Genomic DNA, 54887 nt, shown 5'->3' on the forward strand with positions numbered 1-54887 from the left:
AAGGCCGTCTGAAAATTTCAGACGGCCTTTTTATTTATCCAAACGCTTAGTTTCCGTTCAATCTTTATCTCAACAATTCATCGGTAACGCGTTGCAGAAATTCGATGCGCTCGGGTTTGGCTTCACCTGATTCGGCAGCGGCTTTGACGGCGCAGCCGGGTTCGGCGCGGTGGGTGCAGTTGTGGAAACGGCACTGACCGATAAGGTGGCGCAGGTCAGGGAAGTATTGTAATAAATCGGCAGCTTGGAGATGGTGCAGGCCGAATTCTTGCAGGCCGGGGGAGTCGATGAGTCGGGTTTCTGCGTTTAAATCGTAGAGTTGGGCGTGGGTGGTGGTGTGTTTGCCGGAGTCGAGCGCGGTGGAAATGTCGCCGGTTCGGGCGGCTTGGTTGCCGAGTAGGGCGTTGGTCAGGGTGGATTTGCCCATGCCGCTTTGTCCGAGCAGGATGTTGGTTTGCCCTTCTAAAATGGGACGCAGGATGTCGGCGTTTTCCAATGCGTTGGTTTCGACTACGGGGTAGCCGAGGGTTTCGTAGAATTTGAGTTTCTCGCGCCATTGGGCGGTTTCGGGAAGGTCGGCTTTATTGAGGACGATGACGGCATTAATGCCGGCCGCTTCGGCTGCGAGGAGGGCGCGTTGCAACAGGGCTTCGCTGGGTGAGGGGCTGGCGGCGGTTACGATGAGCAGTTGGGTAACGTTGGCGGCAATCAGTTTGGTTTTCCATGCGTCTTGGCGGTAGAGCAGGCTTTCGCGCGGGAGGTAGTCTTCAATCACGACTTGTTCGCCGTTGATGGGGCTGATGCGGACTTGGTCGCCGCAGGCGAAATCGACGCGTTTTTTGCGGGTGGTGGCGTCATATGTTTGGCCGTCGGGGGTGCGGACAATATAGCGGCGGCCATAGCTGGTAATGATTTGGGCGGTATCGGTCATGATGGGGTTTATTGTTTGGAATGGTGTGATTGTACCGAAAGTCGGCTATGGCCGTCTGAAAACTTGTTTGCACCTTTTAACTTTCTTTGGCTTGGTTTTTGGGTGTTTCTACTCTATATTTGCAATGTATTGGTTTTCAGGAGATTTTTTTATGGATTTCAGTCAGTTGCTCAATCAGGTTTTGGGTGCGGCTCAAAAAGGCGGCAAAGCGGTGGCGGACAGCCCGCTCAATTCTTTCGGCGGCGGCGCGCTGACGGGTGCTTTGGCATCGATGCTGTTGAAAAAGAAAAACGCAAAGAAGCTGGTCAAGGCCGGCTCGGTCGCCGCTTTGGGTTTTCTGGCTTATAAAGGCTATCAAAACTGGAAACAAAACCAGCAGCAGGACGAATTGCCGCAAAGTGTGTTCCAACCTGCCGGCCTGATTGGTGAAAACCACAGCCGTGTGATTTTGCAAACGATGATTGCGGCGGCGGCTTCAGACGGCCTGATTGACGATGCGGAACGCGCGGCCATTGAGCGTGAAAGCGGCAGCGATGCGGAAACGGCGGCATGGCTGCAGGCGGAATATGCGCAACCGGCCTCCATCGAGCAAATTGCCGCTTCGGTCGGCAATGACGAGGCTTTGGCAGCCGAAACTTATCTGGCGGCCCGATTGGTCTGCGCGGACTTGTCGCGCAAGGAAATCGTGTTCCTGAGCCGTTTGTCCCAAGCTTTGAATTTGGACGACCAACTGGTCGAAAGTTTGGAAAAACAGCTCGAATTGGCTTAAGCCGGATTTAAAAGGCCGTCTGAATCCTAATTTCAGACGGCCTTTCGACTTAATTTCAGAGTAAAATAACCCTTTCGACATATTAAAGGCTGTCTGAACATGAATAAACTTTTTTCCACATTCAAAACGTTTTTAGCCGCTTCGTCCGTCTTGGTATTGGCTGCCTGTCCGAGCGGCAACGCGCCGCAATCCAAACCTTCTGCGCAGGGTCAAAATACGGTTTCGCATACTGCACCTAAACCGAAAGCCACGGTTGCGCTGGCTTTGGGCGGCGGCGCATCCAAAGGCTTTGCCCATATCGGGATTATTAAGGTTTTGAAAGAAAACAATATTCCGATCAAAATCGTTACCGGCACATCCGCAGGCTCGATTGTCGGCAGTATGTACGCTTCGGGAATGTCGCCCGACCGCCTCGAATTGGAAGCGGAAATTTTGGGTAAAACCGATTTGGTGGATTTGACCTTGTCCACCAGCGGCTTCATCAAAGGCGAAAAACTGCAAAACTACATCAACCGTAAAGTCGGCAACCGCCCGATGCAGCAGTTCCCCATCAAATTTGCCGCCGTTGCAACCGATTTTGAAAGCGGCAAACCGGTGGTGTTCAACGTAGGCAATGCCGGACAGGCCGTCCGCGCTTCTGCTTCGATTCCGAACGTGTTCCAACCAGTCGTTATCGGCAGCCGCAAATATGTGGACGGCGGCCTGTCGCAGCCCGTACCGGTCAGCGCGGCGAAAAAACTGGGGGCAAACTTCATCATTGCCGTCGATATTTCCGCCCGTCCGGCCAAAAACGTCAGCCAAGGCATGTTCTCCTATCTTGACCAAACCATCAACGTGATGAGCCAAACCGCCTTGCGCCAAGAATTGGGCCAAGCCAATGTGGTCATCAAACCGCAGGTTTTGGAGCTGGGCTCGATTGGCGGCTTCGACCAAAAACAACGCGCCATCCAATTGGGCGAACAGGCCGCACGCACTGCCCTGCCTGAAATCAAACGCAAACTGGCGGCATATCAGTATTAATCATCCGCCGTTTGAACAGGCCGTCTGAAAGTATGTTTTTCAGACGGCCTTTCTTGTGCAAATCTGCTAAAATCACGCGTTTCCTACAAATCATAAAATCCTAAAAAAATGAATATCTTTTACGAAGAGTCCGGCCAATTCAAAGTTGCCTCCATCGTCCAAAAAAACGACGCCACCTACCAAGTCGATACCCAACACGGCAAACGCACCAAAGTGAAGGCAAATAATGTCTTTGCCGAGTTTGACGGCGATATGGCGGCGTTTTTGGAGAACGCGCAGACACAGGCGGCGGACATCGACACCGATTTATTGTGGGAAGTATGCGGCGAAGAGGAGTTTACCGCTGAGGCGATTGCCGAAGAATATTTCGGCCATGCACCGACCAAAACCGAGCTGGCGGCGACCTTGATTGCGCTTTACGCCGCGCCGATGTATTTCTACAAAAAAGCCAAAGGCGTGTTCAAAGCCGCGCCTGAAGAAACTTTGAAACAGGCGCTTGCCGCCATCGAACGCAAAAAACAACAAGACGCGCAAATTGACGCTTGGGCGGAAGCCTTAAAACGCGGCGAGATGCCGTCTGAAATCGCGGCGGATTTGAAAACCATCCTGCATGCGCCCGACAAGCAGTCGCTGACCTATAAAGCCTTTACCAAAGCCGCCGACGCGCTGAAAATCTCTGCCTACGAACTGGCGAAAAAGACAGGCGGCATTACGTCCATTCCCCAATACCTGCAAGACGGGTTTGAAATCAAATACTTCCCCAAAGGAACAGGTTTCCCCGATCTTCCGCTTCCTGAAATGCCCGACCTGCCCAAGGCCGATGTTACCGCCTTTTCCATTGACGACGAATCAACCACCGAAGTCGATGACGCTTTGAGCCTGACCGACTTGGGCAACGGCATGAAACGCGTCGGCATCCACATTGCCGCGCCGTCGCTTGCCGTTAAACCGGGCGACAAAATGGCAAAAAACATCATGGAACGCTTGAGCACGGTTTATTTCCCCGGCGGCAAAATCACCATGCTGCCCGAAAACTGGATTGCCGCGTTCAGCCTTGATGCGGGCGCGTACCGCCCTGCCGTCAGCATTTATTTTGATGTGGACGGCGAGTTCAACGTCGGCGAGCCAACCTGCAAAATCGAAGCGGTCAACATCGCCGAAAACCTGCGCATTCAAGCCATCGAACCGCATTTCAACGCCGAAACCGGCTTGGACGAAGCCGGCGAAATGATGTTTGCCCACCATCAAGACCTGATTTGGTTCTATCAATTCGCCATCGCCCTGCAAAAAGCGCGCGGCAAATACGAGCCCGACCGCGCGCCGCAATACGATTACAGCATCGAATTAGATGAGGAAGGCAACGTATCCGTCGTCCGCCGCGAACGCGGTTCGCCCATCGATACGCTGGTCAGCGAGATGATGATTCTTGCCAACAGCACTTGGGCGCAAATGCTGGACAAAAACGAGCTGCCCGGCCTTTTCCGCGTCCAACCGGCAGGCAAAGTGCGCATGAGCACCAAATCCGAACCGCACATCGGCATGGGCGTGCAGCATTACGGCTGGTTCACCTCGCCGCTGCGCCGCGCCGCCGACTACATCAACCAAAAGCAGCTGATCAGCCTGATCGACGACACTGCCGAGCCGCTGTACCAAAACAGCGATGCCGAGCTTTTCGCCGCGCTGCGCGACTTTGATGCCGCCTATACAGCCTACGCCGACTTCCAACGCCAAATGGAAGCCTACTGGAGCCTCGTCTATCTGCAACAGCAAGGCACGAGCGAGCTGACGGCTACCATCCTCAAAGAAGACCTCGTCCGCATTGAGGGGCTGCCGCTGGTAACGCGCGCGACCGGTATTCCGTTTGACGCGCTGCCCAAATCGCAGGCATTGTTCAAAATCACTGAATTGGATGCCGAGAAGCAGTTTATCGCACTCAACTATCAAAAAGCCGTTTTACCGGGCTGATAACGTTATTCCGTTTGAAAAAAGGCCGTCTGAACGAAGAAACAGAAATCTTCGATTTCGTTTTCATCCCTGTTCAGACGGCCTTAATCATCTAAAAATGCTACAATTCCCCTTTTCTGCCCATCATTTCAAACCATGAAAAAAAACGCCCCCCAATCCTTTGAAGAAGCCTTATCCCGCCTCGAAACCCTGACCCAGGCCATGCAAAGCAGCGAAATGCCGCTGGAAGATGCTTTGGCCGCCTATCAGGAAGGCAACGAATTGGTCCGATACTGCCAAACCAAATTGGCGGAAGTTGAGCAGAAACTGCAAGTCTTGGATGCCGGCGAACTGAAGGAGTTGAACCTTGAACCCGGCGAATGAACTCAAAACATGGCAGCAAAAAGCCCAAGCGCAAACTGAATTGCTGCTGGCGCATTTCTTGCCGTATGAAAGCCAAGTGCCGCACACGCTGCACGAAGCCATGCGTTACGTTACCCTCGGCGGCGGCAAACGGCTGCGCCCGCTCTTGGTGCTTGCCGCGTCCGAATTGGGCGAAGCAAACCAAAATGCCGTTGAGCAGGCGATGGCGGCCATCGAAATGGTGCACGTCTATTCGCTGGTTCACGACGATATGCCGGCAATGGACAACGACAGCCTGCGCCGCGGCAAACCGACCTGCCATGTGCAATACGACGAAGCAACCGCCCTTTTGGTCGGCGATGCGCTGCAAACCCAAGCCTTTGATGTACTGAGCCGTCCGACAGGCCTGCCTGCCGAACGTCAGCTTGCCATGTTGTCCACGCTGGCCCAGGCATCCGGCAGCCTCGGCATGGCGGGCGGACAAGCCATCGACCTGGCCAATGTCGGCAAAGCCATGAATCAGGCCGAATTGGAACAGATGCACAGTCTCAAAACCGGCGCACTCATCCGCGCGGCCGTGGCCTTAGGCGCACTTTCCTGCCCGGACTTAACACCGGCGCAAATCCAAACCTTAGACCGCTACGCCGCCAAATTAGGCTTGGCTTTCCAAGTGATCGACGATGTATTGGACTGCGAAGCCGATACCGCCACCTTGGGCAAAACCGCCGGCAAAGACTCGGACAACGACAAACCGACCTACGTCAAACTGATGGGCCTGCAGGCCGCGCGTACTTACGCAGAAACGCTGATTGCAGAAGCCGTTGCCCTGATCGAGCCATTCGGCGGCAAAGCCCTGCGCCTGCGCCAACTGGCCGAGTTTGTTACCGCACGGAAAAACTAAACCTTGTAAATCAATAAAGGCCGTCTGAAACCTGATTTTAGGTTTCAGACGGCCTTTTTAACAGCCTGTTTGGCTGGTATCAACCGAATGCGGAATCTTTCAAAATACGGCTCAGAAATCCTCCGCAAACTGCGTTGACAAGCCTCAGCCTGTCCGTTTAATCCAATAGGGCATCCACAAACGCTTTGGCATTAAACGGACGCAAATCGTCGATGCCTTCGCCTACGCCGATGTAGCGTACGGGAACTGGGCGGTCAGAGGCAAGGGCGGCAAGGATACCGCCTTTGGCCGTACCGTCGAGCTTGGTGACGATCAGGCCGGTCAAACCCAATGCTTCGTCAAAGGCTTTCACTTGGTTGACGGCGTTTTGACCGATGTTGGCATCAAGTACAACAATGATTTCATGTGGCGCATCCGGCATGGCTTTTTGCAACACGCGTTTCACTTTTTTGATTTCTTCCATCAAATGAAGTTGCGTCGGCAGGCGGCCGGCAGTATCGGCCAGCACAATGTCGATACCGCGCGCTTTCGCGGCTTGGACGGCATCGAAGCAAACGGCGGCGGAATCACCCGTAGTTTGCGAAATCACGGTTACATTGTTGCGCTCGCCCCAAGCTTGAAGCTGCTCACGCGCGGCGGCGCGGAAAGTATCACCTGCCGCCAGCAATACAGATTTGCCCTGCGCTTGGAAGTATTTGGCCAATTTACCGATAGACGTGGTTTTACCCGCGCCATTAATACCGGCAAGCATAATCACGAAAGGCTCCTTGGTTTCCGGCAAGACCAAAGGTTTTTCCAAAGGCTTAACCAAGTCGTACAGCGCATCTTTCAGCGCGCCGCGCAATTCGTTGCCGTCTTTGAGGCCTTTGAGGCTGACACGGTCGCGCACGTCTTTCATCAAGTATTCAGTGGCTTCCATGCCCATATCGCTGGTAATCAGCACAGTTTCCAGCTCTTCGTACAAATCCTCGTCGATTTGTCCGCCGCCAAACACGCCGGCCAACGATTTTGCCATTTTGTCACGTGATTTGGTCAAGCCTTGTTTCAAACGCGCAGCCCAACTGAGCTTTTGTTCTTCTACCGGAGCAGGGGCTTCAGCCGGGGTTTCCGCAACGGCTTCTTGAACCTGTTCAACAGCTTCACTAACTGCTTCAACAGCTTCTTCTTTGCCCGCTTCGGCCTGTTCCGCTACTTCTTCAGCAGCCTCAGCCGCTTCAGACGGCATCTCGGCAACGGTTTCTTGAACCTGTTCAACAGCCTCGCTGACGGTTTCAACGGCTGCTTCTTTTGTCGCCTCAGCCTGTTCCGCTGCTTCTTCAGCAGCCTCAGCCGCTTCAGACGGCATCTCGGCAACGGTTTCTTGAACCTGTTCAACAGCCTCGCTGACGGTTTCAACAGCCGCTTCTTTTGCCGCTTCAACGTGTTCTTCCACTTTTTCGACTGTTTCAGACGGCGTTTCGGTCAAAGCTTCCCGCACCTGCTCGACGGTTTCACTGACAGTTTCAACAGCCGATTCGACAACTAATTCAATATGCCCTTTGACGCTTTCTGCTAAAGATTCGGCATCTTCTTTAATATCTTCAACTACTTGAGCAACTTCAGACTCTACTTTTGCTGCGGTTTCCTGAACTTGAGCCTCCTCAGGAGCCGGAGTTTCCTGTTTTTTCTTGCGACGGAAGAAGCTGAACATTAAATTTTCCTTTTAATTTTAGAAACTTGAAATAGGGAGTATTGTAGCGTATTTTACGTGGCAAGGTCGTCTGAAAATCAAGGTTGTCAGGTTTTGGCATTTCCAACGTCTAACAAGGCAAACCATCCATACAGGAAACATAGAGATGAAACCCCGTACCTTCTTTTCCCTTTGTGCCAAGTTCGGCTGCCTGCTTGCGCTTGGCGCCTGCTCATCCAAAATGATGGATACCGAAGCCGCAACTGTACCGCAGGCATTGTCCTCGTTGAAAACTCCTGACAACCGCCCTGCCAGTGTCTTCCTGAAAAAAGACAAACCAACCCTGATTAAATTTTGGGCAAGTTGGTGTCCTTTGTGTTTGTCCGAACTGGGGCAGACCGAAAAATGGGCGCAGGACAAGCGGTTTAGCTCCGCCAACCTGATTACCGTCGCGTCCCCCGGCTTTTTGCACGAGAAAAAAGACGGCGACTTCCAAAAATGGTATGCCGGTTTGAACTATCCCAAGCTGCCCGTCGTGACCGACAACGGCGGCACCATCGCCCAAAGCCTGAATATCGGCGTTTACCCGTCGTGGGCGTTAATCGGCAAAGACGGCGACGTGCAGCGCATCGTCAAAGGCAGCATCAACGAAGCGCAGGCATTGGCGTTAATCCGCGACCCGAATGCCGATTTAGGCCGTCTGAAAAACTCGTTCTACAAACCCGACACACAGAAAAAGGATTCAAAAATCATGAACACACGCACCATCTACCTCGCCGGCGGCTGCTTCTGGGGCTTGGAAGCCTATTTCCAACGCATAGACGGCGTGGTTGACGCAGTATCCGGCTATGCCAACGGCAAAACGGAAAACCCGAGCTACGAAGATGTGTCCTACCGCAACACGGGCCATGCCGAGACCGTCAAAGTCACCTACGATGCCGACAAACTCAGTCTAGACGACATCCTGCAATATTTCTTCCGCGTCGTTGATCCGACCAGCCTCAACAAACAAGGCAACGACATCGGCACGCAATACCGCAGCGGCGTGTACTACACCGACCCCGCCGAAAAAGCCGTCATTGCCGCCGCGCTCAAACGCGAGCAGCAAAAATACCAACAGCCCCTCGTCGTCGAAAACGAGCCGCTGCAAAACTTCTACGATGCCGAGGAATACCATCAGGACTATCTGATTAAAAACCCCAACGGCTATTGCCACATCGATATCCGCAAAGCCGACGAACCGCTACCGGGCAAAACCAAAGCCGCCCCGCAAGGCAAAGGCTTCGACGCGGCAAGGTATAAAAAGCCCAGCGATGCCGAACTCAAACGCCTTCTGACCGAAGAGCAATACCAAGTTACCCAAAACAACGCAACCGAATACGCCTTCAGTCATGAATACGACCACTTGTTCAAACCCGGTATTTATGTGGACATCGTCAGCGGCGAACCCCTGTTCAGCTCTGCCGACAAATTCGATTCCGGCTGCGGCTGGCCGAGCTTCACCCGCCCGATTAACGCCGCCGCCGTTACCGAACACGACGATTTCAGCTACAACATGCGCCGCACCGAAGTGCGCAGCCACGCCGCCGATTCGCACTTGGGACACGTCTTCGCCGACGGCCCGCAAGACAAAGGCGGCCTGCGCTATTGCATCAACGGCGCAAGTTTGAAATTCATTCCTTTGGAAGAAATGGACGCAGCCGGCTACGGCGCATTGAAAGACAAAGTGAAATAACGGATTGAATCGAAAAAGGCCGTCTGAAAGAGATTTCAGACAGCCTTTTTAATTTGTCGGATGTAGAGGGTTGGTTTCTTATCTATCAAAAAATCTCAATAACTAAGAAAGTGCACCCTACAAAAGCCTTTTAAATTCGTTTTGCCAACTCTTCGGCTTTGCCAACATACAACGCAGGGGTCAGCTCAAGTAATTTGGCTTTGGCTTCTACCGGAATTTCCAACGACTCGATAAAGAGTTTCAACACTTCAGGCGTAATGCCGTCTTTACCGCGTGTCAGGTCTTTCAGCTTTTCGTAAGGATTGGCCACGCCGTAACGACGCATGACGGTTTGAATCGGCTCGGCCAGCAGCTCCCAAGTAGCGTCCAAATCGGCAGCAAGGGCGGCAGGATTCGGTTCAAGCTTATTCAGACCGCGCAGATGGGCGGCAAAGCCCAATACGGTATAGCCCACGCCTACGCCCATATTGCGCAATACGGTGCTGTCGGTCAGGTCGCGCTGCCAACGGGAAATCGGCAGTTTTTCGGACAAAAAGCCCAATACGGCATTGGCCATACCGAGGTTACCTTCGGAGTTTTCAAAGTCGATCGGATTGACTTTGTGCGGCATGGTGGAAGAACCGACTTCGCCTGCTTTGACTTTTTGTTTGAAGTAACCCAAAGAAATATAGCCCCAAACATCGCGGTTGAAGTCGATCAGAATCGTGTTGACACGGCTGATGGCTTGGAAGAATTCCGCCATATAGTCGTGCGGCTCAATTTGAATGGTGTAGGGGTTGAAGGTCAGACCAAGGCTGATTTCAACGAAGTTACGGCAATGGGTTTCCCAATCCACATCGGGATAAGCGACCATATGGGCATTGTAGTTGCCGACTGCGCCATTGATTTTGCCGAGGAACTCTTGCGCTTGCAGGTTTTTAAACTGGCGTTGCAGGCGGTACACGACATTGGCGATTTCTTTACCCAGTGTGCTTGGTGTAGCAGGCTGGCCATGCGTGCGGCTCATCATCGGGACGGCAGCCAACTCATGCGCCATGCCGGTCAACTTCTCGATGATTTCAACCAGTTTCGGTAGCAAAACAGCCTCACGCGCTTCTTGCAGCATTAAAGCGTGGGACAGGTTGTTGATGTCTTCGCTGGTGCAGGCAAAGTGGATGAACTCGCTGGCAGCAGCCACTTCAGGCACGCCGGAGAAGCGTTCTTTAAGCCAATATTCGATGGCTTTGACGTCGTGATTGGTGGTCGCCTCAATGGCTTTGACGGCGGCGGCATCTTCAAGCGAGAAGTTTTCGATCACTTTGTCGATTTCGGCAAGCGTAAAATCGCTGAAAGCAGGAACTTCTGCAATCTTAGGCTCGGCGGCAAGGGCTTTGAGCCAGTTTAATTCAACTTTGACACGCGCACGCATCAGGCCGTATTCGGAGAAAATCGGGCGCAATGCTTCAACGGATTTGGCGTAGCGGCCATCTAATGGGGAAAGTGCAGCGATAGGGTTAATCATGTCGGATCTTCCTATGGGATGAAAACCAAATTGTTTGCAATTATACATGATTTTACACTCCAAGGCCGTCTGAAAGACAGGTTTCAGACGGCCTTTTCAGCGTATTTTTCATAAAATTCTTTTCAGAGGTTCAACTTTGCAAAATCGATTTACGATATATGCCATCTTCACGGATAATATTGGCTGACTTTCTGTAAATAATGAGGTTTTATGAATATCAAACGTTTTTCCCTAGCTGCAACCGTATTTGCGACTTTGATGTTGAGTGCCTGTGAAACAACCACCACATCGAGCGGTGGCGGCAGCTGGACCAATATCGGCACCATCTCTGAAGGCAATATCAAAGTGGCCATTGATAGAAGCAGCATTAAAAGAAATGGCGCACTGGTTACTTTCCGCGATAAAAAAACCGTTTCCAAACTGAAAGAGGAACGTTTCGTCAACACGCCGGCCTATAAAACGGCCATCGGCAGCTGGGAAATTCATTGCTCAAACAAAACCTATCGCCTGGCAGCGCTGCAACTGATGGACGAACACGGCCGGGTAATTTCCAACCAAAGCTATACGCCGACCAGCATCCGCCCAATGAGCGTCATGAGCGGCACGATTACTGAAAAACAATACGAAACTGTGTGCGGACATAAGCTTTAATCCACACTTATTCACAAAGTTACCCACAGTTTAAATATTTTAAAGGCCGTCTGAATGCTTTGAATATCAAGTTTCAGACGGCCTTTTTATGTTTTTATGGAAATTTATCTTCAAATTTATCCACAAAATTTGTTTATTCAAAAATAATTTATTACAGCGATTCATTTACACTCAAAATTTGCTTCACTCTTTGCCAGAGCATTTCACAAAATACTGCTTTATACTCTATTTACTGACTTACTATCTGCTTAATCGATCTGTATTTACAGACTGCTATACATCAAACTGGATCTGCGCTAAATGCTTTTCACAAAGATATTTCCAATCTTTTGGAAAAAATTTGCTTCTCCAAATAAATACCTTTTTCCTTTGAAAATACAATTCTTCTTTAACGCAGCCTTGCCCCTGTTTCTCCGTCAATAATCTGGCTAGGCGTTTTCTGCTTACCTATCAATCCGCCTACAACCCAGACTTTCCTACCAAACTGTCTTCTGACTTCCCTTTCCGTTTTGCACGCCCGTTTACCCGCACGATTGCATGAAGTAGAGACTAAAGGCATTTCCAAAACCTGACACAAACGCCTTGCACCTGCATGCGCCGGAACCCTGACAGCCAATTTACTGCGTCTTTTTCCTCGCAATGAGGGCAATACTTTTTTGCCGGCCGGCAATAAAAAAGTTTTCGGAGCCGGCCATGCTTCACGCAGCATGGTTTGGATATTTTCAGACGGCCTTTGTAGCAAAGGTTGCAACTGTTCCAAGCTATGCCCAATGACAATCATACCTTTGTGTTGCGGTCGTTTTTTCAGATGAATCAGTTGATTGAGTGCTTTGGGCAAAGTAGGGATACAGCCCAAGCCATAGCAAGACTCGGTAGGATAGGCGACCAAACCGCCTTTTTTAAGATGCGCCTGCAACCTGCGTTGGGCTGCAGCCGATAAAATTCTGGGGAACATCATCATATACCAAGGCCGTCTGAAACTGCGATTGTCGGACAATCTGTGTTCAGACGGCCTATTTCTATTCATTATTAACGATTGATGGCTTTATCAGCAATGTCTTTACGGTATTGCATACCGTCAAAACAGATGGTTTCCAATGCCTCATAAGCCTTACTCTTAGCTTGTGCAACATTATCGCCCAAACCGACGACACACAACACACGGCCGCCGTTGGTTACCACTTCGCCTTTTTCATTCGTTGCAGTACCGGCATGGAAAACTTTACCGATTTTATTGGCCTTATCCAAGCCAAAGATCACATCGCCTTTTTTCGGAGAATCAGGATAGTTTTGTGCGGCCAACACCACGCCTACTGCAGTCTGCGGATTCCATTCGGCAGCAACACTATCCAGTTTGCCGTCGATTGCCGCTTCAACCAAGTCCACCAAATCGCTATCCAAACGGCTCATAATCGGCTGCGTTTCAGGGTCCCCGAAACGGCAGTTGAATTCGATGGTATAAGGCGCACCGGTTTTATCAATCATCAAGCCCGCGTATAAAAAGCCGGTAAATTCATGACCTTCTGCTTTCATACCGGCCACGGTCGGCAAAATAATTTCATTCATCGCGCGCTCGTATACATCAGGCGTTACCACCGGAGCAGGGCTATATGCGCCCATACCGCCGGTATTAGGGCCTTTGTCGTCATCCAGCAGGCGTTTATGGTCTTGGCTGGTTGCCATCGGTAAAACATGATTGCCGTCCACCATAACGATAAAGCTCGCTTCCTCGCCTTGCAGGAAATCTTCAATCACGACGCGCGCGCCTGCATTGCCCATTTTATTGCCCAACAACATATCGTCGATAGCGGCATGGGCTTCATCCAAAGTCATGGCGACAATCACACCCTTACCGGCAGCCAAACCATCCGCCTTAATAACAATCGGCGCACCTTTTCGGTTGACGTAATCATGTGCCGCATCGGCATTTTCAAAGGTTTGGTATTGCGCGGTTGGAATGTTATATTTTGCCATAAATGCTTTAGCAAAATCTTTTGAACTCTCCAACTGAGCCGCGTATTGAGTCGGGCCAAAAATCTTCAATCCGGCAGCACGGAAGTCATTCACCACACCCGCAGCCAAAGGCGCTTCAGGGCCGACTACGGTAAAGGCAATATTTTCATTACGGCAAAAATCAATCAAATCTTGATGCGCCGTCAACGCTATATTCTGCAGTTTAAGCTCAATTGCCGTTCCGGCATTACCAGGTGCAACAAAGACAGTTTCTACTTTAGACGACTGCGCCAATTTCCAAGCCAGTGCGTGTTCACGTCCACCATTACCAATAACGAGCAATTTCATACCATCTCCTTGAAGAATAGATGTTGTAAATAAAATTCAATCGATGGAATTATTGTTCCATCTTGCATAGCTGTTTCAAATTAAGAATAATATTGCACCAAGACAACCATACTCTAATTTCAAACAACGAAAGGAAAATCATGCAAAAACGTATTGATGAAATTCAAAGCAAATACCGCGAATGGTGCGAATTACTGCCGCAACTGGAAGCAGATATCGCCCGCTGGAAACATGCTGCAAGCCTCATGCAAGACATGGATGACTTCTATACCAACGAATACCAAGCATGCCATCAAGCCATTGAAGAAGGAGCAGATGTTGATTTGCGAACACAGGGCGAATACAGCATTATGAGCGAAGATGCCCTATGGAACGCACTGGGGGAATTTCATCAACTGGCTTGGGAGCACCTGCGTTCAAGCGTAAATGCTTTAGACAGATACCAAGGCTAAAACATCAAAGGCCGTCTGAAACTTTTGATTTCTCAAATATGTTCAGACGACCTTTTATTCAAACGGCTTCTCAGTATCTACTTCAATTTGACGCGTATTTTTCCAAGCAGCAATACAAGCTTCATAATCGGCCAACGCTATTTTCACTGTCAACTTACAATCCAGCTGCAAATCCTGTTCTACAATATCGGCCTGATATTGTTTGGCAATCCGTATAGCCTCATTCAAAACAGGATATTCACACTTCAACCAAACTGTCTTTTCGACATTCTTTTCAACAACTTCTGCTATCGCCAGTGCCTGAGCCGTTGATTCCTTATACGCATAAATCAAACCGGGAACACCCAATAGCGTACCGCCAAAATAGCGCACAACCACAACCAACACATCCGTTACGCCGACAGAATCAATCTGCCCTAGAATAGGGCGGCCTGCACTTCCGGACGGTTCTCCATCATCGTTTGCGCGAAACTGCATTCCATCTACACCCAATCGGTAAGCGTAACACCAATGTCGTGCCTTGTGATGCTCTTCCTTTAATGGGTCGAGATATTTCTTCACATCGGCTAAAGTGCGAATCGGATAGGCATATGCGATGAAGCGGCTGCCTTTATCTTTAAATTCAGCCTGTGTCGGTGTGGTAATGGTTTTATAGGTCGTAATCATGCCAAAATATTTTCAGACGGCCTTTATTATAAAAGGCCGTCTGAACGTTTCACGTGAAACATCAGTTTTTCAGTGCTTCAGTCAGTTGAGGCACAACTTCAAACAAATCACCAACCAAGCCGTAATCCGCCACATTGAAAATCGGAGCGTCAGCATCTTTGTTGATGGCAACAATCACTTTACTGTCTTGCATACCGGCAACGTGTTGGATAGCACCGGAAATACCGATAGCGAAGTACAGTTGCGGCGCCACCACTTTACCGGTTTGCCCCACTTGGGCATCATTTGGCGCATACTCGGCATCCACTGCTGCACGGGACGCACCAATCGCCGCACCCAAAACATCTGCCAAAGGAGTCAACACTTCATTGAATTTTTCAGCACTGCCCAATGCACGGCCACCGGAAACAATTACTTTAGCCTGAGTCAATTCAGGACGGTCAGATTGGGAAAGTTGACGGTTTACGAAACGGCTCAGGTTTTGAGCAGGCGTTGCCTCAACATTAACCACTTCTGCATTACCGCCTTGTCCGGCAGCATCAAATGCTGTCGCACGGAAAGTCAGCACCAGTTTTTCAGAATCGGATTGAACAGTTTCAAACGCATTACCGGCATAAATCGGACGGACAAATGTCGAGTTATCCACAACTTCGGTTAAATCCGAAACTTGTGGTACATCCAACAAGGCTGCTACTCGAGGCAGAAGATTTTTGCCAAACGCAGTTGCAGTCGCAGCCACATAGCGGTAATCCACAGCCAGTTTAACAACCAAAGGCGCCAATTCTTCTGCCAAACCTTCAGCATAATAGGGCGCATCGGCTACCAAAACCTTCGCTACGCCTGCAACCTGTTTTGCCTCTTCAACGACCGCAGCAGCATTGCTGCCGGCGACCAATAAATCTACATTACCTAATTTGGCGGCAGCCGTTACCGCATGCAAAGTGGCAGGATTCAAATGTTGGTTATTATGTTCCGCGATAATCAATACGCTCATTTCATACTCCTTAGATCACTTTGGCTTCGTTTTTCAGCTTTTCAACCAACTCGGCAACATCAGCCACTTTCACACCGGCTTGACGTGCTTTAGGTTCGGCAAATTTCACGGTATTTAAACGCGGAGAAATATCCACAGCCAAATCGGCAGGACTTAATTTTTCCAAAGGTTTTTTCTTTGCCGCCATGATATTAGGAAGTTTGACAAAGCGTGGTTCGTTCAAACGCAAATCCGCACTGATGACTGCAGGCAGCTTCAACGCAACAGTCTCTTCGCCGCCGTCAATTTCACGGGTTACCAATGCCTCTTCACCTTCAATTTGCACTTTTGATGCAAAAGTACCTTGAGCCGCATTCAACAACGCAGCCAGCATTTGGGCAACTTGGTTGGCATCATCGTCAATTGCCTGTTTGCCCAGCAGTAAAACTTGCGGATTTTCTTTATCCGCAACAGCTTTCAGCAATTTTGCAACGGCCAAAGGCTCCAATTTCGCATCAGTCTCAACATGAACCGCACGGTCGGCACCCATCGCCAAAGCTGTACGCAACGTCTCTTCGCATTTTTTCTCGCCAAGAGAAACAGCAACAATCTCGCTTACTTTTCCGGCTTCTTTCAAACGGACAGCTTCTTCTACCGCGATTTCATCAAACGGGTTCATCGACATTTTGACATTACCGATATCCACATCGGAACCATCGGCTTTCACACGAACTTTGACGTTGTAGTCCACTACGCGCTTTACTGCGACCAGTGCTTTCATTCAATTCTCCTAAAAAGAATGTTCATCAAATCAAGCATACTGCTTTTGATACATTCTTTGTATAAAATCCAATTCGGTTTTCACCAACATGACAAAACCAAATTTATATAAATCTTGGCAAATAGAGCGGAATTATATCATTTCTAAAGCATTTACTCAGAAAATAAATCCAACTCCCCAACAATTATTTACCGTATACTGCAACACAATCCATTAAGGTTTGGTAAACCTCGTCAACATTGGGAATTTGAGCGATACCGCCTAAATTTTTTGCATAAACCGAAACTTGAACGCCGGTCTTGGCCGGATCTGTATCCGTATAAATTCCAACGACAGGCTTTTCCAACGCATTGGCAAGATGTAACAATCCGGTATCTACACCAATAATACCCTCTGCGTTTTTCAATAAAAATGCAGCCTGTAATAAATTCATTTTGTCGCAGACGAAAGCAAACGGTAAATCGCTTGCAATCTGTTCGGCACGCATTTTTTCGGTTTCATTTCCCCACGGCAGATATACGGTGTATCGTCGTTTTTCATTCAACTTTTTCAATAATGCACGCCAGTGTTCTACCGGCCATAATTTACTGTCGCGACTGGTTGCATGCAAAGCAACGTAATAAGGGGATTGCACATTTTTCAGACAGCCTGATTCAGGAACCGACAAACCAAACACCTGCGTTTCAGGCATTGTATAACCAAAAACTTGGGCGAATAACTCACGGTTTCGCCAAACCGCATTTTTACCTTTCGGCACGGCAAATGTTTTGTTGTACGCAAGGGCAGCCAAACTTTCACGCGCGCTGTGTTTATCTAAACCGTAAATAGGGGATTTCGCCATTTTGGCAAAGCATGCGCTTTTAATCAGTCCTTGGCTATCTAAAACAAAATCAAAAGATTCAACCTGTAAATCCGTTTTCAGATGGCCTATTTCACGCCACGTTTCAGCCTGAAAAAGGTGCTTGCGCCATTGCCGCCATTTCATTACATGAACTTTTTTGACAAAAGGATGTAAGCGGGCAATATCTGCAAACCCTGCCTCACACAGCCAATGGAGCTCTACCTCAGGACATTGTCGCGCCAAATCTTCAACTGCGGGCAACGTATGAATTAAATCGCCCATACTGGACAAGCGGACAAGTAAAATCTTCATATTTTGGAAAATGTTTCACGTGAAACAACAGAATTTTAAATATAATTTATTGATTATTAATGTATTTTTTTATTTCTTCGGCGTTTTCTAAAATAATGGCTCCGGCAGAATGCATTTCACGCCATGCAGATTCAACCGTTTCCGGAGCAATACCTCGGCAAGCCGCCTGATTGACGATGACTTTCCAAGCCCCGCCTTTAAGCAACTGTAAAACCGTTGTCTTCACACAATAATCCGTTGCCAAGCCGCCGACAATAACTGTATCTGCATTTTGACAGCGCAACCATTCGATCAAACCTGTACTGAGCTTTTCTTCAATATCGTGAAAACATGCGCCGTAAGGGTGTAACTCAGGATCGACGCCTTTCCAAACACAATAATCGTATTCCTTGGCTGAAGGCAGGCCATCCAACAACTCATAGCCATATGTTCCAACCATCGCATGTGACACCCAAGTCAAATCCGCATCGGGTAAACCCGTCGGTTTTAACATATCAACAGGATTATCCACAAGCCATTTTGCCGCGACATGATGCGCATCTTTCGTCATCACGCGTAAATCCGCCAATGCGGCTTGGGCATTGAGTTCATCCGCAATCAGATGGCCTTCGGCAACAGGCAATTCTTTCGGACACAAAGGCGTAAACGTTTTTTGTGCATCTACATCGATAGAAACAATCATGGATTAATTTAACCTATTGATTTTATTTTAAATAATTTAAATTTTGCATTTGTTGCCCATGTTCGGACATTTGGAATAAATGCTTTGTATTATAACAAATTACGACTGCAAAATGTGGGAAAACATCTGTGATATGATGACAATTTGCACAGTATATTTATCCACAAATTATGTCCTATTCGATTACGCCTATTGCAACCGTTCATTCCCCCTACAAGCAAAAATTCGGCATTGCCCGCCAACCCGGCTTGGTTCCTGCGGCAGAAATTTGCATTGAACTCTCTCCTGAATTTACCGCAGACAGTGTTCGGGGCTTGGAGGATTTCGACTATGTGTGGATAAGTTTTATTTTCCACGGTGTATTGGATGAAGGTTGGGCACAAATGGTGCGTCCGCCACGGCTCGGAGGTAAACAAAAAATGGGCGTATTTGCCACGCGCAGCCCGCACCGCCCTAATCATCTCGGTTTATCCCTGCTGAAACTCGAACGCATCGAAACAGGCAAACCTGTCCGCATTTATTGCAGCGGTGCAGACCTGTTGGACGGTACCCCGGTAGTGGATATCAAACCCTACATCCCGTTTGTCGAATCCAAACCTGGCGCATCATCGGGCTTTGTCAGCGGCAAACCTGAAGAATTGAGTGTAGTCTGGGCAGAAAGTACGCTTGCGGAACATTTATCCATAGAAGAAAAACATCTTATTGAGCAAAGCATTGCCCAAGATCCCCGTCCTGCCTACCAAGATATTCCCGAACGGATTTATGTAATGAATATTGCGGATTATGAAGTGCAGTTTAGGATAGAAAACAAATGTGCCACCGTGATTAAACTATCCACAATTTGATTGCAGATTGAATCTTTCTACAAACAAAAGGCCGTCTGAAATGTTCAGACGGCCTTTGAGTTATCCACAGACTAATTGATTCAGCCCGTTATTTTTTAGATTTTGCTGGCAAAGAATTCCAAGGTACGAACCAGTTGGCAAGTGTAAGACATTTCATTGTCGTACCAAGCAACGGTTTTCACCAATTGTTTGTCGCCAACAGTCATCACGCGGGTTTGAGTCGCATCGAAGAGTGAGCCGTATTCAATACCGATGACGTCGGAAGAAACGATTTGATCTTCAGTGTAGCCGTAAGACTCGCTGGCGGCAGCTTTCATCGCAGCATTGATTTCTTCTTTGGTCACAGGACGCTCGAGAACAGAAACCAGTTCGGTCAAAGAGCCGGTAGCTACGGGAACGCGTTGGGCAGAACCATCAAGTTTGCCGTTCAATTCAGGGATAACCAAGCCGATGGCTTTAGCGGCACCGGTGCTGTTCGGTACGATATTCAAGGCAGCGGCACGGGCGCGGCGGAAGTCGCCTTTGCGGTGTGGCGCGTCAAGGGTGTTTTGGTCGCCGGTATAGGCGTGGATGGTGGTCATCAAGCCTTCGACAATACCGAATTCTTTTTGCAATACCGCAGCCATAGGAGCCAGACAGTTAGTCGTACAAGAAGCGGCGGAGATGACGGTTTCGCTGCCGTCCAAAATATCTTGGTTTACGCCGTATACAACGGTTTTCACATCATTGCCGCCAGGTGCAGAAATCACAACTTTACGCGCACCGGCACGGATATGGGCTTCCGCTTTGGTTTTATTGGTAAAGAAACCGGTACATTCGAGGACGACGTCCACACCCAGCTCGCCCCAAGGCAATTCTTCAGGATTAGGATTGGCAAATACTTTGATTTCTTTGCCGTTAACAACAATAGCGTCGTCTTTCAATTCGGCAGAGCCTTCAAAGCGGCCTTGGGTACTGTCGTATTTGAAGAGGTGCAACAGCATGTCGGCAGGAGTCAAGTCGTTAACAGCAACGACTTCGATACCTTGGGCTTTTTCAATTTGACGCAATGCCAGACGACCGATACGGCCAAAACCATTAATCGCTACTTTAATACTCATTTTGCTACTCCTTTAGATGGAATGGGAAAAATTTTTCAGTAAGGCCATTGTATCCTGAAATAAAATTACTTTCTAGAATTACATGTAATTACTTTTAAAATGTTTGATTTAAATAAACAAAACGTGAAATTCTTGCTTGTAGGAAAATATCGGATTTGTCTAAATAGTCCTGTTTTTTGGTATTTTATTTCATAAATTTCATTTTTTTATCTTAATTTTTTTGTAAGTTTATGATTTTCATAAATTTAGTTCTATTTTTCTGTATTTTGCCGTTTTTGTGCTGATAGCACAGTCTTTTCTTCAAATCATAGTATTTAAATTTTTAAAACGATGATTTTGATGATGGTCCCGATCCTTTGTGGATAACAGAATATTTTTCTTTAAAACCAATCCAATAATCAATTTTTATCTTTGAGGCAAACCCTAACTGAATGTCGGAATAAAAAAGGATAAAATCTTAGTTTACCTATTTACCTGTGGATAAAAACCAAATTACCCACTTCAATTTCACACACCCTTGTGGATAATTCAAAACGTGAAGTTCATCCCTGCAAAACGTCCATATTGGCAAATACTATTAAAAATGATGGCTTGTTTTTTCCTTTTTAACGTATCATTTGTCCATCAGACTTTTTAAAAGGAAGCAAATATGCTGCAACGGACTTTAGCCAAATCAGTAAGCGTTACCGGCGTTGGCCTGCATTCGGGCGAAAGGGTCGCTCTGACTTTGCATCCTGCCGAAGAAAACAGCGGTATTTCGTTCCGCCGTACTGATTTGAGCGGGGAAATGGGCGAAGTCATCCAATTGAATCCTTATTTGATCAACGATACCCGCCTCTCTTCAACCATTGTTACCGATAAGGGCGTGCGCATCGGTACGATTGAACACATTATGTCGGCTCTGTCTGCCTACGGCATCGACAATGCCTTGATTGAATTGAACGCACCCGAAATTCCGATTATGGACGGCTCGAGTCTGCCGTTTATTTATCTTTTGCAAGATGCGGGCGTTGTCGATCAAAAAGCCCAAAAACGTTTTTTAAAAATCCTCAAACCTATTGAAATCAAAGAAACCGGAAAATGGGTGCGCTTTACACCTTACGACGGCTTTAAAGTTACTTTAACCATCGAATTCGACCATCCGGTTTTCAACCGCAGCTCGCCCACTTTTGAGATTGATTTTGCAGGAAAATCCTATATCGATGAAATTGCCCGCGCCCGTACCTTCGGCTTTATGCACGAAGTGGAAATGATGCGCGCTCATAATCTCGGACTGGGCGGCAATTTGAACAACGCTATTGTGATTGACGACATGGACGTTTTGAATCCGGAAGGTTTGCGCTATCCCGATGAATTTGTCCGCCACAAAATCCTGGATGCCATCGGCGATTTGTACATTGTCGGCCATCCGATTATCGGCGCATTTGAAGGTTACAAATCAGGTCATGCCATCAATAATGCGCTGTTGCGTGCCGTTTTGGCAGACGAAACGGCTTACGAATGGGTTGAGTTTGCCGATGACGAAGAATTGCCCACCGCTTTTCACGAGCTGCCGGCAGCCTGATAAAAAATAGATAAAGCAGTCCAATGAGAAGGCCGTCTGAAAGGTTCAGACGGCCTAAATCATGTCATTTTCCACAATTAATTATCCACATATTCATTCTTTTTATCTTATTGAAAAATAAAAATATTAAAATTTAGCGTTATTCTTATACACATCTTATCCATATATTTTCCCAAACTAAAAAGGCCGTCTGAAACCAAGTTCAGACGGCCTTTTTCATGTCAAACCGACAATATCAATCGCCCATAACCTTGCCTTCGCGGCGCGGGTCGGCACCGCCGAGCAAACCGTCTTTGCCGATCACAATGCCTTGTACGCCGGAATTCAAATCGCGGATTTGGACTTTGTAGCCCAGTTTTTCCAATGCTGACGCTTTGTCCGCCGCAGCGGTTTTTTCCTCGATTTCATACTGGCTGCCGCGATTGAGCATATTCGGCAGGGAGATTGCCGCCTGAATGTCCATGCCCCAATCGATATGCGCCACCAGCGTTTTGGCGACGAAACCGATAATACGGCTGCCGCCCGGCGAACCGACCGCCAGATAAGGCTTACCGTCTTTCATCACGATGGTCGGTGCCATTGAAGAACGTGGCCGTTTGCCGCCCGCCACGCTGTTGGCAACGATTTTACCGTCCGCACCGACAGGGTTGAAAGCGAAATCGGTCAATTCATTGTTGAGCAGATAGCCGTTTGCCATCAGCCCCGAACCGAATGCGTTTTCAATCGAAGTCGTCATCGATACAACGTTGCCGTCTTTATCCACAACCACCAAATGGCTGGTGGACGGCAGCTCTACTGCCATGCCTTGCGCGTATGCCTTGCCAAACTTACCTGCCTGAATAGTTTCCAATGCCTTGTCAGCCTTGCGGATTTCTTCGGCACGCGGTTTCAAATAAGCCTGAGAAATCAGGGCGCGGGTCGGGACGTTGACAAACGCAGGATCGCCGACATAATAATCACGGTCGGTAAACGCAATCCGCGACGCATCGCCTATCCAGCGCCAACTGTGGATATTTTCCGCGCCTAACGCCTTCATATCCTGATTTTGCAGGACGCCCAAAATCTCGCCCAAAGCAATCGCGCCCGAACTTGGCGCGCCCATGCCGCAGACTTCGTATTCACGATACGGCGCGCAAACCGGTTCGCGCTCGATAACGCGGTAGTTTTTCAAATCCGCCATGCTGATTTTGCCGGGATTATCCACAGCACCGGTAACGGCACGGACAATATTCTGCGCCTGCATTCCCTGATAAAACGGCGCACTGCCTTTTTTCGCCAACAGGCGTACGGAACGCGCAAATTCAGGGTTTTTCAACACCGTTCCCGCTGCCAAAGGCTTGCCGTCGGGCAGGAAATACGCGGCGGTTTGCGGATAACGTTTCAAAGGCTCCAAATTTTGCTCGATGGATTTCGCCATGCGCGGTGAAACGGTAAAGCCTTGTTCCGCCAAAGCAATCGGTTTGTCAAACAGGCTTGCCCACGGCAATTTGCCGTAATGCTTATGGACATCTTCCAGCAGCTTCGGAATCCCCGGCACACCGACCGAACGGCCGCCAACAACAGCTTTCATAAAGCCCATCGGTTTGCCGTTTTCATCCAAAAAAAGCGCCGGCGTTGCCGCTTTCGGCGCCGTTTCTCGGGCATCAAACGTCGTCAGTTTTTTCGCCTTATTGTCCCAATACACCAGAAACGCGCCGCCGCCCAAACCGGAAGACTGCGGCTCGGTCAGCCCCAAGGTCGTCTGCATGGCGATCATCGCATCTATCGCGCTGCCGCCGCGTTTCAAAACCTCGTATCCCGCCTCGGTCGCCAACGGATTGGCAGACGCCGCCATATAATGCTTGGCGCGGATCAATTTCTGCTCGGTCAGCCCCGTCCCTTGTTCCGGCGCATGGTTATCCACAGATACGGAGGGCAGGGCAACTTGAGGTTTCAGAGCCGGCTGTTGCGCACAAGCGGCCAAGACCAAAACAGGTAATAACTTAATACCAAAGGAAAATTTCATATTCACTCCATAAATTTAAATATTTTCAGACGGCCTTTTCCCAACTTGAACAAGAGGAAATATGAAAATATTCAGAAATAAAAAACCATTTGACTATTTCCCTACTCAATCAGTTCCGATTGGAGAAGTATAAAACAAGCTAAGATTGTGCACAGGCGAAAATTTATCCACAGAATGAAGCGGCAGAAAATTTTTATCCACATATGCAAACAAGGCCGACCATACTTTATCCTCATCAAAAAATATCAGCTAAGTATTTGAAAAATTGTTTTAATCAAAGTTATCAACAAGCTGTGGCAACACTCAATATCATCTTCTATTTATTATTTAAAATCTTATTTATAGTTTGTTTTCTCGAAGGCAAAGGCCGTCTGAAACGTAAAGGCATCTTTTCAAAAAATTAAAAAGTTAAGGATTGTTAAAAACGTGTAAATCAGCTAGAGTTACGCTTGATAAAATTAATCAATAACGGAGTTTCACGAAATGAAAGGCGACATTGGCGTAATCGGCCTTGCCGTAATGGGGCAAAACCTGATTCTCAACATGAACGACAACGGCTTTAAAGTTGTCGCATACAACCGTACGACCAGCAAAGTAGATGATTTTTTAAACGGTGCAGCCAAAAATACCAATATTATCGGCGCATATTCACTGCAAGATTTGGTTGATAAATTAGAAAAACCGCGCAAAATCATGATGATGGTACGTGCCGGTTCTGTTGTTGACGATTTTATCGAACAACTCGTTCCGCTTTTGGACGAAGGCGACATTATTATTGACGGCGGCAATGCCAATTATCCCGATTCCACCCGCCGCACACACGAGCTGGCGGCAAAAGGCATCCGCTTTATCGGCGCAGGCGTTTCCGGCGGCGAAGAAGGCGCGCGTCACGGCCCGTCCATTATGCCCGGCGGCGACGAAGCCGCATGGCCTGCTGTCAAACCAATTTTCCAAGCGATTGCCGCCAAAACCCCGCAAGGCGAACCCTGCTGCGACTGGGTCGGCCGCGACGGCGCGGGCCATTTCGTCAAAATGGTGCACAACGGCATCGAATACGGCGATATGCAGTTGATTTGCGAAGCGTACCAATTCATGAAAGACGGCTTGGGTCTGAGCTACGATGAAATGCACCGCATTTTCAGCGAATGGAACCAAACCGAACTGAATTCTTATCTGGTTGAAATCACCGCCGCGATTTTGGGCTACAAAGATGAAAACGGCGAACCTTTGGTTGAAAAAATCCTCGATACCGCCGGTCAAAAAGGCACGGGCAAATGGACCGGCATCAACGCCCTCGATTTGGGTATCCCGTTGACCCTGATTTCCGAAGCCGTGTTTGCACGTTGCGTTTCTGCGTTCAAAGACCAACGCGTCCAAGCAAACAGCCTGTTTGGCAAAACCATTACCCCGATTGAAGGCGACAAAGCCGCATGGGTGGATGCTTTGCGCCAAGCCCTGTTGGCATCTAAAATTATTTCTTATGCACAAGGCTTCATGCTCATCCGCGAAGCCAGTGAAAACAATGATTGGGCATTGAATTACGGCAACACCGCCCTCTTGTGGCGTGAAGGCTGCATTATCCGCAGCGCCTTCTTGGGCAACATCCGCGACGCATACGAAGCCAATCCTGATTTGGTCTTCTTGGGTTCCGATCCTTATTTCAAAGGCGTATTGGAAACCTGTCTGCCTGCATGGCGCAAAGTGGTGGCCAAAGCGATCGAGTGCGGTATTCCGATGCCTTGCATGGCTTCTGCGATTACCTTCCTTGACGGCTACACTTCCGCGCGCCTGCCGGCCAACCTGTTGCAAGCCCAACGCGACTACTTCGGCGCGCACACCTACGAGCGTACCGACAAACCGCGTGGCGAATTCTTCCATACCAACTGGACAGGTAAAGGCGGCGATACCGCTTCAACCACATACGATATCTAATTTGCCCGGGCAAACAAAAGGCCGTCTGAGTATTTCAGACGGCCTTTTTATAGGGTTATCCACAATGAAGAATGAAATGATTTAATCTACTTGATAGATAACTTTATGAAATAAATAAAGATTAATAAAGGCCGTCTGAATGTTTCAGACGGCCTTTAAAATTGTTCACAACCTTATCAACAGGTTTTCCATAGATTAAACCAGATTTTGCGGATTGCCGGCTACGAAGCGGTTGATGTTGTCCAAAAGGATGTCAAACAGACGGTTGGCGGCCTCTTGGCTTGCCCATGCAATGTGTGGCGTGACGATGAGGTTGGGCAGTCGGGCTTTCAGCAGAGGGTTGCCGTCGCGCGGCGGCTCTTGTGTCAACACGTCAAAACCTGCACCGCCGATTTGGCCGTATTTCAACGCCGCAACCAAAGCGGCTTCATCGACCAAACCGCCGCGCCCGCAGTTGATGAGGATGGCGCCGGGTTTCATTTGCTGTAATTCGGCTTCGCCTATCATGTTGGCCGTTTGCGGCGTGAGCGGACAATTAAGCGACACGACATCGGCGGAGCGGATGGCTTCGTCAAAGGAAACATAGCCGTCGCGGACGCTTTGGGCATGTTTGTGTTCGGCGAACACGACATTCATTTTGAAAGCCTGTGCATAAGCTGCCAGCGTTTTACCGATATTGCCGCGACCGAAAATCGCCAGCGTTTTGCCGTTTAAATCGCGCATCGGTGCGCCGAGGTGGCAGAAAAACGGCGAGTTTTCCCACAAGCCCGCCGCAACGTCGCGCTGATAGGCAGGCAGGTTGCGCATCAGGGTAATCATCATCATAAACGCGTGTTCCGCCACGGATTCATTACCGTAAGCGCGGATATTGCACACGGCCGTGCCGTTTTGTTTGGCGGCCTCAACATCCACATTGTTGACGCCTGTCGCGGTAACGGCAACCAGCTTGAGTTGTGGATTTTCGGCAAATGCTTGGGCGGAAATCACGACTTTGTTGGTAATCACAATGTCCGCGCCGTGGATGCGCTCCAGCGTTTCGTGTGCTTCGGTTGTGCCGTAGCTGCTTAATGTGTGTGGAAAATCAAAGTCAAACGGGCGGTTGACGAGGGTATCGCTGTCGAGGACGACAATTTGGAGCGGATTCATAAAATTCCTATCAAAAATAAAATATCGATTTATAAAATCTAAATCAGGATAAAGGATTTAAAATATACGCGTTAGTTGATAATAATTATTATGTAGCGATTAAAACATCAATGTATCAGGAAAACAGCATGATTAAAACCATTACATTTGCTATTTTGCATTTCAGCGTCGCATTTAGTGTCGCCTATATTCTGACCGGCAGTATCGGCGTTTCCAGCGCGGTCGCTTTGGTCGAACCCATCGTCAATACCGTCGTCTTTTATTTTCACGAAAAAGCGTGGAACCGCTACGAGAAAAACAAATCCGACAAGCAAAAATTGTGGGTGCCTTTACATCAGTGCGGCTAAAGTTTCAGACGGCCTTTTGCTTGATCAAAACCGATTATGCCTTTGCGGTTCGTCTATCGCCATAAAAATGCCAAACCCTAAAATAGAGTAAGACTTTACGAAGGCCTCATGAAGGTAAAAATGCTAAAATACGCTATTCTTGCAAACCCATTCAGACGGCCTCAATGCTCACCGATTTAGAAAAAAATACCATCCGCGACCATTACCAAAACATCGGCAAAAATTTGCCCGGTTTCCGTCCGCGCGCTTCGCAGCGGGAAATGATTGCGGCGATTGCCAACGCTTTTTCGCGGACGTTGACGCGTGAAGAAGACGAAGAAGCGCCCAAACGCGAGGGTGAGAGCATTGCCGTGATCGAAGGGCCGACCGGTGTGGGTAAATCGTTGGCCTACCTTTTGGCCGGCGGCATCATGGCGCAGACGCGCGGCAAACGGTTGATCGTCAGCAGCGCGACGGTGGCTTTGCAGGAGCAGTTGGTTGACCGCGATTTGCCGTTTCTGGTCGAAAAAAGCGGTTTGGAGCTGACCTTTGCGCTTGCCAAGGGGCGCGGCCGTTATCTTTGCCCTTACAAACTCTATCAACTGACGCAAAACAATGCCCAGCAAAACCTGCTTGGTTTTGAAGCGCCGGAAGTGTTGTGGGATAGCAAACCCAAGCCGGAAGAATTGAACCTGCTGCGCGACATTGCCGATGAATTTTCCGCCCGCCGCTTTAATGGCGACCGCGACACTTGGCCGGAAAAAATCGATGACGCAATTTGGCTCAAAGTGACCAACGACCGCCACGGCTGCCTGAAATCCGCCTGTCCCAACCGTCCGGAATGCCCGTTTTACCTGGCGCGTGATGTTTTGGAAACCGTCGATGTCGTCGTTGCCAATCACGATCTTCTGCTTGCCGACATCAGCATGGGCGGCGGCGTGATTCTGCCTGCGCCCGAAAACAGTTTCTATTGCATAGACGAAGCGCACCACCTGCCCAAAAAAGCCCTCAGTCGTTTTGCCGCCGAACATTCATGGAATATTGCCGTTTGGACGCTGGAAAAATTGCCGCAGCTGACCGGCAAAATTGCCGCGCTCACCGATAAAGCCGAACTTGCCAACCTTGCCGACGAAGCTGCAACATCCTTGCTCGACAGCCTGCACGAATGGCAGTTTCACTTGGCGGAAGAGCCGTCTTTAAGTCTGGGGTCGTCTGAAAACGACAGGCGGAAACACAACGAACCGACTTGGCTGTGGGAAGACGGCAAAATCCCCGAAGGCCTGGAAACCACGGTTTCTAATACGGCCATTGCTGCACGCAGCCTGCTCAAACACGTTATCGGGCTGAACGATGCGCTTTCCGCCGCCCGCCGCGAAAAAGAACAGGACGGTGCGCTCATCGACCGCCTGACCAGCGAGTTCGGCCTTTTTATCGCCCGTATCGAACAAATCAGCGCGGTTTGGGATTTACTCTCCACCGTTCCCATCGAGGGCGAAGAGCCGTTGGCGAAATGGATAACCCGCCGTGCCGACGACAAAAACGACTATATTTTCAACGCCAGCCCCATCAGCAGCGCATCCCACCTTGCCAACAATCTGTGGCGGCGCGCGGCAGGTGCGGTGTTGACTTCGGCTACCCTGCAATCGCTCGGCAGCTTCAACCTGATTTTGCGTCAAACCGGCCTATTATGGCTGCCCGAAACCACCACGCTCGCTTTGGAAAGCCCGTTTAATTTCGATGCGCAAGGCGAGCTGTATATTCCGCCGGTGCACGCCAGCCCCAAAGATCCTGATGCGCATACGGCCGCTATTGTCGAATGGTTGCCGAAGCTGGTTTCGCCGGTTGAAGCCATCGGCACGCTGGTGTTGTTTTCCTCGCGCAAACAAATGCAGGACGTCGCCTTGCGCCTGCCTGACGAATATTTACCGCTTCTGCTTGTACAGGGCGAGTTGCCCAAGGCCGTTCTTTTACAAAGGCACCATCAAGCCATTGCCGAAGGCAAAGCCAGCATTATTTTCGGCCTCGACAGTTTTGCCGAAGGGCTCGACCTGCCCGGTACGGCCTGCGTGCAAGTCATTATTGCCAAGCTGCCGTTTGCCATGCCGGACAATCCCATCGAGAAAACCCAAAACCGCTGGATTGAACAACGCGGCGGCAATCCCTTTATCGAAATCACGGTGCCCGAAGCCAGCATCAAACTGATCCAAGCCGTCGGCCGCCTTATCCGTACCGAACAGGATTACGGCCGCGTGACCATCCTCGACAACCGCGTCAAAACGCAACGCTACGGCCAGCAATTATTGGCCTGTCTGCCGCCGTTTAAGCGGATAGGGTAGTTGTGGATAATTTAAAATAAAAGGCCGTCTGAAACCAAATGTTCAGACGGCCTTTTATTCTTTTCAAGCTATAAATCCAATTTCATGACGGATACGGTTTCCCCGTTGTGCCAAGTCTGGGTGATTTCTTTCCAGCCGAACTTTTCATACACAGCCTGCACATCCGGTGTATAGAGAAACAGATGCGGCAAACCCAGTTCGCGTGCTTTATCCAGACAAAACGAAACCAGCTGCCTGCCTACGCCCAAATCGCGAAATTGCGGCAAAACGAACACATCGCCCAGCCAATATTCGTATTCGGGAAAACACGCCATATCAAACCGCTTCAATGCCGCCGAGCCCATCAGCCGCCCTTCCTTATCCACAGCCGCAAACGCCAGCGGCAAGTTATCCCCATTAAGGCACTGCGCGTAATACGCACGGATTTTGTCCAGAGACGACCATGGCGCAAAATCGTGCCATTCCTCAAACAACGCGAGGGCTAAAGGCTCGACAAATTCAGGCTTCAGACGGCATATGTTCATAATTGGCTCCTCTTGTTGTACTGCATAGGGATTATTTTCACAGTATAGGCCGTCTGAAAGGTTAACACATCTTAAAAAATCAGCGTAAAACACGATAAACCCGCCGCCAGCCCCATTCAAATCACTTATAATTCTGCCCATACCGCACACAAACAAAAGAAGAACATCATGGCCAAGAAATTTCCCATTTTTCCGAAAAATCCCGAGCGTATCTGCTGGGGTTGCGACAAATACTGCAAAGAAGACGATTTGCAATGCGGCAACGGTTGCGAACGCATCCAACACCCCATCGAATTGGACGGCCGCGACTGGTATAAAAAAGGCGACTGGAGCAATTTGTTGAGCGAAGAGCAGCAAATCGAACTTGGACTGAAAGAAGCGCCCAAGCCGGCTAAACCGCATATCAAACTGCCTTTGAAAAACAAAACGGCTTAAACGGTATGCCGTAAACAAACGAGATAAAAAAAAGGCCGTCTGAAACCTGAAAAACAGGGTTTCAGACGGCCTTTGCGTTGTCGGATTATGCTTTCACATAATGCACAAACGCGTATTCGATGCCTTTGGCGGAAACATGGTTTTCCCGAGAGGCTTCTTGCCATGTTTCTGTGGAAAACTCAGGAAAAAACGCATCGCCGTCCACATCCAAACCGACTTCGGTCAAACGCAAATCGGTGGCAATCGGCAGGGCTTGTGCATAAATTTGTGCGCCGCCCATGATGATGACTTCTTCAACCCCCTGACACAAAGCTAGCGCATCTTCCAAAGAAGCCGCCGTTTGTGCGCCTTCGGCCTGATAATCTTGGCGGGTGATGACGATATTTTGACGACCGGGCAGCGGCTTGCGCGGCAGCGATTCCCATGTTTTGCGGCCCATAATGACGGGTTTGCCGGTGGTGTAGGATTTGAAAAAGGCAAAATCTTCGGGCAAATGCCAAGGCATGGTGTTGTTGATGCCTATACAGCGGCGGGCGGCGTAGGCGGCGATAAGGGTGATTTTCGGCATGATAAAATCCGTTTGTAAAATAAAATGATTATAGCGGAAGGGAGTCGGGAAGAACTGAATGCCCGATATTCTAAAAATGTTTCAATATTTATAAAATCAATATTCAAAATGCTTGATTTTGACAAAAATCATTTATTGTTCATTTTTTTAGGTATATGATAAATATCATACCAAATAAAAAAGGAAAGGAAAAAATGATGAGAACCCTCCGCATTTCTGCTTTGACTGCTTCCCTGTCTTTGATGTTGGCTGCCTGCGGCGGTGCAACAAGCGGCTTGTCGAATGCCGTTACCGAGCCGCTCAATCCGCATCCGAAAGGCGTGTTGTCTGTTGAATTGAACGAATCCGTCCCTGAAAACGGTACGTTGGAGCTGACGGCCAACGGTAAAACGCAAACCCTGCAAAAAGGCGGCAAACTTGATACCGGCTTTTTGAAAACCGATAAAGTATCCTCTTACGACTACGCCCAAAAAATCAAGGTAAACGGCCAAGTCATCACTTTGGAAACCGGCGACTTCCAAGTGTATAAACAAAATTATTCCACTGTTGCCGCGCGTTACGCCAAACAAAAAGCCGATGACGCAGGCAAGCTGCAAAACCTCGATACATACACATTCACCGTCGGCGAAGTCCAAGGCGATGAAACAGCGTATCGCAATTTGCCCAAACAAGGCAGCTATCAGTATTCGGGCATCGCGTTTAATGGCGACGACCGCAGTGGCCGTCTGAAATACACCGTGGATTTCGATAAAAAACAAGGTTACGGCAAAATCAGCAGCATGGCTTCCCACAATAATGTCGACCTGCTTGCCGCAGGCATTGCCAATAACAATGGCAAAGCCGCCATCAGCGGTAAAACCAGTTTGAGTGGTGTCGAAAACGGCCGTTATGATTTGAAACTCTTCGGCCCGCAGGCTGAAGAAATTGCCGGTAAGGCGCAAATCAAAGTTGGCGACTCTACCAAAGAAATCGGTTTGGCCGGTAAGAAAGAATAGGAAATAAGGCCGTCTGAACATTTCAGACGGCCTTATTGTGACAAAAAAAGCAACGGATCAAACCGTTGCTTTTTTCATGCCAACCTAAATTACAGGCTGCCCAAGATAATGCGCAATACGCGGCGCAACGGCTCGGCAGCACCCCACAAGAGTTGGTCGCCGACAGTGAACGCGCTGATGTATTCGCCGCCCATCTCCAGTTTGCGGATACGGCCGACAGGAACAGACAGCGTGCCGGTAACTTTGGCAGGCGTCAGCTCGTGAATGCTGGCTTCTTTTTCGTTGGGGATAACTTTCACCCAATCGTTTGCACCTGCCAAGATGGCTTCGATTTCAGAAACAGGCAGGTCTTTTTTCAGTTTCAGGGTGAGGGCTTGGCTGTGGCAGCGCATAGAGCCGATGCGTACGCACAAGCCGTCGATTACGGTCGGATTGTCGCTGCGGCCGAGGATTTTGTTGGTTTCCACGCCGCCCTTCCATTCTTCTTTGGACTGGCCATTACCCAAATCCACGTCAATCCAAGGAATCAGGCTGCCGGCGAGCGGTACGCCGAAGTTGGCTTTCGGATAGTCTTCGCTGCGCAGGAAATCGGACACTTTGCGGTCGATGTCGAGGATCGCGCTGGAAGGGTCGGCAAGCTCGTCTGCCACTTGGGCGTGAATCGCGCCCATGCCGCTGATGAGTTCGCGCATGTTTTTCGCACCCGCGCCGGAAGCGGCTTGGTAGGTCATGCTGGTTGCCCATTCGACCAAATCGTTTTGGAACAGGCCGCCCAAAGCCATCAGCATCAGGGAAACGGTGCAGTTGCCGCCGATGTAGTTTTTCACGCCGTTTTTGAGGCCGTTGTCGATGACGTTGCGGTTGACCGGGTCGAGGACGATAATCGCGTCGTCTTTCATGCGCAGGGAAGAAGCCGCGTCAACCCAGTATCCGTTCCAGCCGCTGTCGCGCAGGGGTTGGAACACGGATTTGGTGTAATCGCCGCCCTGACAGGTAACGATGATGTCCATTTTTGCCAATTTGGCAACATCGTTGGCATCCAACAATGTTTTGGCCGCCTGACCGAAATCAGGGGCAGCACCGCCGACGTTGGAAGTGGTAAAGAAAAACGCTTCGGGAATATGGGCGAAGTCGTTTTCTTCTTTCATACGCTGCATCAAAACAGAGCCGACCATACCGCGCCAGCCGACAAAACCTACTTTCATGTGTTACTCCTTACAAAGAAAATCCGGATAAGTTTATAGTGCATTAACAAAAATCGGAACGGCATCGCCTGCCGCTTTGTTCAGATTTTTGTTAACCCACTATAAAAAAGGGGAAAACAAACGTTTTAACGCCGTCTGCGGAAAATGTAAAGGTTTTTATCGAAAATTTTTAGAATGATAGGAAAATAGGTTAAGATGGCAATGAAATTGCATTTCATTAATGGTACAGAGGAAGATTAAATGAGCAAAATCAATTTGTCGGATTTGCCCCAAACAGAAATAGTAGATGTCCATATTGCTTCGCCGGGGGCGAGGGTTGCGGCATATTTGTTGAATAATCTGTTTACTTTTTTGATATGGTTGCCATTCATTGTGATGGTAGTTTTCACTTTAGATGAAAGCAAAGAATTAGTTTCGGAGTCTTCTCTTTCTAATACCCCTGAATATTTTGCCATAACATTTTTTATTTCTTTGGCTGTTTATTTGGTTTTCGGTATCTTCCAACTGTATTACATGAGCCGGGACGGTCAGTCTTTAGGTAAAAAAATTATGGGCATCCGCGTGTTAAAAAGTGACGGGAATAATCCAGGTTTTGAAGGAACAGTTTTAATCCGCGAAGTTGTTTGGGCGCTTGCTGTTGGTGTTGTGGTAACTATTGTATCGTTGGCAATAAGTGACACGGGTGGAAACCTGATTTCTCTGCTTATAGCCTTCATCAACTTCATCATGCTCTTTTCCGTCAAACGCGACCGCCGCACGCTCTACGATATGCTGGCCGATACGGTTGTCGTCAAATTGCCGCCGCGCCGATAAATCGCTTTTTTTGATAAAAAATTGGAGATTCCTTTACAAATATGCTCTTACGTGCTATTATTTAAGTGACTATTTAAAAGGAGTTAATAAATATGCGGCAAGGTATTCTTAAATAAACTGTCAATTTGATAGCGGGAACAAATAATTAGATGTCCTTTTTTAGGAGGGCTTAGTTTTTTGTACCCAGTTTAAGAATACCTTTATCATGTGATTCTAAAGTATCCAGAGAATATCTGTATGCTTTGTATACCTATGGTTATGCATAAAAATCCCAGTGATAAAAGTATTTATCACTGGGATTTTTATGCCCTTTTGGGTTTTTGAATGGAGGAAAATCACATGAAAATTATTAATATTGGAGTTTTAGCTCATGTTGATGCAGGAAAAACTACCTTAACAGAAAGCTTATTATATAACAGTGGAGCGATTACAGAATTAGGAAGCGTGGACAAAGGTACAACGAGGACGGATAATACGCTTTTAGAACGTCAGAGAGGAATTACAATTCAGACAGGAATAACCTCTTTTCAGTGGGAAAATACGAAGGTGAACATCATAGACACGCCAGGACATATGGATTTCTTAGCAGAAGTATATCGTTCATTATCAGTTTTAGATGGGGCAATTCTACTGATTTCTGCAAAAGATGGCGTACAAGCACAAACTCGTATATTATTTCATGCACTTAGGAAAATGGGGATTCCCACAATCTTTTTTATCAATAAGATTGACCAAAATGGAATTGATTTATCAACGGTTTATCAGGATATTAAAGAGAAACTTTCTGCCGAAATTGTAATCAAACAGAAGGTAGAACTGCATCCTAATATGCGTGTAATGAACTTTACCGAATCTGAACAATGGGATATGGTAATAGAAGGAAATGATTACCTTTTGGAGAAATATACGTCTGGGAAATTATTGGAAGCATTAGAACTCGAACAAGAGGAAAGCATAAGATTTCATAATTGTTCCCTGTTCCCTGTTTATCACGGAAGTGCAAAAAACAATATAGGGATTGATAACCTTATAGAAGTGATTACGAATAAATTTTATTCATCAACACATCGAGGTCAGTCTGAACTTTGCGGAAAAGTTTTCAAAATTGAGTATTCGGAAAAAAGACAGCGTCTTGCATATATACGTCTTTATAGTGGCGTACTGCATTTGCGAGATTCGGTTAGAATATCGGAAAAGGAAAAAATAAAAATTACAGAAATGTATACTTCAATAAATGGTGAATTATGTAAAATCGATAAGGCTTATTCCGGGGAAATTGTTATTTTGCAGAATGAGTTTTTGAAGTTAAATAGTGTTCTTGGAGATACAAAGCTATTGCCACAGAGAGAGAGAATTGAAAATCCCCTCCCTCTGCTGCAAACGACTGTTGAACCGAGCAAACCTCAACAAAGGGAAATGTTACTTGATGCACTTTTAGAAATCTCCGACAGTGACCCGCTTCTGCGATATTATGTGGATTCTGCGACACATGAAATCATACTTTCTTTCTTAGGGAAAGTACAAATGGAAGTGATTAGTGCACTGTTGCAAGAAAAGTATCATGTGGAGATAGAACTAAAAGAGCCTACAGTCATTTATATGGAGAGACCGTTAAAAAATGCAGAATATACCATTCACATCGAAGTGCCGCCAAATCCTTTCTGGGCTTCCATTGGTTTATCTGTATCACCGCTTCCGTTGGGAAGTGGAATGCAGTATGAGAGCTCGGTTTCTCTTGGATACTTAAATCAATCATTTCAAAATGCAGTTATGGAAGGGATACGCTATGGTTGCGAACAAGGATTATATGGTTGGAATGTGACGGATTGTAAAATCTGTTTTAAGTATGGCTTATACTATAGCCCTGTTAGTACCCCAGCAGATTTTCGGATGCTTGCTCCTATTGTATTGGAACAAGTCTTAAAAAAAGCTGGAACAGAATTGTTAGAGCCATATCTTAGTTTTAAAATTTATGCGCCACAGGAATATCTTTCACGAGCATACAACGATGCTCCTAAATATTGTGCGAACATCGTAGACACTCAATTGAAAAATAATGAGGTCATTCTTAGTGGAGAAATCCCTGCTCGGTGTATTCAAGAATATCGTAGTGATTTAACTTTCTTTACAAATGGACGTAGTGTTTGTTTAACAGAGTTAAAAGGGTACCATGTTACTACCGGTGAACCTGTTTGCCAGCCCCGTCGTCCAAATAGTCGGATAGATAAAGTACGATATATGTTCAATAAAATAACTTAGTGTATTTTATGTTTATGTAAAATCAGCACTTTCCAACATAGGCCGTCTGAAAAATCGCTTTCAGACGGCCTTTCGACACGCTATTGATTTCATGAAAAAACATTTGTACCGCATTACGCTCGTCAGCATTGCCGCGGCCATTCTTGCCGCCTGTCCGAGCAAAAGCATTAAAAACCTCCCCGAAACCGACACCAGCGTTATCAAAGGCCCTGACCGCCCCACCGGTACGCCCGATCCCGTCGGTACGACAGTGAGCGGGGGAGGAGCAAACTACACCGTAGTTTCCTACAACGAATTGCCGCACTGGGACCTCCAACACTTTACCAAAAGCCTGCAATCTTTCCGTTTAGGCTGTGAAAAACTTAAAAACCGCCAAGGCTGGCAGGACGTTTGTATCCAGGCCATGCAAACACCGGTGCACCATTTCCAAGCCAAGCACTTTTTCGAGCGCTATTTCACCGCATGGCGCGTCGATAACGGCGGCAATCCTGCCGGCACCATTACCGGTTATTACGAACCGGTCCTGCGCGGCGACGACAAATCCACGAGCCAATCCCGTTTCCCTATTTACGGCATTCCGAACGATTTTGTTTCCGTTCCGCTGGCTGCAAACTTGAGGGGCAGCAAAGCCACCGTCCGCATCCGCCAAACCGGCCCAAACAGCGGCGTCATCGACAACAGCGGCGCATACACGGCCGACTTGTCCAGATTCCCGATTACAGCACGCAGCACCGCGCTGAAAGGCCGTTTTGAAGGCAGCCGTTTCGTTCCTTACTACACCCGCAGCCAAATCAACGGCGGCGCGCTTAACGGCAAAGCGCCGATTTTGGGTTACGCAGATGATCCGGTCGAACTTTTCTTTATGCACATTCAAGGTTCAGGCCGTCTGAAAACGCCGTCCGGCAAATACATCCGTGTCGGATTTGCCGATAAAAACGAACATCCGTATGTTTCCATCGGCCGCTATATGGCGGACAAAGGCTATCTGCCGCTGGGTCAGACCAGCATGCAGGGCATCAAGGCCTATATGAAGCAAAACCCCGGCCGCCTTGCCGAAGTTTTGGGACAAAATCCAAGCTACGTCTTCTTCCGCGAGCTGACCGGCAGCGGCGATTCCGGCCCGGTGGGCGCATTGGGTACGCCGTTGATGGGCGAATACGCCGGTGCCATCGACCGTCACTACATCACGCTTGGCGCACCGTTATTTGTCGCCACTGCCCATCCGATCACCAAAAAAGCCCTCAACCGCTTAATTATGGCGCAAGATACCGGCAGCGCGATTAAAGGCGCAGTCCGTGTGGATTATTTCTGGGGCTATGGCGACGAAGCAGGCGAAGTGGCCGGTAAAATGAAAACCACCGGCTATGTATGGCAGCTCCTGCCCAACGGCATGAAACCGGAATATCGTCCATAAACAGCGGTTTTAAAAAAGGCCGTCTGAAACCAAGATTCAGGTTTCAGACGGCCTTTTTATTTCTATAAAAATGCGTCAGGTTTTTAAAACCTGGCGCGGTATGGGGACATACAGCTCGGACGGTAAGCCGGGTTCTGTCGCGGACAGTCATTCCTCTAGGCACATCATTGCTGGTGTGCTCAAGCAACCTACCCGAACGCTCGGCGAGCAGCGTCATCGCGTTCTGTTTGGTCTTGCTCCGAATGGGGTTTAGCCTGCTGCGCTTTGTTACCAAATGCACGGTGCGCTCTTACCGCACCTTTTCACCCTTACCTGTTTTGCCCGAAGGCAATCATCGGCGGTATTGCTTTCTGTTCCACTTTCCGTCGCGTTGCCGCGCCCGGCCGTTAGCCGGCATTCTGCTCTGTGGAGCCCGGACTTTCCTCCCCGTATGCCTTACGCGATACGCGGCGACTGTCTGTCCGACCTGTATGAGTCGCGGATTATAACACAGCCGCCATAGGGTTCAGATGGCCTAAATATTTATTTTTTCTTTTTAAATGCTATTTCGGTCAAACCCAATTCCTGTGCTTTTTTGCGGACTGCGGATTCGGGCATTTCGCGTGCCAGGCGGCTGGTGCAGTATTCAGTCATGGTGGTGGCGCAGGCTTTGAAGTTGCCGGTAAAGTCGCTGGCAGCACTTAAAAACGGGATGAGGCGGCCGGCCATGATTTCTTCGGCCGGTGCGTCTGTTTGGGCGGATACGCGTCCGGACTCGACCGCCGAGAAGATTTGTTCGGTAAAGCGTCGGGCGAAGTTTTCTTCTGTTTGGCAGTCTTGGAATGCGGTGTTTTCATGTTGGCAGACGAGGGTAACTTCGCCTTGAGCTTCTTGCAGCGGTTCGGCCAAATCGAGTTTGAGGGTTTGCTTGTCGGTTTGCAGCCAGGCGGTGCGGCCTTGGGTTTTGATGATTTTGCCGTAAACGCCGATGGCATCGTTTTGGGGGATGTTTTTCTGTTCGGCAAGTTGTTGGGCCGAGAATAAGGGGGCTTGTTCGGCAAATGCGCCGCCGGTTTCGTGTTTGAAGTAGGCGGCGAGGTCTTGTTTGATGAGGGCTTGGGTCAGCAGTTTTTCGCCTTCGGTCAGGCGGTGTGCGAAGCCGTGTGTTTTGGGGGCGGATGCGGCATCCGTGGTCTTGGTGTCCGGTGTGCAGGCGCTCAGGAGTAAAAACAGGGGAAGGATGTATTTCATGGTTGGTCTCTCAACAGGCCGTCTGAACCTATGGTTTCAAACGGTCAGCGTTGTTTATCGATAACGATAAACCCGGCGGGGATAAACGGGATAGGCCGGGTAATTGCGGACGGGTTCGCTGTCTTGATAGATGACGGTCGTCCCGGGCGGGGCGTTGATGGTCACGGTTTTGTTGACGGTGGTTTGCGAGTGGACGGGCAGGTCCAAGACGGCGGTGCGTCCATACGGGGTCTCGGTATAGACGCATGCGCTTAGAAAGATGGTGATGCTCAGGGCCAATGCCTTCATGTTTCAGACGGCCTCTTATTTGAGCAGGTTTTTCAAGGCCAGGCGTACGCCTTCGCCGACTTCCGTGCCTTTGGGAATGCTTTTGGTGGCGGCTTTGGCTTCGCGTTCGTTGTAGCCGAGGGCAAGCAGGGTGTTGATGATGTCTTGGCTTTCGTCGGCAACGGCATCAGGGGCAAACAGGCCGTCTGAAACGGTATGGGACACGAGTTTGCCGCGCAGTTCCAACACCATGCGTTCGGCGGTTTTTTTGCCGATGCCGGGGGCGGAGGAGAGGCGTTTGACGTCTTCTTCGGCGATGGCTTGCGCCAGCTCGTCGGCATTCATGGCAGACAAAATGCCCAATGCGGTTTTGGCACCGATGCCGCTGACTTTAACCAGTTGGCGGAAGGTGGCGCGTTCCTCGGCTGAGGCAAAACCAAACAGCAAATGCGCGTCTTCGCGGACGACAAGCTGGGTGTAGAGATGGACGGTTTCGCCAACGGAGGGCAGGTTGTAGAAAGTCTGCATGGAAACGTCGGCTTCATAACCGACGCCGTTGACGTCGATAACGACCTGTGGCGGATTTTTCTCAATCAATTTGCCTGTGAGCCTGCTGATCATGGTGTTCCCCTGTGATTAAAAAAGGCCGTCTGAAACCTTGCAATCGGGTTTCAGACGGCCTTGTATTGTATCAAACTTCAGCGGTAACGCGGACGAAATCAGATGGCGGATGCCAGGTTCAGATGACGGGCGCGTTCGCCTGCTTCGGCGGCACGTTCTTGGCTGCTGAACGGCCCCATTTTGACAACGTATTCGTAGTTGCGTTTTTCAAGCATGACTTTGCTGTCGGACGGCAGGCTTTGTGCGGCTTGGTTCAAATAAGCCTGCGCTTCGCGTTGGGTACCGAAGGATTTCAAATCAACAAAAAATTCTTTGTTGTTTGGGGAAATAATGGTTTGAGCGGCGGTTTGGCCGGGGATGATTTGTTCAACTTTAACGTTGGCCGTGCCTTGGTTGATGAAACCCAATTGTTGGGCGGCGGCTTTGGAAACATCGATGACGCGGTTGCCGTGGAAAGGGCCGCGGTCGTTGACGCGGACGATGACGCTTTTGCCGTTTTGCATATTGGTCACGCGTGCGTAGCTGGGAATAGGGAGGGTTTTGTGGGCGGCGGAGAGGGCGTTCATATTGTAACGCTCGCCGCTGGAAGTTTTACGGCCGTGGAATTGGCTGCCGTACCATGAGGCTTTGCCGGTTTGGCTGAAAGAGGAAACTTTGGTCAGCGGCGTGTAGCGTTTGCCGGCAACTTTGTAACTGCGGTTGGCAGAAGGATGCAGTTTTTCGACTCGGACCACACTGTCAGCGACGGCGGCATTGATGGAAAGGACGCCGATGGTGGCGGCGGCTAAGGAAAGGAGGGTTTTTTTAGTAAAAATCAAAACGGGTTCCGTTCTTGAGTTGATAACGCAGCGGTTTCAGACGGCCTGTTATACGCCGCCGGCAAAACCGTTTTGTCGCCATGCTTCAAACAGAATAACGGCGACGGTATTGGAAAGATTCATGCTCCTGCTGCCGGGCATCATCGGCAGGCGGATTTTTTGTCCGGCAGGCAGGCTGTCGAGAATTTCGGCAGGCAGGCCGCGCGTTTCGGGACCAAACAGCAACACGTCGCCTTCGCGGAAGGAAACTTCGTCGGGGCGGGTAGAGCCTTTGGTGGTCAGCGCGAAAATGCGGCGGCCTTCGAGTGCCTTGAGGCAGTCTTCGAAATTCTCATGTACCGTCAGTTTGGCAAACTCGTGATAATCCAAACCCGCGCGTTTCATTTTGGACGAATCCAGAGGGAAACCAAGCGGCTTGACCAAGTGCAAATCTGCACCGGTATTGGCGCACAGGCGGATGATATTGCCCGTATTAGGCGGGATTTCGGGTTGGTACAAAACTATGGTAAACATATAAATCAATCACTTATAGAGTGGCATAATGCCGAAATGTTCCATGGGTGTCAAAAACTTTAAGCTATTTTTTCATTGGCGGACGCGCCAAACTCCAGCAAAAAATCTTACCTGCGCCTGATTTTTTCAGCGTTTTCGCCAATTCGTCCAAAGTCGAGCCGGTGGTGAAGACATCGTCAATTAACAGAATATTACACGCCTTCGGCAATTCGGCTTTGATTTTAAATGCATTCTTGATATTTCGCCGACGTTCGTCGCTTTTCAGCGTACTTTGCGGCTCGCCATGCCGTCTGAAAACTGCGTGGCGCGGCAGCAGCGTCCAGCCGTAGCGTTTTGCCAAAATATCCGTCAACGCCTCGCTTTGGTTGAATCCGCGCTTGAGCCGCCGCTCTTTGCTCAAAGGCATGGGCAGGACGAAATCGAAGTGTTCCGCCGCCAGCCAGCCGGGTGCGTTTTGGCACATCAAATCCGCCAACGGACGGCTCATGCCCAAGTCGGCCAAGTGTTTCAGCTCGCGTATCATGCTGCTGACGGGCGGTTCGTAATACAGCGAGGCCCACATTCTATCAAATGCGGGCGGCTTTTTCTGACAACCGCCGCATACCGCCCCGCCCGTGACATGGCGGAAACACAAAGGACAGCTTTGTGCCGCGTCGATAAAATATTCCGTCAAATCGTTTGCGCAGCCTCGGCAAAGGCCGTCTGAAACGGAATCGTGGCATAATACGCAACGTCGCGCATTGAGCCGTTTCAAATTGCGCCACCAAGAAAGAACATTCATGCCACACTCCGCCAAAAAAGTTTATCTGATACACGGTTGGGCGGCGAACCGCCATGTATTCGACGATTTGATACCGCGCCTGCCTGCCGGTTGGGACGTCCGCGCGCTTGATTTGCCCGGACACGGCGATGCGCCTTTTGCCGAGCCGTTTGATATTGCCGCCGTTGCCGAAGCCTTCGCCGGACAAATCGACACGCCGGCACACATTCTCGGCTGGTCGCTGGGCGGACTGGTTGCCCTGTATCTGACCGCGCTTTATCCCGACAAAATCCGATCGCTCTGCCTGACGGCAAGTTTTGCCCGACTGACTGCCGACACGGATTATCCCGAAGGCTTGGCGCAACCTGCCTTGGGCAAGATGGTCGGCGCATTCCAACAGGATTATGCCAAACATATTAAGCAGTTTCTACAACTGCAACTGCTGCACACGCCCCATTCCGGCGAAATCTTAAACCGGGTGCTGCCCGATTTGGCGCGCTGCGGCACGCCTTCCGCCCTGCAGGCCGCGCTTGAAGCGGTCAACCATGCCGATGCGCGTCCGTTGTTGCCGCTGATTCAAACGCCGTCATTGCTGGTGTTTGGACAGAAAGACGCCATTACGCCGCCGCGCATGGGCGAATATTTACACCGCCATTTGAGCAACAGCGAGCTGGTCCTTATCGACAAAGCCGCACACGCGCCCTTTTTAAGCCATGCCGACGAATTTGCCGAAACCTACCGCAATTTTGTCGAAAAGGCCGTCTGAAACAGACTTCAACCATAAAAACAGAATATTACCGGGCAAAGCCCGCTGACACGACCCACCATGACCGAACAAGACAAACGCTGGCAAATTCACCGCCATCTCGCCCAAGACACCGACGAGCGCCTGCAGCTGGTCCGCAATGCACCCAAACGCATCATGCTGATTGGTGCCGATGCCGACATCAGCCGCAGCCTGCTGGCCGCGCGTTATCCCGACGCCGTGTTTGAAGAATACGATCCGAATGCCGACTTTTTGAAAACCGCCGCCGCCGCGCGCAAAGGCGGTTTCTGGCAGAAGCTGACCGGCAAAACCATTCCGCAACATTGCCAAGCCCTGACCGCGCCGCTGCCTGAAGCCGCCGCTGATATGTTGTGGGCCAACCTCAGCCTCAGCCGCGCCGACGATATTTTGCCGGTATTGAAAAACTGGGCCGCCGCTTTGAAAACCGACGGATTATTATTTTTCACGCACTTTGGCCGCGACAGCCTGACCGAGCTGACAGGCCGTCTGAACCATGAAGGCATCGAATGCGAAGCGCCCACGCTGATTGATATGCACGACTTGGGCGATATGCTCGCCGACAACGGCTTTTACGATCCGGTAACCGACACGGCCAAGCTTGAATTGAGCTATAAAAAAGCCGGGACGTTTTGGCAGGACATGGAAACCTTGGGATTGTGGAATGCGTTGAAGTTCAGCAATCCGCAAGCGGCTAAGGAATGTGTGGATAAGATTTTTGCCGACGAAGGCCGTCTGAACATCACGCTTGAAACCGTGTACGGCCATGCCGTGAAGAAATTGGTGTTGCCGCAAGGGGAGAACGTGGTGCAGTTTTTCCCGAAACGGCAGGGCTAGTTTGGCGGTTGTGGCGGTAGGGTCTACGCCGCGATGGCGTATTGTGGAATGCAGTTTGGCGTTTGTATCGATTGCCTGCGCTGTTTGACATGTATGAAAAAGGCCGTCTGAAAAGTTTTCAGACGGCCTTTTGTTTGATTCCAAATTAAGCCTGTTTGGCCGCCCATTCGGCCGGAGTGGCGGCAACGGAAATCGACAGCGCGTGCAATTCGTTGCTTTCGAGTTGCGGCTTGAGGCCGTCTTTAATCAGGCGGTGGCGGGCGAGGCGGGCTTTGCCTTCAAAGGAAGATGAAACGATTACGGCGAAGAAGTGATGGCCGTCGCCTTCGACTTCGACGTGTTCGCAAGGGGTAACGCCTTCAATCAGGGTTTTGACTTGTTCGGGTAAAAGCATGGGGGTTCCTTGGGAAATGGTTTGCTTGTAAAAGAGGGCATTATACCGAATCTTGATAAAAACAGGCCGTCTGAAAAACCAAACTTCGGATTTCAGACGGCCTCGGTCTTTTGAAGCGTCAAATGCTTATTCGTACACTTTCAGCAGCTCGACTTCAAAAATCAAAGTCGCGTGCGGAGGAATCACGCCGCCGGCACCGTGTGCGCCGTAGCCCATTTCGGAAGGAATGGTCAGCTTGCGTTTGCCGCCTTCTTTCATGCCGCCGAAGCCTTCGTCCCAACCTTTAATCACTTGGCCGACGCCCAGAGTGATGGTCAGCGGTTGACGGCGGTCGAGGCTGGAGTCGAACTTGGTACCGTCTTCCAACCAGCCGGTGTAATGTACGGTGATTTCTTTGCCTTTGACGGCTTCTTTGCCGTGGCCTTCTTGCAAGTCTTCAATAATCAGGCTCATGATGTTCCTTTCGGATGTATGGTGAAAATCGGCTCAAGATTACCATATTGTGCGCAATCGTGAAACAAAGCCGCCCATATGGCCGGCAGCAAAAAGGCCGTCTGAAACGGATTTTCAGACGGCCTTTGTTTTATGCTAACCCTTATTTGTTGTCAGGTTGGGATTTGACATCGTGGGAGACGGGCAGCTCAGGCATGGTTCGGGCAGACTCCGGAACATTGCCGGAGAGGGCTTTCAAGAAGGCAACGATGTTTTCAGTGTCTTCCGGAGCCAAGGTTTTACCCAATTGCGCTTTCGCCATGATGTTGACGGCTTTATCCAGTTCCCAAACGCTGCCGTTGTGGAAGTATGGATAGGTACGTTCGACGTTTCTCAAGCCGGGAACGCGGAAGAAGAATTCGTCTTCGGCTTTTTTGGTTACGTCCGCACGGCCTTTGTCGTGTTTAGGATCGTCGATGTGTTTCCAGTAAGGACCGTCCACCAAACCGAATTTTTGGAACATGGTACCGCCCAAGTTGACGCCGCTGTGACAAGCGATACAGCCGTTGTCCATAAATGCGCGTACACCTTTGCGTTCTTGTTCGCTCAGGGCAGATACGTTGCCTTTCAGGTAGTCGTCCCAACGGGTCGGGGTCAGCAGGGTACGTTCAAACGCGCCCAATGCAGTGGTAATGTTTTTGAAGGAAACCGCGCCGTCTTCAGGGAATGCGGCTTTGAATTTCTCTTGGTATTCAGGAATACCGGCGATTTTTGCGGCGGCATCGGCTTCGGAAGCGTTGGCCATTTCAACAGGGTTGAGCAATGGGCCGCCGGCTTGTTCTTCCACATCGGCTGCACGGCCGTCCCAGAATTGGCTGCCCAACAAGGCGGCATTCAGAGCAGTCGGGGAGTTACGGCCGCCGAATTGGCTTTTGTGGCCCGCGCTGGTCGGCATGTTGTCTACGCCGGCAGTTGCCAAGTTGTGGCAAGAGTTACAGCTGACGGTGTTGCCTTTGGACAGGCGGTTTTCGTACCAAAGTTGTTGGCCGAGTTTGACTTGTTCTTCGGTAAACGGACGGACTTTTTGCATTTCGGCTAGGTCAGGCAAAGGTTTGAACGTAGCTTGCGCGCGTTCCAACAGGGCTTTGTCTTCGTCAGAAACATCGGCAGAATTTTGAGGGGCTGAAACGGCGGCGGTGCTTGCGGCAGCATCGGCAGTGCTCGCGGCAGAAGCAGCTTGAGGAGTTTCAGTAGTTTGTGCAGTTTTCTCACCGCAGGCGGTCAACGCGGCAGAAACGGCCAAGGCCAGAACGATTTGGTGGAGTTTCAAACGTGGCATAGGAGGTTTCTTTATTATGCATTTGTTATGTAATGGTTTGCTGGTTGCGACAGCAGTATTTGAACTATATGAGATAAGTTGCTTTTGATTCTTGCTGTAAATCAACCTTTTATTTTTGATAAATTTTGAAAATATAACCGATAGAGAATTTTATACTATGAAACTTTTTTATTGTTTTTTTACAATTAGTTAATGTTTTTAAGGCCGTCTGAAAAAACAAAATTCAGACGGCCTTTTAGTTTTTATTGATTACGTTCGTTATTTTATTTTAAAAAATCTTAATAATTATAGGATTATTAAAAAATGAAAATAATTTGCGTTATTAAGCGTAAAGCGTTATAAATGCGTTAACAAATGAATGTTTCACTTTAGAGTTTTTTATGCTGATTGCTTTTTTGATTATGCTGCGCGAGGGCATCGAAGCCGCCCTGATCGTCGGCATTGTTGCCAGTTTTTTAAAACAGTCGGGACACAGCGAGCTGATGCCGAAGGTTTGGCTGGGCGTGTTTTTGGCTGCGGCCATGTGTTTGGGTATCGGTTACGGCATTCATTCCGTTACGGGCGAGATTCCGCAAAAAGAACAGGAATTGGTGGTCGGCGTCATCGGCCTGGTGGCCGTGGCGATGCTGACGTACATGATTTTGTGGATGAAGAAGGCCGCGCGTTCGATGAAACAGCATCTGCAGGATTCTGTTCAGACGGCCTTGAACCACGGCAGCGGCCAGGGCTGGGCCTTGGTCGGCATGGCGTTTTTGGCCGTGGCGCGCGAAGGTTTGGAAAGCGTGTTTTTCCTGCTTGCCGTGTTCCAGCAAAGCCCGACGTGGTCTATGCCGATAGGCGCGGTATTGGGGCTGCTGGCGGCGGTTGTCATCGGTACGCTGATTTATCAGGGCGGTATGCGCCTGAACTTGGCGAAGTTTTTCCGTTGGACGGGCGCGTTTTTGATTGTGGTGGCGGCCGGTCTGTTGGCCGGTTCGTTTCGCGCGCTGCATGAGGCTGGCGTATGGAATGCGATGCAGGACATCGCTTTCGACACCTCGAAATATTTGCATGAAGACAGCCCTTTAGGCGTGCTGCTCGGCGGTTTCTTCGGCTATACCGACCATCCGACCGAAGGCGAAGTCCTGATTTGGCTGCTGTATCTGGTTCCCGTCATGATTTGGTCTTTGCGCGGCAGCGCTCCGGCAAAAACGTTAACTAAATAAAAAGGAATGAAAATGAAAAAATTCAATCTGACTGCTTTGTCTGTAATGCTGGCTCTGGGTTTGACCGCGTGTCAGCCGCCTGAAGCCGAAAAAGCCGCGCCTGCCGCTTCAGGTGCATCCGCTGCCGCCAATGCCGACGGTTCGGTCAATATCGGTGTGAACGATACTGCCTGCGAACCGATGGAATTGACCGTCCCCAGCGGCCAAGTCGTGTTCAACATCAAAAACGACAGCGGCCGCAAGCTGGAATGGGAAATCCTGAAAGGCGTGATGGTGGTGGACGAGCGTGAAAACATCGCCCCGGGTTTATCCGACAAAATGACCGTTACCCTGCTGCCGGGCGAATACGAAATGACTTGCGGCCTGTTGACCAATCCGCGCGGTAAGCTGATTGTTACCGACAGCGGCTTCAAAGACACTGCCAACGAAGCCGATTTGGAAAAACTGGCGCAACCTTTGGCCGACTATAAAGCTTACGTTCAAGGCGAGGTTAAAGAGCTGGTGGCGAAAACCAAAACCTTTACCGAAGCCGTTAAAGCCGGCGACATTGAAAAGGCCAAATCCCTGTTTGCCGCCACCCGCGTCCATTACGAACGCATCGAACCGATTGCCGAGCTTTTCAGCGAACTCGACCCCGTCATCGATGCGCGTGAAGACGACTTCAAAGACGGCGCGAAAGATGCCGGGTTTACTGGGTTCCACCGTATCGAACACGCCCTTTGGGTAGAAAAAGACGTATCCGGCGTGAAGGAAATTGCAGCGAAACTGATGACCGATGTCGAAGCACTGCAAAAAGAAATCGACGCATTGGCGTTTCCTCCGGGTAAGGTGGTCGGCGGCGCGTCCGAACTGATTGAAGAAGTGGCCGGCAGCAAAATCAGCGGCGAAGAAGACCGTTACAGCCATACCGACTTGAGCGACTTCCAAGCTAATGTGGAAGGCTCCAAAAAAATCGTTGATTTGTTCCGTCCGCTGATCGAAGCCAAAGACAAAGCGTTGTTGGAAAAAACCGATGCCAACTTCAAACAGGTTGAAGACATTTTGGCGAAATACAAAACCCCGAACGGTTTCGAGCTGTACGACAAATTGAGCGAAGAAGACCGCAAAGCCCTGCAGGCGCCGATTAATGCCTTGGCAGAAGATTTGGCCAAACTGCGCGGCATTTTGGGTTTGAAATAAGATAACGCGTTTTCAGGCGGCCTTTGGATATTGAAAGGCCGTCTGAATCTTATTGTCTCCCACACAAAATATGCTTGAAAACCAACCTTACTTCACACGATTGCAATCTTTCCGTTCCCTGCCAAGGAGCAGACCATGAGCCAAAACAAACAACCGGCACAACCCGAAAAACGAACCCTTTTCAAAACTGCCCTTGCCGCCGGCGCTATCGGCGTTGCCGGTTATTTTGCCGGTAAAAAACAAGGCGAAGCCGCCGCCGATACCCAAAACAACCAACATTCCGAGCTGGCCTATCCGTGTTACGGCGAGCATCAGGCAGGCATCGTCACGCCACACCAGCTCTTCGGCATCATGTGTGCCTTTGACGTTACCGCCAAAGACGCCAAACAACTTGAAAACCTGTTCCGCACCCTGACCGCCCGCATCGAATTCCTTACCCAAGGCGGCGAATACCAAGACGGCGACGACAAGCTCCCGCCTGCGGGCAGCGGCATCCTCGGCAAACAATTCCGCCCCGACGGATTGACGGTTACCGTCGGCGTCGGCAGCAGCCTCTTTGACGATCGCTTCGGCCTCAAAGACAAAAAGCCGAAACACCTGCAGGAAATGCGCGACTTTCCTAACGACAAACTCCAAAAATCTTGGTGCGACGGCGACCTCAGCCTGCAAATTTGCGCGTTTTCCCCCGAAACCTGCCAAGCCGCCCTGCGCGACATCATCAAAAACACCGCCCAGTTTGCCGTGATCCGTTGGAGCATAGACGGTTGGCTCCCTAAAGCCGAACCCGGCGCCATTGCCGCGCGCAACCTTTTAGGTTTCCGCGACGGCTCCGGCAATCCCAAAGTCGAAGATCCCAAAGTCGCCGATCAAGTCCTGTGGACGGGCGTTGCCGCCAACAGCTTGGACGAACCGGCATGGGCGAAAAACGGCAGCTATCAGGCCGTCCGCCTCATCCGCCACTTTGTCGAGTTTTGGGACCGCACCCCGATGCAGGAACAAACCGATATTTTCGGCCGGCGCAAATACAGCGGCGCGCCCATGGACGGTAAAAAAGAGGGCGACACCGCCGATTTTGCCAAAGACCCCGACGGCAAAATCACGCCCAAAGACAGCCATATGCGCCTTGCCAATCCGCGCGATCCGGAGTTTATGAAAAAACACCTGCTCTACCGCCGCGCCTTCAACTACTCGCGCGGCCTCGCCGCCAACGGCCAGCTCGATGTCGGCCTGATTTTCATCTGCTATCAGGCCAACCTTGCCGACGGCTTCATCTTCGTGCAAAACCTGCTTAACGGCGAGCCGCTGGAGGAATACATCAGCCCGTTTGGCGGCGGCTATTTCTTCGTCCTGCCGGGTGTCGAAAAAGGCAGCTTCCTCGGCAAAGAGCTTTTGGGCGTATAAATCCGCCGATGGTTTGAATAGATAAAAAGGCCGTCTGAAACCTGATTTCCAGATTTCAGACGGCCTGAGTTTTTTCTATCAAACCAAATGTTCCGCCAAGAAAGCCAATGCGTATTCGACGGCTTGCGCCCTTACTGCTTCGCGGTCGCCTGTGAAAAGCGCGGTTTGCTCAAACGAGCCTTCGGGCGTGGTCAGGCCGAACCAGACTGTGCCGACCGGTTTGGCCGCGCTGCCGCCGCTTGGGCCGGCGATGCCTGAAATACTCAAGGCGTAATCGGCTTGCGCGACGGCCTTTGCGCCGCGTGCCATTTCATAGACGGTCTCGCGGCTGACCGCTCCGTGTTTCAGCAAAGTATCGGGCATGACGCCGAGGCGGTCTTGTTTGGCTTGGTTGCTGTATGTGACGAAGCTTTGATGAAACCACTGCGAGCTGCCGGGAATGGAAGTCAGCGCACCTGCAAGCAGGCCGCCGGTGCAGGACTCGGCGCAGGTAACGGTTTGACGGCGGCTGGTCAGGTGTTCGGCGATGGTTTGCAGATGGGACATGGCGGCTCCTTATGGAAAGGGTGGAATGGGGCGGGCGTTTGACCCGCCGGGTTTCAGACGGCCTGAAAGCTGAAATCAGTCTTTCGGCTGAATGAGGTGGACATCACATTGTGGGAATGGGATGTTGATGTTGGCTTCGCGCAGGTTTTCAACCACTTGCTCGTTCAGGGCGAATCGGAACGGGCCGAGATTTTCTTCTTGCGTCCACGCCCAAAGGGTAATTTCGATGGCGCTGTCGCCAAGGTTGGTAATGTATACGACGGCAGGTCGTTCTTCAGTTTGAACACACAATGGATGCTCGGTTGCCGCTCTCAATACGGCGGCTTTGGCGGCTTTCAAGTCGCAGGCGTAGTCGACGCCGACAACGACTTGGGCGCGGCACAGGGGCAGGGAGGAGCGGTTGGTGATGCTGTTGGTCATGACCACGCTGTTAGGCAGGACGACTTCTTCGTTGTCCGGCGTACTCAAAGAGGTCTGCACCATTTTGATTTCGCGGACGATGCCTTCAAAACCGTTGACGCGGATAAAGTCGCCGACTTTAAACGGACGGAACAGGATAATCAGCGCGCCGGCGGCGAAGTTGGACAGTTGGTCTTTCAATGACAAAGCCACGGCCAAGCCTGCGCCACCGATCAGGGCGGTAACGGAAGTGGTCGGGATACCGAGTTTGCCCAGTGCCGCGATAATGATGAGGATCAGCAGGCCGATGTTGGCAACGTTGCCGAGGAAGCTGACCAGTGTTTTATCGACTTTGGCGCGTGTCAGCGCGGCTTTCATCAGTGTCACCACGCGCGTGGCGACCCAGCGGCCGATAAAGAAGATGGCTAAGGCGGCCAGCAGGTTGGTACCGAAAGACATGCCGGTTTGGGCGAGTTGTTCCCAGCCGGAGAACGAAGAGAGGACTTGAAGATCGAAATTCATAATTGTGTGTGCGTGTGAAGTTGTTTAAAAGGTCATTGTAAAACAAGGCCGTCTGAAAAACTAATGATTTGTTTTTTCAGACGGCCTTTAATCTTTCCTAAATTCTTTTCAGCTTAACGTAAAACGGTTTTGCTCCAACGGCTCACCCATTGTTTTTGTTTGGTGTTGATGTCGGCGCGGTTGGGGGAATCGCTGTGTTTCGGGGTTTGGGCGAACTCGAATATTTTGGGCAGCGGCGTGTTTTTGGCAGCCGGATAGACCCACATTTCGGCAGGCAGGGCTTTTTGCACGTCGCCGCTTTGCAGCCAGCTCACCAGTTTGGCCGCCAGCTCGGGTTGTTTTGCGCCTTTCAAAACGGCCGCGCCTTCAACTTGGCGGAATGTGCCGCCTTTGAGGAAGAGGTTGCCGGTGGGCGGGGTGCTGTATTTGCCTTTGGAGTAGTGGACTTCGGCCGCCGGGCTGGTGGCATAGCTGACCACGAGGGGATAGGCGCCGCCGTTTTGGGTGAAGTCGGTGTAGTAGGCTTCGCTCCAGCCTTTGGCAACTTTCACGCCGTTTTGGCGCATTTGCGCCCACCATTTGAACGCACCTTCTTCACCCATGCCGCCGATGTTGGCCAAGAGGAAGGAGAGGCCGGGCGAGGATGTGGCGGGGGACGGGGTTACCAGAAGGTTTTTATATTCCGGTTTGGTCAAATCTTGCAGGGTTTGCGGCAGGGGCAATTTTTTCTGTTCAAACCATTTTTTGTCGTAGTTGATGGCGACATAGGCGTAATCGACAGCCAGCGCATCGGGCAGGGAAGCGGTTACGGGTGCGGATTTGGGTTGGTTGGCGGCGAGGATGCCGGCGGCTTTGGCTTTGCCGATGTTGGCGTTGTCCAAACCGTAAACCGCATCGGCAATCGGGTTGGCCTTGCTCAAAATCAGCTTGTTGAGCATTTCGTTGCCACTGCCTGCCTTGATGACGGACACTTTGGCATCGTTGGCTTTTTCAAATTGTGCGATGACGGATTGTGGCAGGCTGAAGGATTTGTGCACGGCCAAACGCACTTCGGTTTGGGCGTACAGGTTTGCCGAAGCCAGCAACAGGGCGAGGGCGGACAATTTCAGTTTCATTCTCTTTCCTTTGTACGGGTAAAATACGAAATATCATAACAAAATCTGCATATCAAGGCACGATATGAATCATTCTCCCGTTTGGCTGTTTGACCTCGACAATACTTTGCACAATGCCGAAGCCGGCATTTTCTACATCATCAACCGCGCCATGACCGAATACATGGCAGGCCGTCTGAAACTTTCCGAAGAAGCCGCCTCCCACCTGCGCCAAGATTATTGGCACCGATACGGCGCGACGCTTGCCGGTTTGCAAATCCACCATCCTGAAGTCGATATCGATGAATTTTTGCGTGAAAGTCACCCGCTTAAGCAAATTTTGGCAAAGGTGGAGGGTATGGATGGAACTGATGACGTTTTAGGCCGTCTGAAAGGGCGAAAAGCCGTATTTTCCAACGGGCCTTCGTTTTATGTCCGCGCATTGGTTGAAACGTTGGGCTTGGAAGCGCATTTTGACGGCTTGTTCGGCACGGACGACTTCGGCCTGCTCTACAAACCCAATCCGCAAGCCTATCTCAACGTCTGCCGCCTGTTGGGCGTCAAACCCGAACAGTGCATCATGGTGGACGACAGCGCCGACAATCTGCACCAAGCCAAAGCCTTGGGCATGAAGACCGTTTGGTACGGCGAAAAAGCCCATCCGTTGCCATTTGCCGACGGCATGGCGAAAGATATGCAGGGTTTGCTTGAATTTTGCACAAAACTGCCGTGAAATTTTTAAAAATCAAGTACAATACACGGTATTGACGACATTTAAAAACAAGGACAACATCATGCGTAAACTCGCTTTAATCCTGACTGCCGCCGCCGTTTTGGCCGGTTGCTCTTGGGAAACCTACACCACCGAATCCGGCCGTACCGCCGTACGCCAAAAGTATGCTACCGGCACACCCATTGTTTATCAGGACGGTACTTATTCTAAAAACATGAATTACAACCAGTTCCGCCCAGAGCGCCGCGCCGTCCAATCCCATCAAGCGGAACACGCTGAACGCGGCCAAAACTGGCAAAAACCGCAATTTGCCAACCAACAGCCAGCAACCGAATAACAATATCCCCAAGGCCGTCTGAACTTTTCAGACGGCCTCAAACAACGACAACGGAAACCGTATCATGGCTCAGACAGCTTTAAATATCGTCATCCTCGCCGCCGGCAAAGGCACGCGCATGTACTCCAAAATGCCCAAAGTGCTGCACCGCATCGGAGGCCTTCCCATGGTTGAGCGCGTTATCGACACCGCCGCCTCCCTGAATCCCCAAAACATCTGCGTCGTCATCGGCCACGGCAAAGAGCAGGTCTTGGACACCGTCAAACGCGATGTCGTTTGGGTTGAACAAACCGAACAGCTCGGTACCGGCCACGCCGTCAAAACCGCCCTGCCGCACCTTGCCGCCGAAGGCCGCACGCTGGTGTTGTACGGCGACGTCCCCCTGATTGACGCAGCCACCCTCGAAACCCTGCTCGAAGCCGCAGGCAACGAAGTCGGCCTGTTGACCGACGTGCCCAACGACCCGACAGGTTTGGGCCGCATCATCCGCGACAGCAACGGCAGCGTAACCGCCATTGTCGAAGAAAAAGACGCCGATGCCGCCCAAAAAGCCGTAAAAGAAATCAACACTGGCATTTTGGTTCTGCCTAACGCCAAACTTGAAGCTTGGTTGAACAGCCTTTCCAGCAACAATGCCCAAGGCGAATACTACCTGACCGACCTCATCGCCAAAGCCGTTGCCGACGGCATCAAAGTTCATCCCGTCCAAGTCCGCGCCTCCCATCTGGCCGCCGGTGTGAACAACAAACTCCAACTGGCCGAACTCGAGCGCATTTTCCAAATCGAACAGGCGCAAGAATTGCTCAAAGCAGGCGTCACCCTGCGCGATCCGGCACGTTTTGATTTACGAGGCCGTCTGAAACACGGACAAGATGTCGTGATTGATGTCAACGTCGTCATCGAAGGCGAAGTCGAACTCGGCGACAACGTCGAAATCGGTGCCAACTGCGTGATCAAAAACGCCAAAATCGGTGCCAACACCAAAATCGCCCCATTCTCCCATTTTGAAGGTTGCGAAGTCGGCGAAAACAACCAAATCGGCCCATACGCCCGTCTGCGTCCGCAAGCCAAACTGGCCGACGACGTACACATCGGCAACTTCGTCGAGGTCAAAAACGCCACCATCGGCAACGGCACCAAAGCCAACCACCTCACCTACATCGGTGATGCCGAAATCGGCAGCAAAACCAACTTCGGCGCTGGCACGATTATTGCCAACTACGACGGCGTGAACAAACACAAAACCGTCATCGGCGACGAAGTGCGCATCGGTTCAAACTGCGTTTTAATCGCCCCCGTAACGCTGGGCAACAAAGTGACGACAGGCGCAGGCAGCGCAATTACCAAAAACGTCGAAGACGGCAAACTCGTCCTCGCCCGTTCGCGCCAAACCGTCATCGAAGGCTGGGTACGTCCGGAAAAAGGCGATAAGAAGTAAAACCGGCCTTTTATTTATTTTCAGACGGCCTTGAGAAACAACAGGCCGTCTGAAGGTAAGAAAGATTTAATTTTCATAG

55 protein-coding genes and 1 other RNA gene are annotated in these 54887 nt (G+C 50.1%); 27 read left to right on the top strand and 29 right to left on the bottom strand.

The window, feature by feature from the left end; genetic code table 11:
- Window positions 1–64 precede the first annotated feature (64 nt).
- Window positions 65–931, bottom strand: coding sequence for a ribosome small subunit-dependent GTPase A (gene rsgA, locus HMPREF2711_RS05115; protein WP_003747784.1), 867 nt, complete (start codon window positions 929–931; stop codon window positions 65–67).
- A 151-nt stretch (window positions 932–1082) separates the two neighbouring features.
- Between rsgA and HMPREF2711_RS05120 the strand changes: the two genes are divergently transcribed.
- The 5 genes from HMPREF2711_RS05120 (at window position 1083) to HMPREF2711_RS05140 (ending at window position 5928) form a co-directional block, all read left to right on the top strand.
- Window positions 1083–1700, top strand: a complete 618-nt coding sequence (locus tag HMPREF2711_RS05120) for a tellurite resistance TerB family protein (protein ID WP_003747778.1) — start codon at window positions 1083–1085, stop codon at window positions 1698–1700.
- A gap of 99 nt (window positions 1701–1799) precedes the next feature.
- Window positions 1800–2720, top strand: a complete 921-nt coding sequence (locus tag HMPREF2711_RS05125) for a patatin-like phospholipase family protein (protein WP_003747776.1) — start codon at window positions 1800–1802, stop codon at window positions 2718–2720.
- Between the two features lie 108 nt (window positions 2721–2828).
- A complete protein-coding gene (locus HMPREF2711_RS05130; RefSeq protein WP_003747773.1) occupies window positions 2829–4685 on the top strand; it encodes a ribonuclease catalytic domain-containing protein in 1857 nt (618 codons plus the stop codon).
- 135 nt (window positions 4686–4820) lie between these two features.
- Window positions 4821–5048 carry an exodeoxyribonuclease VII small subunit gene (locus HMPREF2711_RS05135; RefSeq protein WP_003681131.1) on the top strand — a complete coding sequence of 76 codons (228 nt, stop codon included), beginning with the start codon at window positions 4821–4823 and terminating at the stop codon, window positions 5046–5048.
- The gene (locus HMPREF2711_RS05140) at window positions 5032–5928 is read left to right on the top strand and encodes a polyprenyl synthetase family protein (RefSeq protein WP_003747772.1); all 897 of its coding nucleotides are present in this window, start codon (window positions 5032–5034) and stop codon (window positions 5926–5928) included. Before HMPREF2711_RS05135 ends, HMPREF2711_RS05140 begins: the two co-directional genes overlap by 17 nt.
- A gap of 157 nt (window positions 5929–6085) precedes the next feature.
- On the opposite strand, the gene ftsY is transcribed toward HMPREF2711_RS05140, so the two are convergent.
- Entirely contained in the window at window positions 6086–7618 is a 1533-nt protein-coding gene (gene ftsY / locus HMPREF2711_RS05145; protein ID WP_003747770.1) for a signal recognition particle-docking protein FtsY, read from the bottom strand.
- Window positions 7619–7763: 145 nt separating this feature from the next.
- Between ftsY and msrAB the strand changes: the two genes are divergently transcribed.
- Entirely contained in the window at window positions 7764–9332 is a 1569-nt protein-coding gene (gene msrAB, locus HMPREF2711_RS05150; RefSeq protein WP_036493918.1) for a bifunctional peptide-methionine (S)-S-oxide reductase MsrA/peptide-methionine (R)-S-oxide reductase MsrB, read from the top strand.
- A 130-nt stretch (window positions 9333–9462) separates the two neighbouring features.
- On the opposite strand, the gene purB is transcribed toward msrAB, so the two are convergent.
- Entirely contained in the window at window positions 9463–10833 is a 1371-nt protein-coding gene (purB, locus tag HMPREF2711_RS05155) for an adenylosuccinate lyase (protein ID WP_003747766.1), read from the bottom strand.
- A gap of 210 nt (window positions 10834–11043) precedes the next feature.
- On the opposite strand from purB, the gene HMPREF2711_RS05160 reads away from it, so the two are divergent.
- Entirely contained in the window at window positions 11044–11484 is a 441-nt protein-coding gene (locus tag HMPREF2711_RS05160; RefSeq protein ID WP_003747764.1) for a surface-adhesin E family protein, read from the top strand.
- A gap of 388 nt (window positions 11485–11872) precedes the next feature.
- Here the strand turns inward: HMPREF2711_RS05160 and HMPREF2711_RS05165 are convergent, their stop codons facing one another.
- Window positions 11873–12442, bottom strand: coding sequence for an L-threonylcarbamoyladenylate synthase (locus HMPREF2711_RS05165; RefSeq protein ID WP_036493962.1), 570 nt, complete (start codon window positions 12440–12442; stop codon window positions 11873–11875).
- 71 nt (window positions 12443–12513) lie between these two features.
- Window positions 12514–13785, bottom strand: coding sequence for a phosphoribosylamine--glycine ligase (purD, locus tag HMPREF2711_RS05170; protein WP_070615715.1), 1272 nt, complete (start codon window positions 13783–13785; stop codon window positions 12514–12516).
- A gap of 140 nt (window positions 13786–13925) precedes the next feature.
- On the opposite strand from purD, the gene HMPREF2711_RS05175 reads away from it, so the two are divergent.
- Window positions 13926–14237, top strand: a complete 312-nt coding sequence (locus HMPREF2711_RS05175) for a DUF4298 domain-containing protein (protein WP_003747758.1) — start codon at window positions 13926–13928, stop codon at window positions 14235–14237.
- Window positions 14238–14291: 54 nt separating this feature from the next.
- Here HMPREF2711_RS05175 and HMPREF2711_RS05180 read toward each other — a convergent pair whose 3' ends face one another.
- The 5 genes from HMPREF2711_RS05180 to HMPREF2711_RS05200 all read right to left on the bottom strand — a co-directional run bounded on the left by HMPREF2711_RS05180 (window position 14292) and on the right by HMPREF2711_RS05200 (window position 18492).
- Window positions 14292–14903, bottom strand: coding sequence for an IMPACT family protein (locus tag HMPREF2711_RS05180; RefSeq protein ID WP_003747756.1), 612 nt, complete (start codon window positions 14901–14903; stop codon window positions 14292–14294).
- A gap of 61 nt (window positions 14904–14964) precedes the next feature.
- Window positions 14965–15897 carry an electron transfer flavoprotein subunit alpha/FixB family protein gene (locus HMPREF2711_RS05185; protein WP_070615717.1) on the bottom strand — a complete coding sequence of 311 codons (933 nt, stop codon included), beginning with the start codon at window positions 15895–15897 and terminating at the stop codon, window positions 14965–14967.
- A gap of 10 nt (window positions 15898–15907) precedes the next feature.
- The gene (locus HMPREF2711_RS05190) at window positions 15908–16657 is read right to left on the bottom strand and encodes an electron transfer flavoprotein subunit beta/FixA family protein (RefSeq protein ID WP_003747752.1); all 750 of its coding nucleotides are present in this window, start codon (window positions 16655–16657) and stop codon (window positions 15908–15910) included.
- A gap of 184 nt (window positions 16658–16841) precedes the next feature.
- Entirely contained in the window at window positions 16842–17810 is a 969-nt protein-coding gene (waaC, locus tag HMPREF2711_RS05195; protein ID WP_003747750.1) for a lipopolysaccharide heptosyltransferase I, read from the bottom strand.
- 46 nt (window positions 17811–17856) lie between these two features.
- Window positions 17857–18492: a nicotinamidase gene (locus HMPREF2711_RS05200; protein ID WP_003747747.1), complete on the bottom strand. Its 636-nt coding sequence runs from the start codon at window positions 18490–18492 to the stop codon at window positions 17857–17859.
- Window positions 18493–18662: 170 nt separating this feature from the next.
- On the opposite strand from HMPREF2711_RS05200, the gene tsaA reads away from it, so the two are divergent.
- Window positions 18663–19337, top strand: a complete 675-nt coding sequence (tsaA, locus tag HMPREF2711_RS05205) for a tRNA (N6-threonylcarbamoyladenosine(37)-N6)-methyltransferase TrmO (RefSeq protein WP_003747745.1) — start codon at window positions 18663–18665, stop codon at window positions 19335–19337.
- Between the two features lie 95 nt (window positions 19338–19432).
- Here tsaA and gap read toward each other — a convergent pair whose 3' ends face one another.
- Window positions 19433–20437, bottom strand: coding sequence for a type I glyceraldehyde-3-phosphate dehydrogenase (gene gap / locus HMPREF2711_RS05210; protein ID WP_003747744.1), 1005 nt, complete (start codon window positions 20435–20437; stop codon window positions 19433–19435).
- A gap of 649 nt (window positions 20438–21086) precedes the next feature.
- On the opposite strand from gap, the gene lpxC reads away from it, so the two are divergent.
- Entirely contained in the window at window positions 21087–22001 is a 915-nt protein-coding gene (gene lpxC, locus HMPREF2711_RS05215) for a UDP-3-O-acyl-N-acetylglucosamine deacetylase (RefSeq protein ID WP_003747742.1), read from the top strand.
- Between the two features lie 235 nt (window positions 22002–22236).
- Here the strand turns inward: lpxC and ggt are convergent, their stop codons facing one another.
- Entirely contained in the window at window positions 22237–24006 is a 1770-nt protein-coding gene (gene ggt, locus HMPREF2711_RS05220; RefSeq protein WP_003747740.1) for a gamma-glutamyltransferase, read from the bottom strand.
- A 483-nt stretch (window positions 24007–24489) separates the two neighbouring features.
- Between ggt and gnd the strand changes: the two genes are divergently transcribed.
- Window positions 24490–25938 carry a decarboxylating NADP(+)-dependent phosphogluconate dehydrogenase gene (gene gnd, locus HMPREF2711_RS05225; protein ID WP_003747739.1) on the top strand — a complete coding sequence of 483 codons (1449 nt, stop codon included), beginning with the start codon at window positions 24490–24492 and terminating at the stop codon, window positions 25936–25938.
- A gap of 195 nt (window positions 25939–26133) precedes the next feature.
- Here the strand turns inward: gnd and HMPREF2711_RS05230 are convergent, their stop codons facing one another.
- Entirely contained in the window at window positions 26134–27084 is a 951-nt protein-coding gene (locus tag HMPREF2711_RS05230; RefSeq protein WP_070615719.1) for a D-2-hydroxyacid dehydrogenase, read from the bottom strand.
- Between the two features lie 128 nt (window positions 27085–27212).
- Between HMPREF2711_RS05230 and HMPREF2711_RS05235 the strand changes: the two genes are divergently transcribed.
- A complete protein-coding gene (locus HMPREF2711_RS05235; protein WP_003686746.1) occupies window positions 27213–27431 on the top strand; it encodes a DUF2061 domain-containing protein in 219 nt (72 codons plus the stop codon).
- 164 nt (window positions 27432–27595) lie between these two features.
- Window positions 27596–29746: an ATP-dependent DNA helicase DinG gene (gene dinG, locus HMPREF2711_RS05240; RefSeq protein WP_070615721.1), complete on the top strand. Its 2151-nt coding sequence runs from the start codon at window positions 27596–27598 to the stop codon at window positions 29744–29746.
- A gap of 68 nt (window positions 29747–29814) precedes the next feature.
- On the opposite strand, the gene HMPREF2711_RS05245 is transcribed toward dinG, so the two are convergent.
- Window positions 29815–30270, bottom strand: a complete 456-nt coding sequence (locus tag HMPREF2711_RS05245; protein WP_070615723.1) for a GNAT family N-acetyltransferase — start codon at window positions 30268–30270, stop codon at window positions 29815–29817.
- A gap of 168 nt (window positions 30271–30438) precedes the next feature.
- On the opposite strand from HMPREF2711_RS05245, the gene HMPREF2711_RS05250 reads away from it, so the two are divergent.
- Window positions 30439–30705 carry a DUF3079 domain-containing protein gene (locus HMPREF2711_RS05250; protein WP_003686685.1) on the top strand — a complete coding sequence of 89 codons (267 nt, stop codon included), beginning with the start codon at window positions 30439–30441 and terminating at the stop codon, window positions 30703–30705.
- An 85-nt stretch (window positions 30706–30790) separates the two neighbouring features.
- On the opposite strand, the gene HMPREF2711_RS05255 is transcribed toward HMPREF2711_RS05250, so the two are convergent.
- Window positions 30791–31273: a dihydrofolate reductase gene (locus HMPREF2711_RS05255; RefSeq protein ID WP_049349171.1), complete on the bottom strand. Its 483-nt coding sequence runs from the start codon at window positions 31271–31273 to the stop codon at window positions 30791–30793.
- Between the two features lie 197 nt (window positions 31274–31470).
- Between HMPREF2711_RS05255 and HMPREF2711_RS05260 the strand changes: the two genes are divergently transcribed.
- Window positions 31471–32268, top strand: a complete 798-nt coding sequence (locus tag HMPREF2711_RS05260) for a factor H-binding protein (RefSeq protein ID WP_070615725.1) — start codon at window positions 31471–31473, stop codon at window positions 32266–32268.
- An 89-nt stretch (window positions 32269–32357) separates the two neighbouring features.
- Here HMPREF2711_RS05260 and asd read toward each other — a convergent pair whose 3' ends face one another.
- Entirely contained in the window at window positions 32358–33473 is a 1116-nt protein-coding gene (asd, locus tag HMPREF2711_RS05265; protein ID WP_070606570.1) for an aspartate-semialdehyde dehydrogenase, read from the bottom strand.
- A 240-nt stretch (window positions 33474–33713) separates the two neighbouring features.
- Here asd and HMPREF2711_RS05270 point away from each other — a divergent pair, with 240 nt between their 5' ends.
- The 4 genes from HMPREF2711_RS05270 (at window position 33714) to HMPREF2711_RS05280 (ending at window position 37959) form a co-directional block, all read left to right on the top strand.
- Window positions 33714–34286 carry an RDD family protein gene (locus tag HMPREF2711_RS05270; protein WP_070587859.1) on the top strand — a complete coding sequence of 191 codons (573 nt, stop codon included), beginning with the start codon at window positions 33714–33716 and terminating at the stop codon, window positions 34284–34286.
- A gap of 207 nt (window positions 34287–34493) precedes the next feature.
- Window positions 34494–34610 carry a tetracycline resistance determinant leader peptide gene (locus HMPREF2711_RS10845; protein WP_001791010.1) on the top strand — a complete coding sequence of 39 codons (117 nt, stop codon included), beginning with the start codon at window positions 34494–34496 and terminating at the stop codon, window positions 34608–34610.
- Window positions 34611–34625: 15 nt separating this feature from the next.
- Complete coding sequence (gene tet(M), locus HMPREF2711_RS05275) at window positions 34626–36545, top strand: tetracycline resistance ribosomal protection protein Tet(M) (protein WP_063856397.1); 1920 nt, start codon at window positions 34626–34628, stop codon at window positions 36543–36545.
- A 91-nt stretch (window positions 36546–36636) separates the two neighbouring features.
- Window positions 36637–37959: a murein transglycosylase A gene (locus HMPREF2711_RS05280; RefSeq protein ID WP_049344924.1), complete on the top strand. Its 1323-nt coding sequence runs from the start codon at window positions 36637–36639 to the stop codon at window positions 37957–37959.
- Window positions 37960–38066: 107 nt separating this feature from the next.
- Here the strand turns inward: HMPREF2711_RS05280 and rnpB are convergent.
- From rnpB to HMPREF2711_RS05315, 7 genes are all read right to left on the bottom strand, one after another.
- Window positions 38067–38428: RNase P RNA component class A (rnpB, locus tag HMPREF2711_RS05285), an RNA gene on the bottom strand.
- Between the two features lie 53 nt (window positions 38429–38481).
- A complete protein-coding gene (locus tag HMPREF2711_RS05290; protein ID WP_070615726.1) occupies window positions 38482–39189 on the bottom strand; it encodes a hypothetical protein in 708 nt (235 codons plus the stop codon).
- 54 nt (window positions 39190–39243) lie between these two features.
- The gene (locus tag HMPREF2711_RS05295; protein WP_070615728.1) at window positions 39244–39477 is read right to left on the bottom strand and encodes a methionine-binding protein; all 234 of its coding nucleotides are present in this window, start codon (window positions 39475–39477) and stop codon (window positions 39244–39246) included.
- A 15-nt stretch (window positions 39478–39492) separates the two neighbouring features.
- Complete coding sequence (gene ruvA / locus HMPREF2711_RS05300) at window positions 39493–40077, bottom strand: Holliday junction branch migration protein RuvA (protein ID WP_070615730.1); 585 nt, start codon at window positions 40075–40077, stop codon at window positions 39493–39495.
- Between the two features lie 98 nt (window positions 40078–40175).
- A complete protein-coding gene (locus tag HMPREF2711_RS05305) occupies window positions 40176–40895 on the bottom strand; it encodes a septal ring lytic transglycosylase RlpA family protein (RefSeq protein ID WP_070615732.1) in 720 nt (239 codons plus the stop codon).
- 48 nt (window positions 40896–40943) lie between these two features.
- Window positions 40944–41408: a tRNA (uridine(34)/cytosine(34)/5-carboxymethylaminomethyluridine(34)-2'-O)-methyltransferase TrmL gene (trmL, locus tag HMPREF2711_RS05310; protein WP_036492475.1), complete on the bottom strand. Its 465-nt coding sequence runs from the start codon at window positions 41406–41408 to the stop codon at window positions 40944–40946.
- A gap of 64 nt (window positions 41409–41472) precedes the next feature.
- The gene (locus HMPREF2711_RS05315; protein WP_003747707.1) at window positions 41473–42189 is read right to left on the bottom strand and encodes a ComF family protein; all 717 of its coding nucleotides are present in this window, start codon (window positions 42187–42189) and stop codon (window positions 41473–41475) included.
- On the opposite strand from HMPREF2711_RS05315, the gene bioH reads away from it, so the two are divergent.
- Together bioH and HMPREF2711_RS05325 are read left to right on the top strand one after the other, a co-directional pair.
- The gene (gene bioH, locus HMPREF2711_RS05320) at window positions 42188–42934 is read left to right on the top strand and encodes a pimeloyl-ACP methyl ester esterase BioH (RefSeq protein WP_070615734.1); all 747 of its coding nucleotides are present in this window, start codon (window positions 42188–42190) and stop codon (window positions 42932–42934) included. The genes HMPREF2711_RS05315 and bioH overlap by 2 nt on opposite strands.
- Before the next feature lie 60 nt (window positions 42935–42994).
- Window positions 42995–43789: a class I SAM-dependent methyltransferase gene (locus HMPREF2711_RS05325; RefSeq protein ID WP_070615736.1), complete on the top strand. Its 795-nt coding sequence runs from the start codon at window positions 42995–42997 to the stop codon at window positions 43787–43789.
- Window positions 43790–43934: 145 nt separating this feature from the next.
- Here HMPREF2711_RS05325 and HMPREF2711_RS05330 read toward each other — a convergent pair whose 3' ends face one another.
- From HMPREF2711_RS05330 to HMPREF2711_RS05340, 3 genes are all read right to left on the bottom strand, one after another.
- On the bottom strand, window positions 43935–44183 hold the full coding sequence (locus HMPREF2711_RS05330; protein ID WP_003686612.1) for a BolA family protein: 249 nt from the start codon (window positions 44181–44183) through the stop codon (window positions 43935–43937).
- Window positions 44184–44309: 126 nt separating this feature from the next.
- Window positions 44310–44639: an FKBP-type peptidyl-prolyl cis-trans isomerase gene (locus tag HMPREF2711_RS05335; protein ID WP_094192864.1), complete on the bottom strand. Its 330-nt coding sequence runs from the start codon at window positions 44637–44639 to the stop codon at window positions 44310–44312.
- Window positions 44640–44778: 139 nt separating this feature from the next.
- Entirely contained in the window at window positions 44779–45954 is a 1176-nt protein-coding gene (locus HMPREF2711_RS05340; RefSeq protein WP_004519215.1) for a cytochrome-c peroxidase, read from the bottom strand.
- A 380-nt stretch (window positions 45955–46334) separates the two neighbouring features.
- Between HMPREF2711_RS05340 and efeU the strand changes: the two genes are divergently transcribed.
- The 3 genes from efeU (at window position 46335) to efeB (ending at window position 49739) form a co-directional block, all read left to right on the top strand.
- Complete coding sequence (gene efeU, locus HMPREF2711_RS05345) at window positions 46335–47159, top strand: iron uptake transporter permease EfeU (RefSeq protein ID WP_070615738.1); 825 nt, start codon at window positions 46335–46337, stop codon at window positions 47157–47159.
- A 12-nt stretch (window positions 47160–47171) separates the two neighbouring features.
- Entirely contained in the window at window positions 47172–48338 is a 1167-nt protein-coding gene (efeO, locus tag HMPREF2711_RS05350) for an iron uptake system protein EfeO (protein WP_004519217.1), read from the top strand.
- A 135-nt stretch (window positions 48339–48473) separates the two neighbouring features.
- Window positions 48474–49739, top strand: coding sequence for an iron uptake transporter deferrochelatase/peroxidase subunit (efeB, locus tag HMPREF2711_RS05355; RefSeq protein WP_070615740.1), 1266 nt, complete (start codon window positions 48474–48476; stop codon window positions 49737–49739).
- A 78-nt stretch (window positions 49740–49817) separates the two neighbouring features.
- Here efeB and HMPREF2711_RS05360 read toward each other — a convergent pair whose 3' ends face one another.
- The 3 genes from HMPREF2711_RS05360 to HMPREF2711_RS05370 form a co-directional block, all read right to left on the bottom strand.
- The gene (locus HMPREF2711_RS05360) at window positions 49818–50285 is read right to left on the bottom strand and encodes a CinA family protein (protein ID WP_039861904.1); all 468 of its coding nucleotides are present in this window, start codon (window positions 50283–50285) and stop codon (window positions 49818–49820) included.
- Between the two features lie 75 nt (window positions 50286–50360).
- Entirely contained in the window at window positions 50361–51206 is an 846-nt protein-coding gene (locus HMPREF2711_RS05365; RefSeq protein ID WP_070615742.1) for a mechanosensitive ion channel family protein, read from the bottom strand.
- 113 nt (window positions 51207–51319) lie between these two features.
- The gene (locus tag HMPREF2711_RS05370) at window positions 51320–52321 is read right to left on the bottom strand and encodes a thiamine ABC transporter substrate-binding protein (RefSeq protein ID WP_070615744.1); all 1002 of its coding nucleotides are present in this window, start codon (window positions 52319–52321) and stop codon (window positions 51320–51322) included.
- A 64-nt stretch (window positions 52322–52385) separates the two neighbouring features.
- Here HMPREF2711_RS05370 and HMPREF2711_RS05375 point away from each other — a divergent pair, with 64 nt between their 5' ends.
- The 3 genes from HMPREF2711_RS05375 (at window position 52386) to glmU (ending at window position 54808) form a co-directional block, all read left to right on the top strand.
- Entirely contained in the window at window positions 52386–53033 is a 648-nt protein-coding gene (locus HMPREF2711_RS05375) for a pyrimidine 5'-nucleotidase (protein ID WP_070615746.1), read from the top strand.
- A 61-nt stretch (window positions 53034–53094) separates the two neighbouring features.
- Window positions 53095–53370: a membrane lipoprotein lipid attachment site-containing protein gene (locus tag HMPREF2711_RS05380; protein ID WP_003747679.1), complete on the top strand. Its 276-nt coding sequence runs from the start codon at window positions 53095–53097 to the stop codon at window positions 53368–53370.
- Between the two features lie 64 nt (window positions 53371–53434).
- Window positions 53435–54808, top strand: a complete 1374-nt coding sequence (gene glmU / locus HMPREF2711_RS05385; protein ID WP_003747676.1) for a bifunctional UDP-N-acetylglucosamine diphosphorylase/glucosamine-1-phosphate N-acetyltransferase GlmU — start codon at window positions 53435–53437, stop codon at window positions 54806–54808.
- The last annotated feature ends 79 nt before the right edge of the window (window positions 54809–54887 follow it).

Origin of the sequence: Neisseria sp. HMSC070A01 (assembly GCF_001810165.1) — a bacterium.
Lineage (GTDB): Bacteria > Pseudomonadota > Gammaproteobacteria > Burkholderiales > Neisseriaceae > Neisseria.

What these genes read in the sequence shown, in the direction of transcription:
- rsgA (WP_003747784.1), bottom strand. Translation starts at nt 931, where the DNA reads ATGACCGATACCGCCCAAATCATTACCAGCTATGGCCGCCGCTATATT.
- HMPREF2711_RS05120 (WP_003747778.1), top strand. Translation starts at nt 1,083, where the DNA reads ATGGATTTCAGTCAGTTGCTCAATCAGGTTTTGGGTGCGGCTCAAAAA.
- HMPREF2711_RS05125 (WP_003747776.1), top strand. Translation starts at nt 1,800, where the DNA reads ATGAATAAACTTTTTTCCACATTCAAAACGTTTTTAGCCGCTTCGTCC.
- HMPREF2711_RS05130 (WP_003747773.1), top strand. Translation starts at nt 2,829, where the DNA reads ATGAATATCTTTTACGAAGAGTCCGGCCAATTCAAAGTTGCCTCCATC.
- HMPREF2711_RS05135 (WP_003681131.1), top strand. Translation starts at nt 4,821, where the DNA reads ATGAAAAAAAACGCCCCCCAATCCTTTGAAGAAGCCTTATCCCGCCTC.
- ftsY (WP_003747770.1), bottom strand. Translation starts at nt 7,618, where the DNA reads ATGTTCAGCTTCTTCCGTCGCAAGAAAAAACAGGAAACTCCGGCTCCT.
- msrAB (WP_036493918.1), top strand. Translation starts at nt 7,764, where the DNA reads ATGAAACCCCGTACCTTCTTTTCCCTTTGTGCCAAGTTCGGCTGCCTG.
- purB (WP_003747766.1), bottom strand. Translation starts at nt 10,833, where the DNA reads ATGATTAACCCTATCGCTGCACTTTCCCCATTAGATGGCCGCTACGCC.
- HMPREF2711_RS05160 (WP_003747764.1), top strand. Translation starts at nt 11,044, where the DNA reads ATGAATATCAAACGTTTTTCCCTAGCTGCAACCGTATTTGCGACTTTG.
- HMPREF2711_RS05165 (WP_036493962.1), bottom strand. Translation starts at nt 12,442, where the DNA reads ATGATGTTCCCCAGAATTTTATCGGCTGCAGCCCAACGCAGGTTGCAG.
- purD (WP_070615715.1), bottom strand. Translation starts at nt 13,785, where the DNA reads ATGAAATTGCTCGTTATTGGTAATGGTGGACGTGAACACGCACTGGCT.
- HMPREF2711_RS05175 (WP_003747758.1), top strand. Translation starts at nt 13,926, where the DNA reads ATGCAAAAACGTATTGATGAAATTCAAAGCAAATACCGCGAATGGTGC.
- HMPREF2711_RS05180 (WP_003747756.1), bottom strand. Translation starts at nt 14,903, where the DNA reads ATGATTACGACCTATAAAACCATTACCACACCGACACAGGCTGAATTT.
- HMPREF2711_RS05185 (WP_070615717.1), bottom strand. Translation starts at nt 15,897, where the DNA reads ATGAGCGTATTGATTATCGCGGAACATAATAACCAACATTTGAATCCT.
- HMPREF2711_RS05190 (WP_003747752.1), bottom strand. Translation starts at nt 16,657, where the DNA reads ATGAAAGCACTGGTCGCAGTAAAGCGCGTAGTGGACTACAACGTCAAA.
- waaC (WP_003747750.1), bottom strand. Translation starts at nt 17,810, where the DNA reads ATGAAGATTTTACTTGTCCGCTTGTCCAGTATGGGCGATTTAATTCAT.
- HMPREF2711_RS05200 (WP_003747747.1), bottom strand. Translation starts at nt 18,492, where the DNA reads ATGATTGTTTCTATCGATGTAGATGCACAAAAAACGTTTACGCCTTTG.
- tsaA (WP_003747745.1), top strand. Translation starts at nt 18,663, where the DNA reads ATGTCCTATTCGATTACGCCTATTGCAACCGTTCATTCCCCCTACAAG.
- gap (WP_003747744.1), bottom strand. Translation starts at nt 20,437, where the DNA reads ATGAGTATTAAAGTAGCGATTAATGGTTTTGGCCGTATCGGTCGTCTG.
- lpxC (WP_003747742.1), top strand. Translation starts at nt 21,087, where the DNA reads ATGCTGCAACGGACTTTAGCCAAATCAGTAAGCGTTACCGGCGTTGGC.
- ggt (WP_003747740.1), bottom strand. Translation starts at nt 24,006, where the DNA reads ATGAAATTTTCCTTTGGTATTAAGTTATTACCTGTTTTGGTCTTGGCC.
- gnd (WP_003747739.1), top strand. Translation starts at nt 24,490, where the DNA reads ATGAAAGGCGACATTGGCGTAATCGGCCTTGCCGTAATGGGGCAAAAC.
- HMPREF2711_RS05230 (WP_070615719.1), bottom strand. Translation starts at nt 27,084, where the DNA reads ATGAATCCGCTCCAAATTGTCGTCCTCGACAGCGATACCCTCGTCAAC.
- HMPREF2711_RS05235 (WP_003686746.1), top strand. Translation starts at nt 27,213, where the DNA reads ATGATTAAAACCATTACATTTGCTATTTTGCATTTCAGCGTCGCATTT.
- dinG (WP_070615721.1), top strand. Translation starts at nt 27,596, where the DNA reads ATGCTCACCGATTTAGAAAAAAATACCATCCGCGACCATTACCAAAAC.
- HMPREF2711_RS05245 (WP_070615723.1), bottom strand. Translation starts at nt 30,270, where the DNA reads ATGAACATATGCCGTCTGAAGCCTGAATTTGTCGAGCCTTTAGCCCTC.
- HMPREF2711_RS05250 (WP_003686685.1), top strand. Translation starts at nt 30,439, where the DNA reads ATGGCCAAGAAATTTCCCATTTTTCCGAAAAATCCCGAGCGTATCTGC.
- HMPREF2711_RS05255 (WP_049349171.1), bottom strand. Translation starts at nt 31,273, where the DNA reads ATGCCGAAAATCACCCTTATCGCCGCCTACGCCGCCCGCCGCTGTATA.
- HMPREF2711_RS05260 (WP_070615725.1), top strand. Translation starts at nt 31,471, where the DNA reads ATGAGAACCCTCCGCATTTCTGCTTTGACTGCTTCCCTGTCTTTGATG.
- asd (WP_070606570.1), bottom strand. Translation starts at nt 33,473, where the DNA reads ATGAAAGTAGGTTTTGTCGGCTGGCGCGGTATGGTCGGCTCTGTTTTG.
- HMPREF2711_RS05270 (WP_070587859.1), top strand. Translation starts at nt 33,714, where the DNA reads ATGAGCAAAATCAATTTGTCGGATTTGCCCCAAACAGAAATAGTAGAT.
- HMPREF2711_RS05280 (WP_049344924.1), top strand. Translation starts at nt 36,637, where the DNA reads ATGAAAAAACATTTGTACCGCATTACGCTCGTCAGCATTGCCGCGGCC.
- HMPREF2711_RS05290 (WP_070615726.1), bottom strand. Translation starts at nt 39,189, where the DNA reads ATGAAATACATCCTTCCCCTGTTTTTACTCCTGAGCGCCTGCACACCG.
- HMPREF2711_RS05295 (WP_070615728.1), bottom strand. Translation starts at nt 39,477, where the DNA reads ATGAAGGCATTGGCCCTGAGCATCACCATCTTTCTAAGCGCATGCGTC.
- ruvA (WP_070615730.1), bottom strand. Translation starts at nt 40,077, where the DNA reads ATGATCAGCAGGCTCACAGGCAAATTGATTGAGAAAAATCCGCCACAG.
- trmL (WP_036492475.1), bottom strand. Translation starts at nt 41,408, where the DNA reads ATGTTTACCATAGTTTTGTACCAACCCGAAATCCCGCCTAATACGGGC.
- bioH (WP_070615734.1), top strand. Translation starts at nt 42,188, where the DNA reads ATGCCACACTCCGCCAAAAAAGTTTATCTGATACACGGTTGGGCGGCG.
- HMPREF2711_RS05315 (WP_003747707.1), bottom strand. Translation starts at nt 42,189, where the DNA reads ATGAATGTTCTTTCTTGGTGGCGCAATTTGAAACGGCTCAATGCGCGA.
- HMPREF2711_RS05325 (WP_070615736.1), top strand. Translation starts at nt 42,995, where the DNA reads ATGACCGAACAAGACAAACGCTGGCAAATTCACCGCCATCTCGCCCAA.
- HMPREF2711_RS05330 (WP_003686612.1), bottom strand. Translation starts at nt 44,183, where the DNA reads ATGCTTTTACCCGAACAAGTCAAAACCCTGATTGAAGGCGTTACCCCT.
- HMPREF2711_RS05340 (WP_004519215.1), bottom strand. Translation starts at nt 45,954, where the DNA reads ATGCCACGTTTGAAACTCCACCAAATCGTTCTGGCCTTGGCCGTTTCT.
- efeU (WP_070615738.1), top strand. Translation starts at nt 46,335, where the DNA reads ATGCTGATTGCTTTTTTGATTATGCTGCGCGAGGGCATCGAAGCCGCC.
- efeO (WP_004519217.1), top strand. Translation starts at nt 47,172, where the DNA reads ATGAAAAAATTCAATCTGACTGCTTTGTCTGTAATGCTGGCTCTGGGT.
- efeB (WP_070615740.1), top strand. Translation starts at nt 48,474, where the DNA reads ATGAGCCAAAACAAACAACCGGCACAACCCGAAAAACGAACCCTTTTC.
- HMPREF2711_RS05360 (WP_039861904.1), bottom strand. Translation starts at nt 50,285, where the DNA reads ATGTCCCATCTGCAAACCATCGCCGAACACCTGACCAGCCGCCGTCAA.
- HMPREF2711_RS05365 (WP_070615742.1), bottom strand. Translation starts at nt 51,206, where the DNA reads ATGAATTTCGATCTTCAAGTCCTCTCTTCGTTCTCCGGCTGGGAACAA.
- HMPREF2711_RS05370 (WP_070615744.1), bottom strand. Translation starts at nt 52,321, where the DNA reads ATGAAACTGAAATTGTCCGCCCTCGCCCTGTTGCTGGCTTCGGCAAAC.
- HMPREF2711_RS05375 (WP_070615746.1), top strand. Translation starts at nt 52,386, where the DNA reads ATGAATCATTCTCCCGTTTGGCTGTTTGACCTCGACAATACTTTGCAC.
- HMPREF2711_RS05380 (WP_003747679.1), top strand. Translation starts at nt 53,095, where the DNA reads ATGCGTAAACTCGCTTTAATCCTGACTGCCGCCGCCGTTTTGGCCGGT.
- glmU (WP_003747676.1), top strand. Translation starts at nt 53,435, where the DNA reads ATGGCTCAGACAGCTTTAAATATCGTCATCCTCGCCGCCGGCAAAGGC.